Raw genomic sequence first — 55661 nt, forward strand, 5'->3', positions numbered from 1 at the left:
GGCCTCGGCCGCTGCAGTGTTGCGGACGCCCAGCGGGCTGCCGAGACGACCGCGGCACTGACCGCGGAGACGACCACCGGATAGCGCCCACGGCACGAGTCGCGGTGCCGGCGTCAGGGCCCTGACGCCGGCACCGCGGCCTCGCGTGGACGCCCGTCGCATCGCCGGTGTGCCGCAATATCGTTCGGCCCCAAGGATTCTCCCGCACATGCCCGGCGACCAGGGCATACCCCGAAGGAGCCGTCGGAATCCGGCGGATGCCACGCGGGAACCGGACAAAGGCCTTACTCTGATTGAGTCGGTGGAAGTGGGGTGATGCCGGGCGTGACCAACCGGGACTGCGAACCCGCATCGGTCCGTCGTCACCGTCTCTATGGCTTTGCTCGCCGAAAACGGCACTCACGTAACGCAACGTCGCGTCCCCTGTCGTGACCCCAGCCGCGCATCACAGACAGCGGCATTTTCGTACCTATAGCAGCTATCTTCTAGCTACGCTCTGTCTGTATGAACTTGCATCGAAACTTACTGTTTCCCTTGATGATTCAAGTACTACTGATAAACTGATTCCCCGTGCGCCGAGTTCGAGTTAACAAGCGGCTACGGAGGTTTCGGAGTTTGTCGTAGGGCATGCCATCCGGACTCGGTCCGGCAGCCGATCAGGCGCACCGTCCGTTCGTACGCAGTTCCAGGGAGTTGCTATGGGGAACAACGAAATTCCGCGCGTTCTGGTGGTAGGCGGCGGCCCCGCGGGGTCGACCGCAGCCGCACTGCTCGCACGGTCCGGAGTGCAGGTGACCCTCCTGGAGCGGGATACGTTCCCGCGCTATCACATCGGAGAATCACTGCTGGCCTCGTGCCTGTCCACGCTGCGGGTTTCCGGCGCCTACGACAGGGTCGCCGCGCACGGCTTCCAGATCAAACGCGGCGGCTACTTCCAATGGCAGAACGACACCTGGCTGCTGGACTGGTCCAAGCTCGTCGATGCCGAGGCATGGTCCTGGCAGGTCGACCGGGCCACCTTCGACGATCTCCTGCTGCGCAATGCCGCCGACCAGGGCGCGGAGGTCATCGAACAGGCGACCGTCAAGAACATCCTGTTCGACGGTGAGCGTCCGACCGCGGCAGAGTGGGTCAAGGCCGGCGACGACACCGTCCACACCGCCGAGTTCGATTTCCTCGTCGACGCCACCGGCCGAGATGGGTTGCTGGCCAAGCACTTCGGCATGCGTCGCCAACATCCGGCCTTCCGCAACGTGGCGATCTGGTCCTACTGGAAGGGCGCACACCTGCACCCGGACAGCCCGGAGGGCGCGATCAACGTGGTGTCGACCCAGGAGGGCGGCTGGTTCTGGAACATTCCGCTCGCCGACGGCCGTACCAGCGTCGGTTATGTGGTCTCGGCGCGGCTGGCCGCGGAGAAGCTGCGCGCGCACGATTCGCGCCAGTCGTACTACCTGGAGACCATCCGGGAGAGCAAGCCGATGTGCGAGATGCTCGAGGGCGCCGAGCAGATCGCCGACGTACGGGCCGAACAGGACTACTCCTACGTCGCCGACCGGTTCTGCGGACCCGGCTACGTCCTCGTCGGCGACGCGGCCTGCTTCCTGGATCCGTTGCTGTCCACCGGAGTTCACCTGGCGACCTATTCCGGGCTCGTGTCCGCGGCGGCGATCGCTACCACACTGCGCGGTGAGATGTCCGAAACCGATGCGCTGGCGTACTACGAGTACACCTACCGCCGCGGCTACACCCGGTTCCTCTCGCTGGTCTCACGGATGTACGAGCACTACATCGGCTCCGAGGAATACTTCGCGCACGCGCACAAGCTCACCGACGTCCACGACGGCGATTCGCCCGAGCAGTCGTTCACCCGGATCATGGCCGGCCTGACCGATGTCAGCGAGACCACGGGCGATCAGGACCGCACCGGCACCGAGGTCATCGTCGCCGAGGCGGAGCGTCTGCACACCGCCCCGGAGACCGACGGGGTCAACATCAAGTACATGGGCGGCCTGGATATGTCGCCGGTCTGGGACCACTGGCGCGATCCGCTGTCCGACACCACGATGGGCGAGATTCGCATCACCACGGAACCGGTGTTCGGCCTGACCACCCGCCCGCGCTCCGACGCCGAGCGCGAGGCTATGACTCTCCCGGTCCAACCGCCCCGCAAGGGTGCCGGCGCCGCTCTCTAGCGGTGACGTCACCAGGACTCCCGGTGCGAACCGAGACGTGGAGTCGACAGTGACCGTCACAGGATCCGTCCCAGGCCCGCTGAGCGAACCCACGCCCAGCGGGCCGGGTCCCCGGACGAACCCGGCCACGCAGATCGAGCGATTCCACCACCCCACGACCCGAACCCTGCTGTCGGGCACCGGCTTCACGACCACGGCGCTCGAACATATCCTCGGGACGACGCTGAGCGTGCACGTCCTGCGCCAGCAGCAGGTTCCGCCCCGAACACTGCCCACATTCATCGTCGACGAACTCCGGCTGCAGGATGCCGACGGCGCGCTGGTCCGGCGCTCCCGCCTGGTCACCCCCGCGCTGGCGACCGTCTCGCTCAATTACGTAGTGGCCGTGCCACAATCGGCTGCCGCCAGCGGCATCGACGATGTCCGGATGCCGATCGGCCACGGCTTGCTCACCCGCGGCCTACCCCAGCACCGCCGCCTGCTCTGGGCGGGCATCAGACGGTGGCCGGACGGCCGGCCCAGTGCGTCCAGGGCGTACATCATGACGCTCGGCCGCCGCCCCGTGTGCTACATCCGCGAAGTCTTCCATCCCGCGGTCGTCCCGCCCGCACACACGACGGGTCCGCTGCCGGAACCGGCTCTGCCGGATGATGTTTTCGAGGAGAACTGAGTGCCTGCTCCCACCATCACGGTCCTACTCGACTTGGTTCTCATCATGGCGGCCGCGCACCTGCTCGGATGGCTGGCCGAAAAGATCGGGCAGCCACCGGTCATCGGTGAGATCGCCGCCGGGATCCTGGCCGGTCCCACCGTCATCGGACACCACCTGTCCGCCACCCTGTTTCCCGAAGCCGGACGCTCGTATCTGACGCTGCTCGCCAATATCGGTGTGGCAGTGTTCATGTTCGTCGCCGGACTGGAACTCGATCGGGAGATATTCCGCGGCGCCCGGCGCTCGATCCCCGCGGTTTCCGCGGCGGCCTACGCGATTCCCTTCGCACTGGGCAGCGCGGTCGCGATCACCGTCCTGGCACGTCACACCACCGGGAATCGGTTGCACTTCGCGCTGTTCGTCGGCTGCGCGATGGCCGTGACCGCTTTTCCGGTACTGGCCCGAATCCTGCACGACCGCAATCTCGTTCGCACCGAGATCGGACAGCTCAGTCTGGCCTGCGCGGCGCTGGTCGACGTCGTGGCGTGGTCGGTCCTCGCCGTCGTCCTCGCCCTCGCGCACCCCGGTGGTGTCCAGTGGCGGCTCGTTCTGCTCCTACCGCTGGTCGGTCTGCTGTGGTGGTTCATCCGACCGTTGCTGGCCCGGATCTCGGAATCCGGCACCCAGCAGACGATGATCGTGCTCGGCGTGGGTGGGGCGCTCGGGCTCGCCGCGATCACCGAATGGATCGGATTGCATCTGATCTTCGGCGCTTTCGCCTTCGGTGTCATATTCCCGCGCGAACGCCGCCGGACGGTCGAGGCCGGTGTGCGAATCCTGTGCATCCTGCTGATGCCCGGCTTCTTCGTGATCGCCGGGCTGGCCGTGGATCTCGGCTCGGTCGACGCGACATCGATCGGCGAACTGATCGCGGTCATCGGGGTCGCGGTGGTGGGCAAAGTCGGCAGCGTCTATCTCGCAGGGCGGTTGACCGGGATGCAGTCGCGAGCGGCCGCCGCGGTGGCAGCGCTGCTCAACACCCGAGGTCTGACCGAGCTGGTGATTCTGAACGTGGGCCTGACCACCGGCCTCATCGGCACCCAGTTGTATTCACTGCTGGTGATAATGGCCCTGGTGACCACCGCGTCGACGGCGCCGATGCTCCGTCTGCTCGGCATATCTCGCGGCGACCGGCCGTCCCGTCCGCCGCACACACCGGACTCGGAGCGCGATCCGGACGCGGGCGCCGTGGCCGCGGCCGCGTCGCCCGATATGAGCGGAAAGCTCTGACCCACAAGCACATCCGATCGACTCCGGATGCGGGTGGCGGCACCCTACTCCCACGTTCGCAGACACCGTCGCCGCGTCGCTGCTATGTTGCTTGCGTGGGCGAACCGCCAGGCACCGTGAGCGCGACATGTGCCGCGCCCGCCGAGCTGTCGTCGAATTCCTGTTCCACCCGTCTGGAGTCCCGTCTTTGACCACACCACAGTCACCCCTTCCCGAGCCCTACATCACGGCGACCGGAATATGTCCCGTCCAGCACGGCTCGCCCTTCGATGCCGACGACGACCGATTCCCGATGTACACAGCCGAATTCGTCGCCGATCCACATGCCGCCTATCGAGAGATGCGACGGCAGTACCCCTCCCTCGTTCCCGTCGAGCTCGCCCCCGGTGTGCCTGCCACCCTGGTCATCGACTACGCCGTCGCGGTTCGCATCCTCAACGATCCGGACCACTTTCCCTCCGATCCGCGCACCTGGCAGAAAACCATTCCGCAGGATTCACCGGTGCGCCCGATGATGGAGTGGTATCCGGCAGCCCGGTACAACACCGGTGCGCCGCATGCCCGTTACCGCGCTCCGTCGGTCGCCGCGATCGACCACATCGACCTCCACAGCGTGCCCGCGATCGTGGAAAGGGTTGCCGTTCCGCTGGTCAACTCCTTCTGTGAGCAGGGATCCGCCGATCTCGTCATGCAGTACTCGTTCCCGCTGGTCCTCGAGGTCCTCAACCGGATGGTCGGCTGCCCGGCCGATATCGGGACCCGCGTCGCCAACGGCATGGCCGCCCGGTTCGACACCGTCAGAGGTCAACAGGGCATGGACATGCTCAAGGAAGCGCTGATGGAACTGATCGCGTTCCGGCGCGAGCAGCCGGGCGACGACGTCACCTCGCACCTGGCTCATCACCCGAACGGCCTCAACGACGTCGAGGTGTTCGCCCAGCTGATGTCCTTCTACGGCGCCGGCTTCGAGGCCCAGCGCAATCTCATCAACAACGCGCTGATGCTCATCCTCACCGATGAGCGATTCCGGTTCGGCGACATCCTCGGCCGCAACCTGTCCACCACCGACGCCCTCGACGAAATCCTGTTCAACGACCCGCCGATGGCCAACTTCTGCACCACCTATCCACGGCAGCCGATCATGATCGACGGTGTGTGGCTGCCCGCCGATCAGCCGGTCCTGATCAGCCTCGCGGCGTGCAACAACGATCCGAAGATCCGCGGCGAAGCCTCGAGCAGTATCGGCAACCGTTCGCATCTGGCCTGGAGCACCGGCCCGCACAGCTGCCCCGCCAAATCGGTGGCCTACCTGACGGTCCAGAACGCCATCGACCAGCTCTTCGACGCGCTGCCGGAAATTCAGTTGGCCGTCCCGGCCGCACAACTGGAATGGCGGCCCGGCCCGTTCCACCGGGCCCTGACCTCGTTGCCGGTCGTCTTCCCCAAATCGCCGCCCCTGCCCGTGATGTAGCCACCCTCATCGCCCGGCCCGGGCGACCGCCGCGACGGTCGCCGGGTCGGGTGGCGACTCGCCCATTCGGGTCGGGTCGTTCTAGATGGGAAGTTGTGATCTCCGGGACGGGCTCTGCTATCTTCTCTGCAGTGCCTCACGCACCGGCCGGTGTAGTTTAGTGGTAGAACATCAGCTTCCCAAGCTGAGAGTGCGGGTTCGATTCCCGTCACCGGCTCCAGCAAGAAACCCCAGTCTACCAGGGGTTATACCCGGAACGGTAGTTCGGGAGAATGGGGTACTGTACCCCATCCTGTACCCAATAGACGTCCACACGAAAACGGACGTGTTCGGAACGACCAGGCACGGAACAATCTCGCTGGATGGTTGCTACCAACCCTCGCAGTCGACGGAACAGCCTCGATCTTCGTTCTCATCATCGCCATCCTCGCAGCATTTCCTGCGGCTTCAGCGCGCGCCGACGCTCTTTTGTGCGCCAGCGGATCGGGATGCCGCGCTGTTGCATTGCACCCGTCTCCGGTGGCCGCCCCTGCCGGCGTACACGCGGTCGGGCGGATAGACGCCGCATTGAATGATTCCAACCGCGCCCGCACGATCATGGTGTCGGCGTGGTATCCGACTGCCAGGCGGGCCGTTCCGGCGCCCTACGTGCCCGCTGTCGGGCCTGTAGTGCAGTCGCAGATAGCGACCGTGGCCGCGAGTTGGATGCACGCCACAGCGGCAGCGGTGAGGATGATCGGGGCGCAAGCTGACGCCACCGAGGGTGCGGCCGTGGTGGGCGACCGGTTGCCTGTCGTCGTCGTCTCGCCCGGAATGGGAACGCCGCGTTGGATCCTGTCGGGATTGGCGGGCGAGCTGGCGTCGCGGGGATACGTCGTGATCGTTATCGATCACACAGGCGAGAGTCCGGGTGTTCAGTTCCCTGACGGCAGTGTGGTGTTCGGGGATGCACCGACTGTGTCCGACGACTACATGCGCACCCAGTTGGCTGCCAGGATCGCGGACACGCGGCTCACGCTCGACCGTCTCGCCGCGCTCCCGATCGTCGGCGCGCACCTCGACCTCGACCGGATCGCGCTCGCTGGGCATTCCTACGGCGGAACCACGGCAGTGCAGACGATGGCCGCCGATCCGCGGGTCAAGGCCGTGGTCGTGCTCGACGGGCCCGCCGGATGGGACAACGTCGCTACCGCGCCGACCGTGAATGGTCCTGTGCTGCTAGTCGATCTGACGGGCGTGTGGACATCGAGTTGGAATGGCTTCCACGACAGCCGCTTCGAGTCCGTCGAGGTGTCGGGCGCTGGCCACTACTCGGCGAGCGACCTGTGTGCCTTCGACGATGAGGAAGACGTGTGCGGCACGCTGCCCGCTGATCAGGCCGCGACCGTGACCCGAGGAGTAGTGGGTGCGTGGCTCGACTGCCAGTTGCGCGGTATGGAAACGCCGCGATTCACCGCACCTGTGATCAGTTGGCGCACCTAACGATTCCCTAATTGCTCCGCGCGTCTCGGCAACACGCCGCTCCCGCGGTAACGACTCTCAGCCTCTCCACAGAAATCCACTCGCAACCCGAGATGAGGAGTACCCAAAATGAGCACGCCCTACCCGCAGCAGCAGCCCCCATATCCGCCCCAGCCTCCGCAGCCTCCGCAGAAGAAGCGCAAGGTGTGGCCGTGGGTGCTGCTCGCCGTCGTGATCCTGTTCTTCGGTGGCTGTTTCGCCATCGTCGGCACTGCCGGCAAGAAGGTCAGCGATGCCGTAGATCAGGCTTCGTCGTCGATCGCGTCAGCTGCCAGTCAGACCCACGCTCCCGGCGAGGCTGCCGGTCCTGCGCCTGCTGCGCCGCCGCCGCTGACAGCGAAGCCCAACACTGGCAAGGGCAAGACGGTTGTGTATGAGGTGATCTCGGATGCGGACACGCTGAACAACGTGTCGTACTTCGACGAAAACTCCGACATGAAGCAGGAGATCTCGCCGTCAGCGCCGTGGAACAAGACTCTGGTCAACACGTCGACCGTCGTTATCGCCGGTCTCGGCGCGCAGACGACAGGCACATCGGTCACATGCCGAATCACGGTCGACGGCAAGGTGAAAGACGAAAAGACCTCGACCGGCAAGTATGCGGTCGTGAACTGCACAGCACCGTCGTTCTAGACGCTGCGTAGCGAAGGGGACGTCCGCGGTGGACGTCCCCTTCATGCTGTCTGGTGCTTGGCGAGCGCGTGGTTGATCAATGCGCGGGCCGCATCGCCAGTCGCAGCCTGGGCAGCCAAAAGTTCGAATGCGCGTGCGTAGACCGCTATTTCTTGTGGCTGTGTGATCGTGAGTTCGGCAGTGATCGCTTCGACAGTCACCATGCGGCTGTCGAAGATGACGAAGTTCGTCGTCTGCATCGGCGGACCAGACCGGGCGGGGATGATGCCCAGCAGTACGCGAGAGAGCCCCTGAACGGCCAGCAGGCGGTCCATCTGTCCCACCATGACAGAAGGGCTACCAACGGTGGTGTAGAGGGCTTGTTCGGCGATCAGGACATGGAACTTGCGGTCGCCGCGGTAGAGGAACTGTTGCCGCTCTAAGCGTTTGGCTACCGCGTCGTCGATGTCGTCGGGCAGCCGGTAGAAGTCGACGACGTGCCGGAGAATCGCTTCGGCGTAGTCGGCGGTTTGCAGGATGCCAGGGATGATCGCGGGCTGGTAGATCCGCATCCGCGTCGACCGCTCAGCGAGTCGGACCGACTTCTGCTGTCCGCGCTTGAGCCCTGCCGCGTGCTGGCGCCGGTACTCCATGTAGGCGGCGTCGATGTTGTGGACAGTGGCGAGGAGATCGTCGAGCTGATCATTCGCGCCTGTGTGCTCCACGTAGGCGCGAATGTCAGCGTCGGAGGGCTTGATACGCCCGTATTCGATCTTGGAGACCTTCGATTCATGCCACCCGGACACTCGGGCGAGGTCGCGGCCAGAGACACCAGCCCTGCGGCGGATCTCTCTGAGCCGCTGCCCGAGTGCCTTCCGGGCTTCATGAACGCTGTCGGTCACTTGTGACTGTTTACCGCACGGTCGGCCACGTACTGCACGTACGGCGTCGCCGAGGGCCACAGGTGGTTCTTCGCCCACCTGCACCGCCGGATCACCACAGGATCGGTACTCAGCGCGGCCGTGCCGGTTGAGCGCCCGTCCGCGTCGAACAGGTTGAACACCACCCGGTCGTCATCGAACAGCCAGAAGTCGTCGCCAGGAACGTCATTGCCGGCGTCCTGGCGTGCGAGATAGCGGATGTCCTCGCCTGCGTCGGTGTTCAGTTCGGCGAGTGCGAGCAGCCAACGCTGATAGTCGCAGTCCGGATCCGTGACGACGCGAAGACGAGTGACCGCGACACCGCGGTCTGTCGTCGCGCGCATGAGGTCAGACCACGGCTGGAACCAAGCGTGGTCGTCTGGCTCGCCGGCGAGGTACTTCCGCAAGGGTTCGGACTCGGTAGGAACCGCGTAGGTGTCGCGGAGTTCCAGGTGAAACGCTTCTCGCCGGCACTGCCCGAACAACTCAGGCCACGGGTCACCCTTGAGCAGCTGCACCGTAGAACGTCCTCTCACACTTGGGGACCTCGATCGCGGTTTCGTCGGCTGCAAGTTCGAGCTGACTCAACACGTCGGAGTCCACGACGGGCCGCCCCGTGACCGTGAAGGTGCCACGCCCGGTGTCGGTCAGCGTGGCGCCGATGAAGGTTCGCGGTTCCGCGAATCCGGTCAGCAGGTGCGGGATCTCGACGGTTCCCGGACTATCGGTCACCCACCCCTGTACGACGAAAGAGTCCTGGTCAGTGGCGTACAGAGTCGGGCAATCGTTGGATCCGGACCCACCTTTGCCGAGGAATGTTAGGCGCATCGCATTGCTCCCTGTCCAGCAGTGTGCACGGACTTTCCGCACTGATATTCATGATCCCCTGAACTTTCGGACACGTCAGGCTGATCGCTGAATATGAGCAAGTTTGTGCACACTCCTGGATCTGGCGCCGTCCGGTTTTCTACCGTCGAGCCAGGTGCAGCGCTTTTCCGCCGCACCGCATCCCTGCATCGACGAGCAAGGGGGCTTGCATGGCTACAAGTCGGACCGCCGAGACCGCGGTGCTGAATGTGCTGGCACCCGGTGGCCTACTCACACTCGAACAAGTTGCGGCACAGGCGCATCTGACCGGTCGGGCGACACGCCGCACACTGGGGCGTCTGATGGCCCGCGGCTTGATCGGCCTGGCGTACCACTCCCGCTGGACAATCACCCAGCAGGGCGTTCGTGTGACTGGTGGAAGACAGTGAGAGCGCGACCGACCGCGCTGGGCTGGATCGCGGATGAGGTGAGTGAAGCCCCGGAATGGGATGCGGCGCAATTGCAGCGGCTAGCAAGGCATCTGGGTTACGCGATGGTGTGGCCGGCCGCGAGTCTGCTCGCGCTCCCGGACCTTGTGCGTGAAGCCGATGTCGATGCGGTGTTGACGCCGTCGACCGAGCACATCGACGCGCTCACCCTGAATGCGGTGATGGCGGTCGCGGATGTGGAGACAGTGTTGCCGCGGCTGTCGTTCGCGAAATGGCCAGACTTCAACCTACGGAAGGGGTTAGGGTGCTCGATCTTCTGATCGTCGTGCTTCCGCTGTCGGTGGCCATCTATATCGGGATCGTGCGGTGGCCGCAGCGTAAGCCCCGGCAGCGCGGCGTCTCGAAGGGTCGCATTTCAAATGCGACCCCTCCGAAGTGACAGACATCTTGTCCGTCACATGGCCTGACCTGCGGGGCTCTACCCTCGAAGAACTGCGGAGTATCTGACCTGCGGATTTAGGTCGCATCCCGAATGCGACCACAGTTGAGAGTTCCTTCGGGAAACTCTCAAATCTTGAGCCCGACACGATGTCGGTCTCACTCAGTCGAGTGAAAAGCCAATTCCTACGCGACCGCGTAAGAACCTCGTCCGACCGCGAGGAGGAAGGAGGCGCCACACGGTAAGGCACAATCGGATACAGACGCCGCCCGCCGCTCCACAAGCAGGTCGGGCGGCGTCGCCATCTCTCGGGCGTCCAAGAAAGTGCAGGTCAGGTGCTACCCGAATTTGGGTACCCTCCTGAACAGGGGATCCGGAAGCTGCGTTGTGACCATCACAACGCAGCTTCCGCGCCAACCGTGGAGAAATTCTCCACGGTTGCCTCGCGCCTGGACTTTCGGGGGGATCCCCCAAAATTGCAGGTCAGGGCATACACGAATTCGTGTACCCCCAACCGTTACCCAGAGGGATACGGTTCTCGCGAATACCGTCCGCCAGACGGAGGGTATTCACTCCCGCCAGCCCAGGCCGCGACGCAGCCGTTGTGGTGATAACAACGACTGGAAGTAATACGGATTTCGTACTAGAAGGCTGGTGGGCAGTTGGGGTGCTCAACACCTCAACTGGTCGGGTCCGACATGCGAAACGTCAGGCTTTTCACGTACAGGCGTGAAATGCGCTTTCCGAGCCGTCGGAGCCAGCAAGGTCCCGAAGGCGGGCGGACTCGATCGCGCGCATCTGCCGACGGAACCCCTGAACGCGATCAGCGTCGTATCCGCCGGCGGGATGCCGTGTCTGGTCACTCGTGTACAGCTTCACGCTCCAGCCCGCCCTTCCAGTCGTTCGCTCCGCTGTCGACGTATCACCGGCAGTAGCGCCCCGCGGATGATGGCCTTCTGTCGGTCAGTGAGCGGCGGCGCGGAGGCCAGTTGCCTAGCAATCCACTCCTCTTTGCGCGCTTCGTAATTCGACGATCGATGGGAACTCAAGCCATCACCTCGCTTCGGTCCGAAAGCCCAATATGCAAATCCACATATTGGCACTGACCAGCAACTTTACGGGATCGCGTAAAGTTTCCGCCCGACCGCAGGTCGCAGGGGTCGGCAACACTGCCGACCCTTGCGACCAGCTGATGTAAGTCTGGCTTAGGGCAGCTTCGGTTTCGTACTAGATCATGCGGCGTCGATCTGCAGGTAGGTGCCGGCGGCGGCCAGGGTGTTGCCGCTGCCGAACGAGGCGGCCACCCGCATATCGAGCGTGTCGGCGGCCCCGACCGCGACACCGGCGATATCGAGGGTGATCGTGCCTGTCGTTGCGAGCGTTGCCGACTTGATCTGTACGCCGTTCAGGTAGATGTAGCCCGTGATCGTCGCAGCGAACGAGTTGCCCGAAATCGCCATGCGTGCAGTCACGTTCACGGTGCCCGCTCGGTCGACGACAAGTGCGTTGCTGGTGATCGTCGTGGCCGGATATCCGGCGTCCGCCGTCCACGTCGGCACGATCGTCGGCGTCGACGCGGTGACCGACATGGTGCCTGACTTGTTCATCTTCTGCGACGACGGCGGCAGCGCGCCGCCGCCCATGACTGTGATGGCCGGCATCAGCGAGTCACCGCCAGAATCTCGACCACCAGACCGTTGCCGGGTGTGGTGTCGACACCGGTGATGTACGGCAACAGCACGTCACCGGCATCGAAATCCCATGTGCCGGTATTGGTTGCGTTCGCCCCGCCCGCTGTCTGGTCAGCGACAGCGATAGTCTTCGACGTGCCGGTGACGGTGCTGCCGTTCTTGCGCAACTCGACCACGAGGCTTCCCGAAGCGCCAGCAGTGTTGCCGCGGTAGCGGACCTGCGTGGCCCGGATGTTGCGCTCCAGTTTGATGCCCTGCGGTGCGACGTTGCCGCCACCGACCGCACGCGCGGTACCGCCGGTGGTGTGCACGTAATAGATGTCGTACACCTGCCCTGCGGCCGTCGGCGTGCGAGCATCGGACAAGCGAGAATCGTTGCCCTCACACGCTGTGCCAGCGGCAGTGCCGATCGCGAGATTGCTTGTGCCGGCGCCGATCGCGGACCGGGCGTTGGCCTGGCTCGACGCGGTCAGCACGTTGCGGCCGATGGTCGTCGAATCGCTGATGTCGGCGGCTACGTGTGAATGCACGACCGGAGCCTTGCCAGCGAGACCGGGCACGGTGGGGCTGGCAGCAGTGCCGGCGAGGTCGCCGGTCAACTGGATGATGCCCTTGACACTCGACGTCGCGTCGGGCGCTGCCGGGCCAGTGTTGCCCGTATCGCCCTTCGGGAGGACAGCGTCAAGGGTGAAGTTGGGGCCGCCGGTGATGGTGATCGACGCCGGATCGCCAGGCGCGCCGGTGGTTACCGTGCCGACGGTCAAGCCGAAACTGTCGACCGCATCTTGCGCTTCAGTCGCATACGTGGATGCAGCGGTTGCGCTGGAGGCAGCAGCAGTTGCAGCGCTGGTGGCTGCCGCGATCTGCGGGACCGTGACTGGGTCGAGGTGGTCGCCGTTGTCCAGCACGAACACCAGGTCATCGCCGACGAGTGTCACATCGACGATGGACAGGCCACGAACGACGGCCTCACCGTTGGATGCCGGGACCGGCGAAACCTCCGTCAGGTCAACGAGTCCCACCGAATCAACGTCCGGGTGCGCCGGATCCGGGCCCGGAATGTATTCGGGCAACTCGAAACTGAACGGCGCCATCTCGACCTTTTCGCCCTCGTAGTAGAGGTCGAACGTGGCTTTCCACGTCCACGCGGTCGGATTGGTTTGAGCGTTGGGGGCGACCAGCTTCACGCCACGCCCACCACGCCACGTCAGATACCCGAACTCGTCGAGTTGGCATTCGTAATACTTCGGCAACTGCACATAGGTCGCCGGATCTGGTGACGCGTTGGGCACCAACACCTTCGGCGCGCCCGCCGTGAAGGTCACCGTACCGGTCAACGGCACGAATTCCGGAGTGTCATCGATATCGGGACCGTCGGCGATATTGGCCAGGAAGCGACCCACAACACGCCCGTATGCAAGCGGGGGAAGACTTGCCACTACAGATCCTCCTCCAGCTCAGGCGGCATGACAACAGGGTTCGGTGGCGGGTTCTGTCCCGCACGGGTCAACAGATCGGTGAGTTGATCGATGTAGCGCTGAAGCGCCCGGATCACGCGAGCAGCCGCCCGGAACTTGCCACGCTCGGCGGCCATCTGGGTTTCGAGTTCGGCTACGCGGCTCTGCAATTCGCTGACCTTTTTGGCCTGCCACGCCGTGAACGCGCCGATGATGCCGACAATCGCGACACCGATTGCTTGAATCAATTCGGGGGTCATCGAACCCCCACAGTGATTGGGTCAGCCATGCTGTTTGGCCTCCTCGATCTTGTTGCGGATCCGGTCGACCAGCCCGGCATAGGCTTCGGACTTCGTAGCGCCGGTGAACGCGATACCGCGGTGATGCGCCGCGACCCAGGTGCCGTCCTGCTGCTGTTTCGTCTCGATGTGCTCGATATCCCAGAACGCTTCGGGGTCGATGACCGGCCACTCGCCGTTCTCGTCGCGCTCGTAATGAAGACCGGTGTCGAATGGGTCGGTCAGACCGCCCGGCGTGGGCGCCCAACGGATCCGCTCACGCTCGGGTTGCTGCGCCCAGCCGCGGTCGACCAGGTATTGCGCGAGCCGCGCTGCCTGCGGGATACGCGCGACAGCAGGCTCCGCGATCTTGCGACCGCTCGGGGTGCGCCACTCGGGCAGATGCACCACGGTCAATTCCTCGATCAGGCGCCGCACTTCCGGATCGACCTCGGGCACGTCACCGGGATCGGGAAGCTTGCCCTCCTGCGCCAAGCGCATGAACTGGAGAAACTTCGGTGTGACGCGTGCACCGTCGGAGTCGATGTAGTCGCCGTTCTTGGCGGCTTCCTGCATCGCTTGGCGTTCGGCGCGTTCGCGGCCAATCTTGGTGACGATCTCGTCGACGATCTCCTGAGCGTCGTCGCTCACTGGTCCTCCAAAGGCTGCGCCATGATCACGAGTTGAGCGCCGCCGGCATCGAGGGTGTAGTTACCGGTGCCGACGACACGACGCGCGAGCACGTAAAGAGTGATGGTCTGATTTGGTTGCACCACAGCCGAAGTCGAGCCCGGAGTGATCGGGTAGTCAAACCTCGGATACAGCTGCACCTGTGTGTTGTTCGCCGCGCCGAGACCGCCGCCGTAGCCGATGAGCGGGCCGTCAACCGCGGACATGCGCACTTCGATGTCGACGCGGGTGTCACCCAAGGATGCGACGTGGGTCAGCAGGCCCACCGAGCCCGACAGCACGATCGGCCGCCATGCGACAGGCTGGCTCGGGATTGTCATCGTGGCAATGGTTTTCGGGCTGGTGTTCAGGTTGGATCCGGCGGTGAACTGTCCGGAGGCGATGGCCCACGGGCCCGCGAGACGCGGATTGGGTACCGGCCCCCACAGCGACGATGTCGAGTTCCACTCAAGAACGGCGTCCTGTTTGGCGCTGCTCAAGTCGCCCACGTCGGCGGCGTCGGAGATCGCGCCAGCCTCGCCGGGGTCGCCCTGGTCGCCGGTCGCACCGCGCGGGAAGGTGATCGACAGCGCCTGATTCGGTGCGGTGCCGGACAATGCCGCTGCCGCCGAACTGCCGGTAGCGCCGGCGATGCCGGTGCCCGTGAGCGTGGTCGGTGGGCCCTGCTTGCCGAGAGCGCCGAAAGCGTTCACGCTGCGGATCCACTCCATACCGGTCCACAGGTACAAGGCGTTCTCGTCCACAGCGCGCCACGCTTTGCGGGCGTCGGTGGTGTCGAGATCCAGCGCGGCCAGATCGGCGAAGGTGGCGGCGTCGCCCTGCCAGGTGAACAGATACGACGGGCCGCCTTGGGGGCCCGGATCGCCAGGCGGGCCCTGGCGGATCTGGACCAGCACTTCACGGCCGACCAGCTCGAACGAATTGACCGTGACCGGCAACCCGACCATGTCGGGAACGCCGCGCATCGTCACAGTGACGTCGGCGTCGAAGACGGTTGTCATGGTGCTCCCGTCACCGGCACCGCCCACACAGCAGCGTGTGCGCCGGTCCGGGTGTAGTAATAGGCGCCCGTTCCTACGGAGCGGCGCAACACGAGGTAGATGGCGGCAGCAGAGCCAGCGGCGATGACTCCCACGCTCGATGCCGGTGTCATGGCGGAGGTCTGGAACTGAGGAGTCAACCGGTTGATCCAGTCCAAGCCCCACGCGAAGCCGGGACCTTGGGCAACGATCTGCCCGGAGGCCGAACCGATGTGTGCTTCCAAGTCGACGAGAACCGAGCCGTCGTTTGCCGCGGTCCGCACGAGCGCACCGCCGGTCACCAGGGGCCGCCAGGCGACGTCTTGCGCGGGCACGTTGACGACACAAATGGTGTTCGGGGATGTGGTGACATTCGACTGAGAAGCGGCGAACCCGGAAGTGCCGTCCCAGGCTTGGTTTTCCACCACCGTCCACGGTCCACGCCAGCCGGGGTTGCCCTGCGGGGTCCACTTGCTGGTCGTGGAATTCCACACCGGTACGGCACCATTGGCGGTTCCGCCGCTGTTGTCGTAGTCGCTGGCCTGCCGCAGTGGCCCAGGCGAGCCGATCGGGCCCTTCTGCCCCTTCACACCGCGCGGCACAACGAGGTTGAGAGTCTGATTCGGCGGGCTGCCGGTGACGGTGGCGACGAGGTCGGAACCGACCGCACCGGTGGTGACGGTGCCGATGGTGAGGGTGTTCGGGGTGCCGTCGGGTCCTCGTCCGCCGATCGCTTCGGTGAAGTTGTCCCACGAACTACCGTTCCAGTAGGCGATAGTGTTGGTCGACAACACCCGCCACGCCTTACCCGCCTGCGCCGCACCGAGTTTCGGCGCAAGTGCTTGCAGCGCGGCTTGGTCGGCGATATCGCCTTCATAGCGCCACGGATACGCGTCCGGGCCGGTGATCCCGGTATCGCCCTGCGATCCCACCGGCATTTCCAGCGCCCCATCAGCGGGGGTGGCTTGCATCGACTGCGCGATGTCGCCGGCGCCGATGCCCTCATCGATGCCACGTATCAACGCCTTGTCGAAATAGTCGCCTACAGTTGACAATTCGGTCTCCTAGACGGGCATGGCCCACACGACCAGCGAGGCACCGGATTGCCGGTAGCCGATCTTGGCGGTGCTGCTCGCCGACCCGACCCGCTCGACGGTGACCACGATCGACGCGGACTGGTAGGCGGGGACGGTGGCGTAAGTGCTGGACGGGGACAGGGGTTTGGTGCCCTCGTCGCCGTAGGTCGGGTTCAGGGCAAGGGGGTTGTATGAGCCGTCGATTCGGGCGCCCGCTGCGGTGGCGAGCATGATGCCGTTCGAGTTGTTGAGCCGCGCGTAGGCGACAGCGTTCGTGCTCGATACCAGCTGGCAATAGATGGCCAGATGCCCATACACAACCGGCCGCCACTGGAACGGCAACGCCGGCAGGGTGAAGGTTCCGGCGATCAGCTTGTCGGTGGCCACTTCCTGATCGGCGGCGAAGTCGGTGCCCCACCACGACCAGGGGCCGAAGCCTCCTGGAGGTGGCTGGACACGCCACTTCTTCGCGCCCAGGTTGTAGGCGAGCACGCTGCCCTGAGTCGGGCCTGTCGAGTCGTCGTAGTCGGTGGCGTCCGAGATCGCACCAGAAGCGCCAGCCGGACCCGGTATGCCTTGCAGACCGGCAGGGACCGTCACGGCCACAGCCAGATCGGGGCCACTGCCGGTTACCTTGACCGCGGGAACGGTCAGCGCCGGATCGTGCAGCGTTGTTGTGGTGATCGTTGTCGCTGGCGCGTTAGAGCCCTGGTCGCCGACAGCGTCGGGGGAATGCACCCACGACGTGCCGGTCCAGAAGTCCATGCCGTTGTCGTCGAGGCGATGCCACCACTTGCCGCGATCGTCGGCGCCGAGCCCGGTGGGGCGGGCACCTGCGTTGGCGATGGTGCCTACCTTGATGAACGGAGCCTGTGCCGAGCCGCGGTCACCGATCGGACCGTCGGGGCCGTCCGGCAGCGGCAGCGCCGCCGAATCGGCGTCCGGGGTCACGGTGGCGGTCAGTACCGGCAGACCGTTGATGTCGACGTCGCGGTCGACGCTGATGTGCGCCGGGAAACTGGTATCGGTCAACGCTTTCGTCCTGTCAGAAAATCAGCAAATCGAGATCGGCGCCGACATCGGTGGAAATGTCATGAATGGCTTGCGCCATCTTCTGCATCCTCGCCCACGCCTTGATCATCGAATCTTCGTCGTCGGCGCCATCACCAATTTGCAGTTCCCAACGCGCACCCTTTTGGCGGTCGTCTGTGAATGTCATTTCGGTGATGTAGTCGGTGAATAATTGATCGCCGACCTGGAATCCGATCTGATCACCGAGAGTGAAGTCTTTGCCGATCAAATACGGGGCGCCGTCGCCGACGGATACCTTTTTGCTCACATAGCCGCGGCTGTCATGCAAGCCTTTACGGCCGGCCATTACGCCATCGAGGGTCGCGGCTTTGCTGCTGTTGGTGACGACAAGTTCGTTGAACGCGAACGGTCCCGCACGCTGCGTGCGTTCCTGGTCTTCCCACACCCACCAGGCCAGGAACACGTCGTCGAGCTGGCCTTGGTACAGGCTGTCCAAGCCGGGCACGCCGATCAAAAGACCGAGCCAGGCCAGCAGATTCTTCATCGCAATTTCGATGCCGGCATTCACCCAGCCGGGCGATTTGCCGCCGACAATGACTTTCGTCGCAGTCGGTTTATGAACCGCTAGCTCGGATTCGCCGATACCCGAATACTCACCTTCGAGATACCACACATGCGGCAGCCCACGGAAAGTGCCCAGAGGGCCCGAATAGCCGTAGACCGATTCATACTCGGATTGGGCATTGAAATCCGGATACCGGACGAGTGTGGTGTCATCTACGAATTCTTCGATGAATTTCACGACGCCGTCGAACATCGTGCCGCTCGGGCCCACCGATCCCGATTTGTCCTCGGTGCCGATGACAACCGTCGGGCGATCGAGATAGTAATACTCCGGGGCCGGTTGTTCGTCGCCGTCCTCGGGCAGGAAGAACCGAGCCGTCAGCATCACACCGGTGCCGTCGAGCAAAGGTTCGAACAGCTGATCGGCCATGTCGAAACGCGCCGATGCCGCACGCCACACGCTGGTATCGGTGGGGATCCACACCGGAACCAGAGCGATAGGCCACAACGCGCCGGTCTGCGCCCACTCCGGGGCATCCAGCCAGTTCGCCGGCAGCGACCACAACGGCATCTGCAACCGGATCAGGTTGCACGCCAGATAGATTGCGATCAGAGATTGCAGCGGGGCCGCCAGCACCATGTGGCGCGGGAACTGCGCCAAGAACGGAGCAAACGGACTGGCCCACAACGCAATCGCGGCGATGACCTGCCAGACGTGGATGGCCTCGATGTCGACGGTCTCGACGCCGTTCTCGTCGCGGATCAACGCAGCACGGGTGACGAAGCCGTCCCACCGATACGCGGCCGTGGTGACCGTGATCGGGATCGTGGCGTCGGCGCCGTCGGGGTTCTTGAAGAAGTGGTCGAAATGAACCATGTCGGCCCTGGGGACCGACATCTTCAACCCGCCGGCGGCGTTCTTCTTGATCGAGAATTCGAGCGAGGTATACGCGCCCTCTTCGCCGACCTCCTGAAGAAACTTGTCGTAGTAGCGGACCAGCGCCGTCTGATCGGTCCGATACGCCTGGTCAGCGAGTTCGAGAGCATCCATGCGCCGCGCTTCGGCGGCGTCGTTCCACGCCGCCATCAGAACGGCCTCGACGATCTCGGCGACACGTCGACCCGCACCGAGGAGGCGGTATTGCCGCCATCAACGCGCACGACGATGTCGGTGCTCGACCACGCCGGCATCGACGCGAACCAGCGACGTCCAGCCAGAGCGCCCCACACGTTACGACCCGACGGATTGTCGTCGCTGTACACGCGGGCGGTGCGATGCCGCGGATGGGTATCGATGCGCAGGGTCTCGCCGTCTTCGATCGGCGGTGTCTCCACCACACGCAACGCCGCCGGGTCCGTCGGATCTTGGATCCAGTACTGGCCAGGGCCGTTCATGGTGTAGCGGGGCCACGCCGGTTGATCGGCGGCGTTGCGGACACGGACAGTGCCTTCGTTGCGGCCGTCCTCGTTTATCCACACGTTCGACTCACCCAGGTGTGCCGACAGCGGATCCATCGCTGTCGCCGACAGCTGATAAGAAACCGCGGCGTTGAGCGCCGGATCGAACGCCTCTACCGGCGTCGGTGCGCCGTCAAGCTGATAGCGGCAGTACCGCCAACCCTGATGTTTGGTGTAGGTGCCGACCGTGCACGGAACATCGGTTGACCAGCCACGCCACCACGCGTCATGGATCGCGCGCATTTCGGCGACCGTGCCGCCCTTGATGAAGACAATCGCGTCCCAGTCCTTTTTGCTGCGCAGGCTGCGCAGGAAGGTGGCGCCGTCCTGGCGCGCACCTTCCGACGTGATCAGCGAGACCGGCGCGAACATGTGCCCGGTCTGCGCTGTCAGCCACACCCCCTCACGGCCGGCACCTGCGCCATGCAGATGCCAGACACGTGAGTTGATGTCCCACACAACAGTTTTCGTGGACTCAGACAGAAGGAGAGGATTCATCGTGCGAAACCTCCGGACCGCTGCATTGCCAGGGCTCGTCGCCGCTGTGTGCGTTCGATAGCCTGCGCAACACCGCGCTCGTTGTAGCCGTTGAATTGGTAGGTGTCGCCCCCGCCGCCACCCATGCCCGCGGCCATACCGCCGAATGCCAGCCCGGTCTGAAGCATTTCCTTCCAAGAGTTTTGGAAGTACTGCGCGAGACCTTGGCCCTGCTTGGTGGCCAGCGACGCCGCTTGCGTGCCGAGATTGGTCAGCGCCGCCTCCGGAGTCGGCGCCATGTACCACGGCGCCGAGCCAGAGAACAGCTGCCCGACACCGGGCAGCGAGGCAAGCGGGTGCGTGCTGCCGTCGCCGACGGTGTAGGTCGACTGCGGCGTGCCCGCGGGAGCAGGCGGTGTCACTCCGGGTACGCCCGGAACTGCCGGCACGCCGGGTGTGCCGGTGGTGCCGACGGGCGGCACATAGCCGGGAGCCGTAGGTGCGCCGACGCCGGGGATAGTGCCGGTCGGGGCTGCGGGTCCACCCAAGGCGGCAGGCCAGTTGGTGACCATGACCGGGGTCGGTCCACCGGGCGTGCCGGACGCCGATGTGCCGGATCCGCCGCCGGTGCCCGATGCGGATCCGCCCAGTCCCCCACCTGGAGTACTGCCCCCACCGCCGCTGGAGGTGCCCAAGCCGCCCGCGGGGCCGCCCAGGTCGCCGCCGAGTAGCGCCGACTTCGGGATGTACATGTGGTGGTCGAACATCGGGTCGGTGACATCGGTTGCGCCAGCGCCGATTACGACACCGTCGCCGCCGCGTGATTCAACCTTCGTTCCGTCGCCGAGCCGTAGCACGGTGTGCCCATTGGCGCCGCCGCCGTTGTCGTACCAGGCGATCGCGATGTCGCCGGGCCCGCCCAGGCCAGGCTGTGCGCCGCGCGCGGCGAGCCAATCGCCCTCGTTCATCGTCGACATGCGGGAGTCGAAGTCGGGGCGACCCATCGCGTTGTTGATGGTCGCCGCGACCATGCCGGAGCAGTCGATCGACGACCGCGAGAATCCACCCATCTGATAGGTGGCGCCATCCATCGATTCGGCGAAGTCCTTGCCGGGAACCTTGCCGCCCGTTGCGAACTTCGGGACGTCGCCGACCATCGCGCGCAGGAAGTCCGGCGAAGGCACCCATCCGGCGTTGATCGCTTCGAGCAGCGGCAGATTCTTGCCCGTTGCCCGCGCGTTGACCACGTATTCGCCGGTCGACGCCGCGATCAACATCGAATCACTTGTGCCGGTACCGGGACCGTTCAACAGGCCGCCGGTCGCCATGTGAGCGTCGGCCCACTGCACGAGAGAATCACCGAGACCGTTGGCGCCCTTGCCGCCGATGCCCGGAACCCAATCGGGGATCTTGACCTTCTGCAAGATCTGTCCGACGGCCTTCACCGCAATGGCGATCGCCTTGACGATGCCGTTCCAGACCGACGACACGGTGTTGCCGAGGTCGGAGAAGAAGCCACCCAGACTCGACAGCGCCGGACCGATACTGTCCTTCGCCCAGGTCACCACCTTCACCGCAGTGTCAGTGGCACCCGAGATCGTGTCGGACAGCGCCTGAAGCGCCGGCATCACGATCGGCATCAGCACGTTCGACACCAGCCAGGTGAACGCATCGGTGACCTTGGTGATGATCGGCGCGAGTTGGACGAGAATGTCGACGATCGGCGGCAGCATCTGCACGGCGAGTTGAACCAGTTGCGGCAGCAACGGAGCGACCGCGAGGATCAAGTCGCCGAACGACTTCGCGATGACCGGGATGACCGGCATCAACGCCGAAATAGCCTGTGCCAGAGCATCACCGATCACGCCAGCCACTTCCGCTAGCACCGGCTGCATCTGCTGGAACACCGGCATCAGGGCGTCAGCCAGTTGCTGAATCACCGGCCCAAGAGCGTTGAAGATGGTCGTCAGCGCCGGAGCCAACGCCTGGACGATTCCTGAAACCACTTGCGCGACAACAGGAATGATCGGAGACAGGGCAGTGACAAGCGAGGCGAATGCGGTACCGAGCGGGCCGATCGCCGGAGCGAGCGCGGTCACCGCCTGAGCGAGCGCACCACCGACCACCTGAGCGACCTGCGAAATCGGCCCGATCAGAGGCTGAATGGCCGGCATCAACGCACCGAGCAATTGGCCGATCACCGGTAGCACCGGCTGCAATCCCTGGGCCAGCGAGGAAATCAGATCCCCCAACACGGGCAGCAAGGGCTGCAACGAGGTCAGCAACGTCGCACCTAGCTGACCGAGCGAAGGCATGATCGCGCCGAGGGACTGCCCCAGCTGCGCCAGGAACGGACCTAGAACGGGGCCGATGATGTTGCCGACCTGAATCAGGCCGTCGATCAACGGCTTCAAGCCCTGACCGAGTCCTGAGAGGATGGATCCGAAGTTGGAGACCAGTTGAGTCAGCGAGCCGTTGTTGAACGCGTCGGTGAACGCCTGGCCGATGTTGCCGACCAGGCCGCCGATGTCGGCGCCGATCTGACCGGCCACAGGCGCGAACGCCTGCGACAGCGACAGCACGCCCTGTGTGGCCTGCTGGAGGCCGGGGCCCATCGCGTCGATCGTGTCGGCGACGCCAGCGAAGATCGATTGCACGCCGGCCAACGCCTGCGGGGTCTGCCAGAACGCAGCGAACTGCTTGGTCAGTCCATTGATCGACGTCCCCACGTCGACCATGCCCGCCTTCAGTGTCGGCAGTGCCGCGGTCGCGAGTTGTTTGATGCCGTCGGCCGAGTCGGCGAACAGAGCATCTTGGGTCGCCTTGGTCAGGTCATCCCAGACGGGTTTGATCGACTCGGCGGCGAGCACGAAATTGCGGGCGTTCGGGGACAGTTTCGCCAGCGCCTCAGCCGCCTTGTCCTGCGCCGATGACCCTTGAGTCATCGCGTCGGTCAATGACTTCTGGGCGTCCTTGACGTTGGTCTGGGCATCGACGACGCCCTGTTCGGCGTCTTTGACCTTGTCGTTCGCCTCTGCCAGCTTCTCTTTCGCCGCGACAACGTTGTCCGCGCCCTCGACGCCCTTGGCCTGCGCGTCGTTGGCCTTCTCCTGAAGCTTGCGGTTGGAATCCTGGGTCTCTGCGAGCCGCTGTTCGGCCTCCTGCACGCCCAAAACCGCGCGCTGCCGTTCCAGCGCCGTCGAGGTCGGATCCCCCAAGGTCTTGGCAAGATCGGCCTGCGCCTCCTGCAACGACAGCTGGGCGTCCTTCTCGTTGAGGGCCGCGCCCTTCAACTGGAGCCCGTAATCCTGGAGCTGCTTGGTAGCTTCCTTGCGGGCACTGGTGAGGTCCTTCTCAGCGCCTTCGGCGGACTTCTTCGCCTGCTCAAGGTTCTTCTCCGCGGTACCGACACCACGGACCGCTGTCTCTACCTGCTTCTGCGCTGCGGCAACAGCTTTCGCCTTCGCCTGAGCGTCGCTGCCCGCCGAGTCCTGGGCCGCGGTGATCGCCTTGAACGCGTCACCGATCCCGTGCAGTCCTACTGCGACAGTCGCCGCGGCAGCGCCAGCGGCTGGGCCGAGGGCGGCCAGGCCGACACCGAGTGCGCCCACTGCACCCAGAGCGACACCGGCGGCGCCTCCGATGCCGGCGACAGCAGTCGCCGCAGCAGAGGCGCCGCCAGCGGTTTTGCCGACGCTGGCCAGCGAAGTGCCCAGTCGGCTTATTGAGTTATGATCTACGTCGGTCTTGATCTTGACCGGATTGCGGTTGGCCTGTTGCTGGGCCTCGCCCAGCTCACGCCGGATAGCTTCTTTGATCCCGCGGGTCTCAGCGACCAGCGAGATGTAAGCGGTCGCCAGTTCCATTCCGTTGGACATCAGGCGGCCACCTCCCAACCTAGGAATTTGTCCATGTCCTCGATCGACATGGGTGCATCGCCGTAGCGTTTGATTACGGGCTCCACGCCTGGACGCGGAATGCGAGCGGGGCGGTTCCGGTTCTTTTGTCCTGCTTCGGTTTTCGCCCACCAGAGAAGGTGGAGCGTGTCTACCGCTTCAGCGACGAGCATTTCCATCCGGGTCCACGGAGCCTCGTCCGGAGGCGGATTCATCGCGAGCCCTAGCGCGGAATCCTCGCCCAGATGAGCGACTATGGCTTTGAGGTCACCCCAGGTGAGGGCATCGGTGCCGAGGTCGCGCAACCGCAAACCTCGGTCGATGAGATCGAATTCGATTGCCTCGCGGTACTTTTCGATCAGCCCTGCGAGGCCGAGGATTCCCCCTCGTTGACACCGGAATGCTCACGCCACTTGTCGAGCATGTCGCGGAACTCGTCCGGATCCATGTCGTCGACCGCTGCCAGAGCCTCGTCGTCGAGCGTCTCTTCGAGCAGCGTGTAGAACGCGTCCACCTGCGAGAGCTTGCGCATCCGGCGCACCTGGCCGGGCTTGAGATAGGTCAGCGACGGCAAACGAACCTCGACCTCATGGGCACTGTCGCCGTCGGTGGCAGTGACCATGTAGGAGAAGTCGTCGCGAACGTAGTCGTCGGTGTTCTTCTTGGTGGCGCGGCGGCGCCGATTAGCGGGGGCAGCAGTCATGATGCGCAGACCTCTTTCACGTTGTTGCGCAGGCAGTTACGAATTGCGCGCGGGCCCCAGTGATGGCGGGCGGGCCTGCGCATAGGTGATCCCGCCATCACTGGGGGAATTGAGGGCTACTACGCGCCCGTGGCGAAAACGCCGTCGTCGTAGTAGCGGAGGGCCTTGGTGCCGGTGGCGTCCTTGAACGCCTCGACGGTGACCTGGAAACCCATGAGCGTGTCGGACTTGTATCCGTTCTCCGACACTTCGGAGATCTTGGCGTCGGGCAGGACGATCCGCAGCTTGCGGGACTCCTGTTTCATGTCGAAAACCCACGCGCCGTGCGGCAGCACCAGGCCGTTTTCCACAACCTTGATCTGGGTACCGGTCGTTTCGGTCGCAGCCGTCACAGTGACGTTGCTGGTGCCGAACACGGTCCGCAGGACGTCGGCGTCATACACCGAATAGAGGGTGAACTGAAACCGCACCGAGTGCTCGGTCTGCAACTGGGCGATGATGTCAGAGTTCCAGTCCTTGATGGCCTGGACCTGACGCTCACCCTGAGCGGCGAGACCGTCTTCGGAGACGTATCCGAGCTTCTTGAAAGCCGCGTCGGGGGTGCCGGCAGCGTCGGTGGGGACGGTGCTACCCAGCGGTGCGACGAGGATGCCGCCGGTCGCCTGAATATCGGGGGTGCCGGCGCCGATGAGATTACTGTTTGCAGCAGCCATGAGCTGTGCTCCTTCAGGATTTGCGCAGGCCCGAAAGAGTCAGAAGTATTGAGTTATGCTGGCCCCGAAGGGTTTACAGCGCGGATCCGGTGACGTGCAGTTCGATCGTGACCAGATAGCGGGGTGTGCCGCTGCCGAGATCCGGCGACGACGCCATCCCGACATCAATGGCCTTGTCACACCAGGCCGAGCCGATCCATCCCGGCGCCGCACCCATCACAAGGGCACGCACCACACGTGCGAGCGTGGCCGCCGCGATTTCGTCGTTGTCCCAACATTCGAAAACGATGCGGGGCATATCTGTTTTCACGTCCCGCTGTGGACCGCCAACGCGAACGACACGAACGAACCGCGGCGGGCGCGTGGTCGGCACTTTCGACACGACTCGCGCCGAGTCACCGCGGCCGTGCAACTGGCTCGACAGCCACGCGGAAACCTCGGTCTCGATATCAGGAAAGAGAACCGCAACCATCAGCCGCGCCCCTCGTCCAACGCCCTGAGCAGGGTGTGGTTTTCGGCGTTGTCCTGCATCGCTTCCCACGTCGCGGTCACGACACTGGCACGCCAACGCCCCTGCGGGCGCTTCTCGCCCTGCCTGCTGCCCGGTTCATAGCCTTCACCGGCGGCCTGCGCGATCTTCTCCGCACGTGCCTCCAGGTCCGCGCGCACACCAGGTGCGCTCCGCAGCTCGTAGAAGGCGCGGTTGTTGAACTTGATGCGCATCAGCCCTCCACTCTGGTCAGATTGACCACAGCGCCCGGAGCCCACTGAAAGGGGCCGTGGTTGTAGTCCTCGGGATTGCCGACGACGTCGTATTGACCGTCCGGCAGATCGATCCGGTCATGAGGACCGGCCGGGAAGCCGGGCGGAACCATCAGCACCACATCCACAACCACACGGTCATGTCCCGCGAGAGCGGGTTCGGTCGACGACGGGACATACCAGCCATAGACACGGCGCTGAGTGCCTGAACTGTCCAGCGGCGGCGTGTAACCCCAGACGTCGTTGCCGCGGGCGTCTTGGCCGGTCACGCCGTAGCGATGCACACCAACGGTGTACGGAGTGGGCAGAAACGTCATACGTCCCCCCACAACGGCACGCCCGCAAGATCAGCGCCGCACGAGCAATACAGCGCCCCAAACGTGAGCGAGCACGTATCGGCATGCACGCTGCCGCACAGGGGCACAGTGTCGACTGAGAACGCCTTGCCTGCCCCGGAAGTGGCGCACAAGTTCTGTAGCTGCTCAATCTCACTGGGCCAGAACAACGACCGCCGGGTCTGGCGAGTGTCGAAGGTCTGCGCGTACGGCCCCGCTGTCTGGGTTGTTACCGCCCCGGTCCCCGAGTCGTTCCAACGCAGGATCGCACCGCGCAGAATCGCTTTCAACGCAGCCTGCTTGGTGAAGCCCGCTTCGGCGATGCAGGGGGCGGCCTCAACAGCCAACGCCTCAGCGTCCGCGATCATCGCCTCAGCACGGTCCGGGTCGATGCTCGCGAAAGGTGTGAGGTCTTCCTCGGTTATGAAGTCGCCCATAGCGATTACTCCTGCGATGTGGCCTTCACGGCGCGCTTGCGCGCGGGTCCGCGCCTGGGGGTCGGCTCGCTGTCGGCCGGGATCCATTCATTGCCGAGCCGGGCGGCGGTGTCGTCGGAGACAGACACCACCACCCCGGTCACGGCGTGACGCAGACGAGGCATTACGCGGCGTCGATGATCTTCGCGAAGGCGTTCAGATCGGCGATGCCCCAGCCGTAGATGACCTCAGCGCGGAACGCAACCTGATTGTTTCGCTTCAGGTCGCCCTGGCCGTCCGGGTCGCCGAACTGGATGACCTCCAGGCCGATCGCCTTCTGGATGCCCCAGCGGATGCCGGAGAAGTCGCCGACGAAAGCCTTGACGTTGGTGGCCGAAGCCGCGACACCGACAGCGCCGACGGTGTTCGAAACCGACGAGTTGTGGTTCTCTAGGCGGCCAGCCGGAGCGGTCGCGTAGGACAGGTCGGGGTAGAGCTTCTGCTCGCTGGTGGCGTTGCGCAGAGCGCCCCACTGCGACGCCCACGCCGGATCCAGCGCGATATCCGCCGGCACGAAACCATCGGCCAGCACCAGAGCATCAGCGGCGTCCAGATTCGCGTACGGCTTGTCGCTGGCGCCGATCTCCACCGAGTTGGTGGTGTCGGACAGCTTCTCGGTCATCGCCGAGACAGCGGCACCGCCGGTGGGGTTGATGCCATGGAACACACCGAAGTCCAGGGCGCGCGACAGCGCGGGCTGGATCTGATCCAGGACCTGCGAGACCACCTCAAGCTTGTGGTCCTCGTCGGCGAACATGACTTCCTCGGTCCACCGAACCGTCTTGTGAAATTTGAATGGCTTCACGGTCTTGGTGGTGGGGGTGACGGTCGAGGGGCCCTTGTTCGCGCCCTCGCCGACGTACTCGGCTTCACCGATGGTGAAGGTCATCGAGGTGCCGTTGCCGAACTTCATCGGAGTAGCACCGGACAGGGTCGCGATGGTGCTGCCATACTTCACCTTGCCGAGCCACGGATCGATGATCTGATTCGGGATGGTCAAGCCAGCGGTTGTAAAAGCTGCCATTTGTGGCGCTCCTTTTTACTGGGCTCCGCCGAACAGTTCACGCGCGAAGGCGTGCATGTCGTTTTCGGCGGGCGCTTGGTTCTGTCCCTCACGGGGAACGTGATTCTGTTTCTTGCGCTTGTCCGACTGACCGACCAGCCGTTCAACCTGCTTCAGCAGCAAATCGGGATCGGTTGCAGTGAGGAACAATTCAGCGTCCTCAGCGTCGATACCGTGCAGCGCAACGAGATGGGTACGCAGAGCGTCAGCGACCTTGGTAGGTACCGATGCGGACTCGGCCTCAGCCTTCGCGATGCGATCGGCCGCCTTTTCGGCATCCGATTTCTGGGCATCTTTGATCTCGGCGAGTTCTTTTGCCGCAGCGGCGTTCTCTTTGGCGCGCCGCTCTTGCTCACGGGCCTTGGTCTTCCAAAAGTCGACCGTTTCGGTCGGTTTGGTCTCGGCCTGCTGCTCGTTCTGCTGGATAGTGTCGTCGGCGACCGTTTCGGTTGCCTCAGAAGCGTTGTCGGACATAGTTCTCCCGTTTCGGGTATTCCCTTGCCGTTTCGGCGTTGGGGTAGTTAGTGGGTGCCGAGCGACGCGCGCATGTGCGCGAGTACGGCATTCACGTCAATGGCGCCGTGTTCGCCCTTGCCCCGCGTTTCGCGTGTGGCAGCGACGTAGGCTTCGTCCCATTTTTGGACGTGAGGCGGCGGCTGATACTCGGATCCAGGGCGTACCTCGACAGCGATGCAATGGCATCGGTCGTGATATTTGTCGCCCAACTTCTGAGTGCCGCGGGCTTTGATTCCCCCGGCGATGTTGCGACCTTGAAATCGGGTACCGCCAGCGGCCCGGATCCGGCGTTCCTGCAACGTCATTTCCTTGCCACGGCCGACAACCTTCAACGCCGCGGCCTCACTGGTGTAGACCGCGCCGCGGGAGGCCATCAGACCGCAGAAAGCGCAAGCATTCGGAGAGGCGTAGCGCGCCCACCGAGCGCCCTCCTGGTTGACGTTGTCCAGGATGGTCTGCCGCGCCCCATCGAAGACAGAGCGCTGCATCGTGCCCTTGAGCCTGTCCAAGGCGACGGTGCCGTTGCCGCCGAGAGCCCATAGCGCTGACTTGATCAGCTGCTCACGGATCGGCAGCGGACCAGGTACGGGGACATAGTCGGTAATGCTGAGCGAGTCTGCATACCAGGTGGCGGCCAGTTCTGCGGCCATCGCAGCGTACGGATCCGCCAACTCCGGGAACGCTTGGGTCACGTAGTCGGCGAACTCGCCGGTCGGCAGTTCAGAAGCCTGCTGCCACAAAGCATCCAGATCGGCGGCGGCAAGGTCATTGACCTGCGCCAAGATGTACTGGCGCTCAGCCGGCGAGACCGTCATTGGCGCTCACCTGGGATGCGTCCGGGGCGGTAGTGCTCTGCTGGTTCGGCGGCGTCAACCGCTGCATCAACTGCGACACGGTCGCGCGTCGCTTCTCAGCCATCGCCCGCCGGATCTGCTGTTCATCGAGCCCCAACAATTCAAGCCCGACCTCCGTTTCAGCGAGCCACGGAGCCGCCGACAACTGCTTGGTGCCGGCGTCGGCTTCCGCGGAGCGAGACAGATACAGGGGCGACCGCCACTTCGTGTCGACCGTCGCCCATTCCTTCGGAATCGTCTTCTCGTCGTGCGCGATTGCCAGCGCGCGCGTCATCGCGCGACGCATCGCCGGTGCCCAATCGTCGGTCGCGCCTTCGGCTTCTGCGATCAGGTCTTCCCGAGATGCGACGTAGGAGTCCGCCGACGTCGGGTTGGTCATGTCAGACACACCCAGCGACGACAACGGGATCGAAGTCTCTCCCGAAAACAGTTGGGCCTGCTGCTTCAACGTGTCCAAGTGCGGTTGAGGCGACGCGGCCTGGAACTGCCGGATGTCGGCGCGTGCCAACGACTCCGGAGCTTCCTCGTCGTCAGGGATGCCCTTGATCCGGCCCAGGCGTGCGACCCATTCCGATTTCGGCGTGCCGTCAGGGTTCTTGAAGACCGACTCGTCGGCGCCGAGGAGAATCAGTTCCGGGATGGAAAAGACGTCTGATTGGCCTTCCAGTCGCACGACGGTCCTCAGTGCGGCATCGTGCAGCGACATCACTGTCCGCGAGATGCGCGAGTAACCGAATGCGCGGCCGGCTCGCGGTTTGTAGACCAGCGGCTCAGCAGGGACACCCCACGGGTGCTCTTGCCGATCGACAGCCCACTTCGCGCCATCCCGCACCGCGGTAAGCGTCACGCCGTCCAGGTACAGAGCGAGCCCCTTCGGGTTGCCCTGCTCGTCCCGGTCGGTAACCGACAGAAGATTGTCCAATCGGCGTGTGCGTGAATTCCACTCGCCAGTAGCCGACAATGCATCTTTGACATGGATTAGCGACTTCGGCTCGCCGACCGTCGTGTCACCTTCGGTATTCACCAAAAAAGACACACCATGAATCAGCGACGAAATCACCGCCGAAGACGACTCGGCCGCAAAGAAATTGTCGTCCCACACTTGACGCAAGCCAAGCTGGTCGATATCGCCATCCGGCCAAACAAATCCGTCAAGATTGCATCGGCGGGCCAGCATATCAACGGCCTTCGCCGACCAGCCGAGAACAATTCCCAGATTGTTGTACTGCGGCGGAATTACGGTACTGACTTGCCGGGCCTGTCGCTTTCCGTCGTAATACAACGAACGGAGCAGATTCCGGGTCATCCGTTGATTCAGCTGCTTCAACAGCCGATTCAGGGTGGCGTTCTCGTCATCGCTCAGGTCCGGAAGAGTAAGAGTAGTGTCTATCACCTAGACGTACCCCTCCTAGTAGTTCTGGACCGTCCGCTGGTGACGGGCCTCGTATTCGAAATGCCACCGAAGAGGGCCAAAGTCATTGACACAATCGGGGCGATGTTCACTGTTTCGTCTTTGCGGTCCCAGCCCCAGCCGCCAGCGACGCCAATTGCTCGTTTACGGCCGCCTGCAAGAGCGTCATTCACTGCTTGCTGGTCGGCATGCGACAAGTTCTTGCCATTCGTCTTATCGACGAACATTCCGCATGCCTTCGCCATATCGCCAGCGGTTGTCTGAATAACCTTCATTCGCCGCATGCGCATAGTCGGCACAAACGACGACGCCGGCGACTGCGCATCAACGATGACCGGAATTCGATACCGGGCGTTCGCGAACAGCCACTCCATCGCGGCATCCGGATCAACGCCCGCCCACACTTCTTCGCAATGCGCGGATTCTCCGTTGACCCAGCACGCAGAGATCGAGATCTCGCGTTCGTGGGACATGTCCACAGCCAGAGCGTTAGGTCGGACATCGTTGTCAGGGCCGACATCGACCAGATCCGCCCAGTCGCTCGCTTTCACAACTGCGACGTGGCGAACGACCTCGTCCCAGATGCCCAAAGCCTCACGGCGCCAGGAGTCGTCGTCGGTCAGCTTCTTCCGAAGCCGCCGCATCGCCTTGTCCGAAGTACGGTGCGGGAACGAAGGATTCGCTTTCCGCCACTGATCCCGATCCATGAGGTCAGCACCGCGATCGGCGCTGGTCTCGATGTAGATCAAACCTTCGGCGTCGCCCTCCAGCGCCTCCTGTCGCAGCAGCGTGAAGACTTCACCCGGATCCTTCGGGCGCGGTGGCGTCCCCATCATGAAGGTCAGGGGATTCTTGGCCACGTTCTGCGAAGCGGCCATGTCCTCCATCGTCGCCGCGGTCATGATCTGCGCCTCGTCGAACACCAGCACATCGACGTCGGAGAAACCACGACCGAAGCCCGACTCTCGCGCTCCGAACAAGATGCGAGATCCGTTGTTGAAGAGGATCTTTTCGTCACCCTTGCCTCGCAAGACTTGACGAATGTGCGGAGCGACAGTGGGGCGCTGAGCCATACCGTCGAACTGCGCGAAAGTCTCTGCCGCAGTGGCCTTCCGGTGCGCCGTCCAGATCACCGTCAGTCCGGGCTCAAGCAGGCACAGCCCATAAATCAGACACGCGATGAGGTAGGTCTTGCCAACCTGACGCGGAATGCTGATGACGACGGTGTCCGCGGCGTACATGCCGTCGATCGACTTCGCCAGAATCAACTGGCCGGCGCCGTCTTGCCAACCGTCGAAGTACCAGCCCAGTCTTCGGCATGTGTCCCGGACCTTGGGCCAACTCGTTGTGGCGCTGCTCTCCGGATACACGAGGTAGCGGGCAACCTCAGAAAGCTTCCGATCCTTCGGAGCAACGGTCTTGCGCCTAGATGGCGCCGGGATCGAAGACCTCATCAGGAGAATCCACGACGACCGACTGGTCCTCGTCCTGCGCTAACTCGATGAGTTCGATTTCCTTACCGATCTCAAGTTGTCTGCGAGATAGCGCAGCGAGATCCCGCGCGGGTGTCTGAGGGTCGTCGAGTGCCCGCGCGAGCCGACGACGCATCGCCCGCAGCTCATCGAGCCGCGAACCTTCCTCGGCAGCCTCCAGGATCGACCCAGGAACCGACAAAATAGGCCCTGAGCTGGACTTTTCGGCGCTTCTGAATACCTTTGGGGGCATCGGCAGCACCTCCTAGCGCTGTGGAAAAAAATGGAATGGGGGGTATCCGCCTATGCCGTGAGGGGCGGCGGCGTCCCGTTTGAGGGGTGCTCCCCCCAGGGGTGGCGGTATGGAATTCGGACATTTCGACGGTAGCGGAATGGTAACTGAAGGCTGCTTCAGGTCCATTTGCGGTGTGTGATGAATGTCCGTGGGCCTTCGACGTTTTTGAGTTCGTCGGGGGTCTTGTTGCTCTTGTCCCGGTTGCATTTGCGGTGCGCGGGCTGCTTGTTCTCGATGGTGTCGGGTCCGCCCTTGCTGAGGGGGATGATGTGGTCGACCGAGAACGACCGAGGGTCGGTGTGGTGCGCCTTGTAGTCGATGTCTTCACCGCATATGGCGCATGGTGGCTTGGTGCGCCTGATGGTGGCGCGGTGTTGGTCTCGCGTGGTGGTGTTGCGCTGCACACGAGCCATGTGTGGTACCTCTTGGTTCAGCGGGCTGACTGCATATCCCTGCTCGCGTTAGGTCTTCGCATACCGGTTGGTCCGATGGAGCAGGAGGCAGTACCCGCGATGGTGATCACTGGAGCGTTTCTCGCTGACTACGCCGAGGTCCGTGGCGAGAAGCTGTATTGCGAGGGCGGCGCGTGGTCGGACGTATCTAGGCCATGGCCTGACGCCTACCTGGCTCTGCTTCTCGATACTGGCCCAGATGATGTCGGCCGCACCTATCAGTTGGTGATTGGTGTGACTGGCCCGGATGGTGAGCAGCGGGACTATGCGAGCGGGATGATGCCGATCCGGCAGCGGGCGATGGTGGCTACCATGCCGTTTCCGATTCCGCCCGATTTGGGTGCTGGCCGCTATGGGTTCCAGTGTCGGCTGATTGGTCAGGATCGTGCGCCTGCGGTGTTCGGGTTGCACGTGTACTGACGGCGTCTATCCGATGCGTGGCACCGGGATTGATCCGGGCATGACGGCTTCGAGTGGCACTGTGGTTGTGGTGCTGGCGTTGTGTCCGCAGGGTTCGATGTAGTTGCCTCGTCGGCATCTGCAGTTCTTTGCGTCGTGCCAGGCTTCGGCTGGCTGCCCGCATTCCGCGCAGACGAGGTGTGGGTTTGGGAACGGCGACGCGGTATGGGTCACTGCTGATTTGCGTCTGGCCATTTAGAACACGATCACGTCGATGGGGTTGGGCACCTTGATTGGGCGGCGAAAGAGCGCGCGCAGGCGCTGAAAGATGTTGCGGCGGTGCTGCTGCTCTGTTTTGGGCATGTCCTGTTCGCGGATTGCGGGGCACTGTGCGCATGTGAAGGTGCGGAAGGTGCGGCGGTACGTGATGCGGGGTGTGTATGGGCCTTGCTGGATCTTGGTGATGGTGCGGCCTTCGACCCACTGGTGCGCGTCGTCGGCGCAGTATGCGGGGGTCATTCCCAGACTGCCGAGTTCGCAGTGCTCCGGATCCGGGCGATGATCTCGTGGCTTTCTTCAGCGCACTGGAGCATTGGGCCGGTCGTGAGTCGGAGGAGTGATCCACCGCCGTCGACGGGGTCGATTGCGACGATGTGGTGTGCGTTGACGTCTACGCTGCCTTTGTCGCTGGTGTAGGTGAGGGTGATGAAGAGGGGGCGACTAGTCATCTGCGGCTCCGTATCCGCCGAGGATGGCGAGGAGGAAGTCCATTCCGCCTTGGTAGAGGACTTGCCCATCGTCATCGGGTTAGTGATTTTCACTGCGATTCCTCGTCGGCGTCGATGCGTTCGACGGTGATTCGCTCGCGGATGATGCCGTTGTCTTCGGTGCGGGTGTGTGCGACTTCGCGATGAGGGACGCCGTTGTGCCACCAGGTGCTTTGGTCGCCGTCCTTGGTCACGCGGAGCAGCACTGCTTTGGCCCAGGCGCGGAATGGGTCTTCTGCTGCTCGGGTCATTCGCCGGTCACCTCAGTCCGTTCGGATTGAAGGTGTACGTGTCGCCGGTTGCCGGCTCGCACATTTGGGCGTTCAGGCGGCTGAGCGTCCGCCGACGCTGGCGGCGTTCGACAGCCTGTGCGATGGCCTTGGGGTCGTAGCCGTCGACCTTGACTCCGAACCCTTCGGCCTTGACCGTGTTGTCGTTGGAGGCGGGTTCGGGGTCTCCGGGCAGTTCGACGCTGTTGGCGAAGGCGAGGACGCCGCGTGCGCCTGTTGCCGCTTTGAGGTTGTCTTGCTGCGCCTCGATGCTCGCGTCATCGTCTGGGGTGACGTTGTCGAGGATGAGGCAGAACGGGGTTGTGGAGAAGGTTCCGACCGTTTCGGCGGGGAGTTCGAGAATGCGTAGGCGCATGGATTGGCTCCGGTTTGGCTCGGGTTGTGGCTCAACGTTTGTCGGCCTTTGGTGTCGGAGGGCCGGGACTCCGGGTCCGAGCGATGAAATTTGCACCTTCATGCCGGACGGTCGGGATTGGCCGGAGCCACTTGCCATCCCGAAGTTTTGTTAATTCGGTCACACTCTCCGAATTTGGCCATTTTGGACCGGAAATGCACGAGCAGACCGCGCCCGATACGCACTCTCAACGCTCGGGTATTTCCAATGGCTCGCGGTCTGCTCGTGCTGAGAGGGGATCGCCACGCAAGGACAACAGGCGGTCAACCCTCGGCAAAAACCCCGGTTTAGCTGGGGTTATGGATTGTGTTCGCGTTCGCCGATTTTGGGCGTTCGCGAGGTGCTGGCCGATTTTGGGTAGCGTCGGCCAAAGGCTCGGTATTATTATACCGGGAACGTCAAGTCGGGTTGGCGTTCAGGCGGCTTTCGATGCCTGGATTCGGCTTCGAGGACGTCTGACACGAGCACTTTTGGCCGTCCCTTTTCGCCGTGGTTCTCGATGAGGCCCTTGTTGACCCATGCCCGGATCGTGCCGGCGGGAATGCCGATGGACCGCTCGACATCCACCGGGGAGAGTCTGGCGTCCATGAGGGCCGCTGCGGCTTCGGCGGGCAGCTCGATGGGTGCTGCCCAATGCTGGCCGCGCTGGCGGGCGATTTCGTCTATCTCGGCGCATCGTTGGGGCGCGATGGCTTTGAGGGCGTTCCGATAGAGGCGTGCGGTGTCGCGGGCGTCGTCGAGGGCGCTGCGGCGCATTCTGGGTCTCCCTGTGTCGGGTTGGCTAACGGCGGTGTGCTGGCGGGCGATTACCGGTCGTGAAATCGTTCATCCGTCGCGTGGTCGCGTTCGTGAAGGCCCATCCCAAGGGATGCACTTGGGCCGGCCTGATCTTCGGCGTGTTCGGGCTCATCTCGGAGATCCAGAATCTGATTGCTCCGGATCCGACGCGACCGGACGACAACCCGGTTACCGGTTTTTTCATCGCCTTCCTGATCATCGGCGGATGCTCGTTCCTGCTGATTCGCTGGCGGTTACGTGAGCAGGCGGCGAAGAACGCGGAAATCGCGGCTCGTGCGGACGCGCAGCACCAGGCGTTCCTTGCGGGTGACGATTTCGGCGTCTTCGGCACCCGCGAGACTCCGCCGCTATAGGTCAGATCTTCCACCGCCGATCGAAGTCGGGATGGTCGGACCAGATCGAGGCTATTGCCTCGCATGCGATCTCGGCGTCGGTGCCCCACGTCACCTCGGAATTGTTGGCGATTCCGAGCAGTGTGTCGATTGATTCCAGTGCAGCACGAATCGCGGCGCACTGCCGCAAGACGCGCGCCGGATCGTGGCGGGCGATGTGCTCGGCCTCGTCCGCGTCCACCGAGGGCAGTATGCCTTCGCGGTCGCATGTGACGTAGGCGTAGTCGTATCCGACATGCCCTGTCCCATAGCTGTATTCGCGTGTGGAGTCGGGCCGGTAGACCTCACCGTTGGCTGCCTGCGGCACATAGGGGGTACGGCCGGGCCTGTTCTCGTTGTCGTATGCCCAACGGTCACCGCCAGCGGTCTTGGCGATCGCCTCGTCCTCGTCCAACCGGGCGTTGATGAATGCGGTGACGGTGATCATGCCGCGGCCTCCATGTTGGTGAGTGCGTCGAATTCGTCTGCGGCCCAGGCGTGGCCGCAGTGCGCGCATGAGATTAGGTTTTCGTAAGGGTTCGACGTGAGTGTGCGGCGCCCGCAGTCCTGGCAGGGTTCCCGCAACCATGTCACTGCTCCAGTTCGGCCGAGCAGTCGGTTGGCCGCCCGGTGGAGGCGTTCGAGCCGCATCAGTGCGTCAGCACCGTCGAGGGGGGTTCTGGTCCACTGCACGTGTCCGTTATCGCCTACGGAAGGGATTCCGACTGATTGTGCCGGGAGGTCAGCCAACGTCCCGAGGTGGCGGGTCAATGCGGTCACGTGGCGGGCGACGCGTGCTTGGGCGTTGCCCGGCATGGCGTCTTTGACGTGTGGGGCGACGCGCCAGGCCCAGCGTCCCACTTCCTGGTCGATGACGGTGGCCAGGTCGAGAGCTTCAAGGCGCACCGGCACCTTGTGCCGATCCGGTGTTTGGTTGACGCGGGGCGACGAGTCCAGTCGACTGAACACGTTGCCGGCGGCCCGGTTCAGGGCGATCCAGTCATCGGCCAGTTGTTGGATGGCGGCGAAGGCGTGGCGTTCGCAGGGCGGGCACAGTCCGGCGCGTTCGATGATGGCGCCGACCTTCTCGCCGTCGTCGGTGCGGGTGGCTTGTCGGCAGTGGTGACCGTTTCGGCATTCGTGGGGGTGGCTCATTGGTTCTCCTTGATATTCCCACTGTTGGGGGTGGTATCCCCATCTGTGGGCGTGATGTAGCCGAGGGCGCGAAATATGCGTTTGACCAGGGCTTCGAATGCGTTGATGTGTCGCACCCAGCCGTTCAGCTTGCGGTGGAAGTCGTCGTGGAGGGCGACGTTGACGACGTAGCATCCGCACTCTGCGCAGACCTTCCCGCCGGGCTGGGGCGGTGTGCTCCCAGGGGCGGGAGTCGGGTTGTCCTCTGGGGAAGGCGATTCGGGGGTGGCGGGTTTGGGCCTTGTCCGGCGAGTGATCCGGAGCGTGCTCGCGGTCTTGGTCATGGTGGGCTCCTCGGACCCGATGGGGTGATTCGGAATCACGCCATCGGGTGTGGGCGGTTAGGCGGCGTGTTGGGTGATGCCGAGTCCGGCGGTGATGCCGCGGAGAATCTGCGCGGCTTCGGCAAAAGACACGGGCTCGCCGGTCGTCCAGGCGCCGTGGTTGATCCGGAAGCGGCTCGGTTCGGGTTCGTACACAGTGAAGTGCGTGCCGTGGCGACCGTTGATGACTTCGGCTTCGTGGCGGAGCTTCCAGAGCGCCGGCGTGTAGTCGTCGATCATGGGCGGGGGTTCGTGCTGTGCGGCGGCGATCGTGGCAGCGAGACGCACGGCGGCCCAGTCGGGTTCGGGTATGTCGCCGTGGTCTGAGGTGGTCTCGGTCTGCTGGCTGCGGGGCGGCTGGTAGTCGGCAAGGGCGGCGTCGGTCAGAGCCTGCCAGTGGATGGTCATGTTTCCTCCTGGTTTTTGTTGGGGCGGTTCGTGAAGGGGGTCCGGGTGGCGGACCCCCTTCACGTGGGCGGTTACGCGTTCTTGGGGATTCCGGGTCGACCGTGGCGGGTGAGGATCGCGTTCGTGAGTTCCCAGCGGTTCTCGTCCACCCATCGGCGAAGTTCCTCGACTGCGGTTTCATGGTCGGGCGCGTCGAAGACGGTTTCGGGCTGCCGGATTCCGGCGTGCGTTTCGAATTCCGGGGTATAGGGGTGGGCCGCCCACACATCGAGAATCTGGCTGGCATGCTCCGGCGAGTGCCAGGGCCGCAGGTGGTGGCAGTAGTCGACGATTTCACCGGGCATGATGCGGCGCGCACGCGGTTTGGCGTAGTGAGCGCGGACGGCGTCGAGGGCGTCTTCGGGGAAGATTCCGCGGCCGTCGAAGATGCTGGCCCACGCGTCAACGGTGGCGTCGCTGTACGTGACGCGTGGGTCGATGAGTGCGGCCTTTTCGAGGACGGCGCGGGCGGTTTCGGTGGCGGTCAATGGATCTCCTAAGGCTTGTGCGGAGAGGGCCGGGTTATGCGGGCCGGATTCGCGGAAGCTGCTGGTAGTAGTCAGGATCGGCGGGAGTCCACGGCAGGGTTTGCCCGTGCTGGAGCCGGGTCGGCCATGCGCGTTCCTCGCGCGAGCCGCGCCACGACACGACGTCCACGAGCTTGGCGCGCGCCTCGCCAGGGTCGAGTTTCGAGCGACGCAGCCCGAAACCGAACTCGCTCCAGCGACGGAACAGCGACGACCCAGAAGGGCGCATTTGCCGGTCGCCGTTGGTGTCGGTGGCGTTGCCTGCGTGCGCTTCGGTCAGCAGCGCGAAGCCGTGCTTCTCGCGCAGAAGGTCCAACTGCCACACCAGTTCTCGGGCCGCTATCTCGTCGTTGATGTTGGCGTGGTGGAGCTTGTACAACGGTCCGAGCACCAGCAGATCCGGCGCGGTCACCGAGATCGCGTGATCGAGCCATGCGACCTCCCGCGCGTTAAGCATGTCGATGCCGGCGGGGCGCATCTCGATGAACATTTGCTCGGACCACTCGGTTGGCGGTAGGCCGTGGTTGTAGCGAGCCGCGTCGACCAGGCCAGTCATCCACTTGAATCGCCGTCGGGACTGCGCCGGTGAGTTCTCGCAATCGACGACCAGTACCCGGATTCCGTGCCCGCCACCGCCGAGGGGTTCGCCGGTGAACGGATGCATCCCAGCAGCCATGCAGCACGCCAACTGCGAGCACAGGACCGTCTTTCCCCCACCCTCCGCTCCAGTAAGGACGATGCGTTCCATGCGTTCGAGCAGTCCGGGGATGATCCACGACCGGATGTCCTCGATGTCGAGGAAGTCGCCCAAGCCCATCGGCGGGGGTGTGTCAATAGCTGCAGTGCGTTGTTCGGCTTCGTCGCAGGCGCGGCGCACCTTGGCGATCGCAGCCGCGATGTCGGCAGGGTCGGTGCCGGTGTTCCACGCGGATTCCATAGCCTGTGCCAGCCAGATACCGGTTTGGGACAAGCTGCGAGCGGTTGCGAGATCACGCACCCGCTCGGCCAGCAGCGGCACCGATTCCGCGACGGCTGCGATCTGCTGGCACTCCAGCAGCAGCAAAGGGCTGATCCGCGCTGGCACCAGGCCCCGCGACTGGGCTTCGACCAGAACGGTTTCCGGGGTAACGGGTCGGTCGTTCGTCAGCAGGCCGCGGATCACCGTCGCGATGTGGCGATGGGACGGCACGTACCAATCGTCCGCGCCGATAGTTGCGAACTGGTCGTAGACCTGGCCGGAGCCCATCAAGACTGCGCCAAGGATCGCCTTCTCGGCGGTTCCGTCGTAGCGGACTTCGTCGTTCATTCCTGCCATTGCGGGCTGTTTCCTCCGGTGCGGATGAGCTTCGTGACGTGACCGGGCATGATCCAGTCGGTTGATGCGCTGTAGTGCTGGTGGACGGCGTCGAGGGCGTCGTCGTAGCTCCAGCCCGCACGCCATGCGGCTTGGGTCCAGGCGTCGATCAAGGAGTCAGCTGGTTTGCGACCGTCGTAGGTGGCGGCGGTCTGGAGTACGGAAATCACTTCGTCGTGGGTCATGCGACGCTCCAATCGGCGGGCTCAAGTTCGATGTCGGGCCCAGGGTCCGGGGGGTGTTGTTCGATCGCAGTGGGGTTGTTACTGAGCGCATTTCGGGGGCTGGGACGCGAGGTGACGGGGCGCTGTTTCTTCTGCTCCCAGTCGAGGACGTTGGCGTCCTTCTTGGGCAGCGCGGCCTGGGGCGGGTTCACCCACTGGAGCCAGTGCCGGTCATCCAGCCACTTCGTGAAGCCGGGCGTGTATTGGTCGGTGTGGACGCCGGGCTTGCTGGCGTAGTTGCTGACCGCGCGGTGGATAACGGCGTCAGGGTCAATGCCGGGGAAACGTTTCCCGACTTCCTTGATCGCCTCGTCGTACGCGCGACGAGCGTTCCCGCTGCCACCCTTCCGCGGGTAGATGTCGTATGAGCCTTCGAACGTGTTGGCTGCCACGACCGGGCGGGCGATGGTGTCGTTGACGCCTAGCGGCTTCGTGGGAACGAGTTCGAGGCTGGCTCGACTCGCTGTGTCCCGCTGTGGGTTCGAAGGCTCTGAGCAGTTATCGGTTTCGCTGTCTGCTACCGGCGCGAGAAGCGGCGATTGCCGCGCCGCTCGCGCGCGTTTCACTTCTTCAAAAGATTCACTTCTGGAACCTTCACTTCTATGTTGCTCTCTGGGAGAGCAGGGTTCGGGCGTACCTTGCTCTCTGGGAGAGCAGGGTTCCGAAAACCCTGCTTCCTGAGAGCGCAGGGTTTCGGGGGCAACGGCATCCGAACCCTGCTCTCCAGCGACGCAGGGTTGCCCGTTGTCGTCCAGCAGGATTGGCGCCGAGAGGCAGGCGATCTCCTCCGCGGAGAAGGGCGCGTTGGCCGCCTGGAGGTGCCATACCTCACCCGTCGGCTTCGCGTTTCCGAGACGGCGGTAGCTGTACTGCCGGACAAGCCAGCCGCGCTTCTCAAGCTCATCCACGGCCGCGCTTACGGTGTTGCGGGACAAGCCAGTCTCTTTCGCGAGTGCCGCGATCGAGACCCGCCACTTCTTCGGATCTTCTGCCCAGACGAAGTACGCAATCGCCTTCGCCCTGAATGACAACTCTTCGTCGCGCCTGATGGCCATAGGTGTGGCCGCATAAAGTTTGGTTCCGTCTGGATTCATGCCCATCTGTCCATGCCGCTCGATCGGATGACGGTTCGCCGGTCGGCGATTACTCACGCCGCCTCCTGTGCGTCGTCGCGGAAGCGGTAGACGGTGCTGAAGTGCCGTACGACGCATTCGGCGTCGGCGATTTCTCGACCCTGCTGGAGTAGGACAAATGCCCGCTTCACGCGGTGATCGTTTTCCGAATACGGGGTCCCCGCCGGCCGCTGTTTCAGCGACAAAGTCGTGTAGGCGCGGCGATCGTCGAGAGGAATAACGACCGAACCGGCATGTCCGGAACGAATTACCGTGTGATCCTCGTCATTCGTGGCTATTGGAATCGCCTCCTCGGCGATATACTCGAATCCGTACCGGGATCCGGTAGAAAACCCCGGTTTTGCACGCGGTGGCACGCGTGCGATGCGCATTCGGGTCCGGGCGTTTAAGGGACGCCCGGACCCGAACAAGCGCAATAGAGCAACCTCAGGGGCGGACGTAGATGTCCAGCAGGGTTTCGCCGGTCGGCGGATGGAACTCCAACTCATCCATCAGAACGCCGATCGCGCGGTCCAGATCCTCGGCCGACGTGCCCTTCAGCATCTCAACGGTCAAAGCCTTATCGGCGCCGATCTTCGCGTGACTAACCAAGTCGCCGCTATCGCCGTCGTCGAATTCGTTCTTCACGGACTCTTCGGCGATGTAAGTAACGGTGATGCCGTGTTCGGCGATGCAATAGACGCTAGCGCCGCCCATTCCGCAATCGGCGGCAAGAATGCGGAAATGACTGAGCTGACCGACACTGGTCATTGTGGCTCCTATTTGGTGTGTTTGAACGCCCAATATCCCGGTGCAAGGAATGGGCGAGAGAATCCCTGGGCGCGGACAACAAAGCCCGCGCAATTAGGGCGAGAGATCCCGCAGAAGCGGGCGAATGAATAGCGAGAGCAGCCCTCAGGCGGCGTCGGCAGTTCCCCAGGCAGGAAGCTGGCGGAGATAGAGGTCGAGCGATTCCCGCGAATACAGCACTTTGGCGCCGATCTTGCGGGCGGCGATCCGCTCGGCGCGCAGCAGTTCGTACAGCGTGGTCCGTGACAGACCGGAGTAGGCCATTGCGGACCGAGTGTCGAGATACTGGGGGCGACGGTCGACTCGGTCGCCGTCGAAGAACTCGCTGATCGCTGCGCGCACGGCGCGGTCGACCTCCAAGCGCACAACTTCGGCGGTGTGCGCGGGTGGTTCGACAGTGTTATGGTTTGACATGGACCTGTCCTTGTGAGGGGTCTTTTTCCGCGGATGCCGTAGGGGCGGTTCTTGGCAGGGCTTGCCCTCGGCGTTCCGTGTTGGGTGTTCGCGCGTTAACGAACTGGTGTTCGAGCATAAGATTATCGGCGACGTCAAACCCGCCTTTAAGCTGCATGAACGCGCGTAATTTCCGCAGGGGTGAAGTCGGTGGTGATTGCCGCGAGAGGCACCCCCAGCAAGTTTGCAATCCGCAGCGCTGTGCGAGGCGTACACGCCCGCCGGCCAGCCTCGATGTTGGTCATGTGCGACCCGGACAATCCGAGCGCTTCCGCGAAACCGATCTGCGTCCAACCGTAGGCTTCCCGCAGAGCGCGGATGGTCTGGCCGGTTCGGATCGGGTCTGATCTCGTGTTCATGGTGAAAGAATATGAAAGTTCAGGAAGCTAGTCAAGCCCGATTGTGCAGATACCGGAAGATAGTGTGATGCTTTTACATGGCGGTACACGCCCTGAAGTGCAGCGATACCAGTTTGTGTGATTCGCGACATGATGCACAAAATTTCGCGCCAGCACGCCATCTGAGGCACCATAGGAAGCATGAGCGACGATCCCGCTGCTAGAGACTGGCAAGCCCTCGGAGCGGCAATCGTAAGTCGACGTGTCGAGCTGGGGATGAACACCCGAGACGAGCTTGCCCAACGCATTGACCTCAGCTATCGAGCCCTCACCGACCTAGAGAACGGCAAGCGCGCCTTCTCCATGAACACCCTCGCCAAGGTCGAACAAGCGTTGGAGTGGGCACCCGGAACCAGTGTGAACATTCTGGAAGGCAAGTCGGAACCTGAGAGCACGCCTGAGGGCGACCTAATCACTATCCAGCCTCAGATCATTCCGATTCCGCAGGTTGTGGCTCTCATGGAAGCCGCGACGCGAGCACGAACCGCCGCGGATGCTGTACGGCGCGAGTCCAAGAAGTCTCTTGCCACCGTGCAACTGATCTCCGCTGCGCAAGAACTGGAGGAGGCGGCCGTCGAGGTCGTGCGGTCATGGTTCGGCGGCCGAGACAAGTTGAGGGATATGGCGGCAGCCATGAACTCCTTCATCGCCTCCGAAGATCGTCAGTGATTCGATCCCGGAATCCGCAGCGCCGCCGGCACAATCACCTCAGGCATCAGCAGCGCCGACATCTCGCCCAACCCCTGACGGGCACGCTCTAGATTGACCTTCCTGTAGACGCGGTTGGCCTTCACCGTGCTCTGACCAAGGATCCGCATACGGTCATCCTCAGGGATCTCCAGCAGGTTGTTCGCCGTGTGCCGCCCACCGTGACCAGGAATGATCAAATCCACCTTGGCGTCTCGCTGTGCCTGCTCCCAGACGTCCGAGTCGTCAGACGGCTGAATCGGCGTCTTGTTCTTCGAAACCCAAACCAGCCCATACGGATTGGGTTCGCGGTTCTGTAGGTAGACCTGCAAGATTGCGGCCAGCTCTGGCGCCATAGGGATCAGATAGCTGGCCTTGGTCTTCGGGCGCACCAGTGCCGCACCGAAGTAGAGCGGGCGTACCTCGTACCCCTTCGGGGCGTCGTAGCGGTCGATGTCGTCGGAGTACTTCATTCCCTCACGCAGGGGCAGCCATTGCAGCTGCCAGCTCTTGTCGATGGTCAGGTTCTCGAAGTCGATGCGGTCTTCTTCGAGCCCCAGCAGTTCGCCTTGCCGCATGGCGGTCAAGTAGCGGGCAGCGATCAGCGACACGTACGGGTTCTTGCGTTTGATCGCCGTCGTGATGACCTGCCGCGCCTGTTCCGCAGTGTGGTGGGGGATTTCCTTGCTGGACGCCGAAGGGCGATCGACAAGGCGGGCGACGTTCTCACGCACCAGCGGAGGACGTTCCTTAAGGGCATCATCGAGGCCATCGCGGATGCGGTCGTAAGCGACCTGCGCAGTACGCGACGACCACTTCGGGACCTCTTGGACCTCGCCCTCGACTTCCTTCTCCACTGTCGTAGTCCGAACGTAGTTGAGCAGGTGCCGAATGTGGGCGGGCTTCAGTTTCGCGAGGGGGACGTGACCGATCGCCGGAATGATCTGCTGGCGGATCGTCGACTTGTAGGTGCGGTGCACGCGCGGCGCCAGATCAGGCTTCTTGATCTCGTCGACCCATTTGAGCATCCAAACCTCAACTGTCGTACCGAGTTTCAGTTGTTCGAGCCCCTTGGCGATGTCTACCTTCAGTTGTTCGAGCTTGTCTTGCGCGTCGTTCTTGTCTCGGCTCGATACCTGCGATCGGTAGCGGGCGGGATCCAGCTCGTTGGGTATCTCGACGCGACCGATCCACATACCGTCCCTGCGCTGGAACAGCGAGCCCGTGCCCTTGGTTCGCCGGCGTTTCTTGCCTGGGGTGCGAAAGGTCTCGCGCTTATCTGCCAACGGTTCAATCCTGACCTGAAGCGGAGGGTTAGCTAGTCCGAAATTGGTTCTTCCGTACCATTTCTTGATTTACTGTACCCTATTACTATACCCTATGGTGAGTGTTCACCCGTGTTCGCAAAAGCGGACATGTACCTATTGAGCAGGGATTACGTAGAGATGACCAGGCGCGATTTCGCCGAGTCTTCAGCTTCCCAAGCTGAGAGTGCGGGTTCGATTCCCGTCACCGGCTCTCTTTCTCTCTCCCCGCGATACCGTCCTTCGGCTGCGCGATACCGCCTGCGGGCTCACGAACGAAATCCTTTGTCGCCCATAAACATCGGTCACCGGCGAACAACCGGCGGCCGATGTCCCTCGTCCGGGGTCGTCAGCTGACGCCGAGGTTGATACCGAACGCCAACTCGATCCACCGCACGGCGGCGGTGAACGCCGGGTACCACCCACCGCGGAGACCGAAACGAAGGCTCGTAACGGGTCGATTCCGGCGGCGAGGTTAGGCGGGGCGAATCGTGGCTACCCCTCCGGAGGTGCCGGGTGCCGTGGACGACTGCCGGCCGGGTTGATCGGCCGGTCCACGGCACGTGACTGTCGCACCGACCGTGACCTGTGACGACGGCGGAAGGAAACCGGACAGATGCTCATGCTCACGCCCACTGCCATTGAGGCCGTTCGCACCATCACCTCCGCGGACGGAATGCCCGACGATGCCGGATTGCGCATCTCCTCGAACGACGGCGCCGAGACGCTGCAACTCGCAGTAGCCGCGGGGCCGTCGGAGCAGGACCAGGTGCTCAACGCGGAAGGCCCGCGCGTCTTCCTCGACGAGCAGGTCGTCGACTTCCTCGACGACAAGATCCTCGACACCGGGCTGGGCCCGGACGGGCAGGGCACCTTCGTGCTCGCCCAGCAGGACCCGAACACCGCAGGGCGCTAGGCCGACGCCGATTCGGCTTCCGCGGCCGAATCGGCGCCCTCCCCCGCCCGACTGCCGGAACCGAGCTAGTCCGGCCAGATCGGCGTGCGCTTGTTCAGAAAGGCATCCATACCCTCGCGGGCGCCCGGCAGCTGGGATGCGGCGGCCATGACCTCGAGCGCGATCGCGTAGGCGTCGTCCTCCGGGCGGTCCAGCTGGGCGTACAGCGTGCGCTTGCCCAGCGCCTTACTGGCCCGGCTGCCCCGGGTCGCCCTGGTGAGCAGCTCGGCGACCGCCCGGTCGAGATCGGCGTCGGGGACGGCTCGGTTGATCAGCCCCCAGTCGGCGGCGGTGTGGGCATCGATCGGGTCGCCGGTGAGGGCGAGTTCCATCAGGCGTTTGCGGCCGATCGCCCTCGCCACGGGAACGGCCGGAGTGTGGCAGAACCAGCCGCCCTTGCCGCCCGGGAGGGCGAAGCCGGCCGATTCGGCGGCGACGGCCAGATCGCAGGAGGCGACCAGCTGGCATCCGGCTGCCGTGGCGAGGCCGTGAACGCGCGCGACAACGACCTGGGGCACGGATTCGATGGTCGACATGACCTCGGTGCACAAGGTCAGCAGATCGCGCACGCCGAGCAGGTCACGGGCGGCGACATCGGCGAAATCGTGCCCGGCGGAGAAGACGGGACCGTTCGCGGCCAGAACGATCCCGCTCGCATCGCTGCCGCCGGCCCAGCGAAACGCGGACAGCAGCTCCCCGAGATGATCGGCCGAAAGCGCATTGCGCCGGTCCGGCCTGTTCATGGTGATCCGAACGGTCTCACCGTTGCGCTCGACGAGCAGGTGCTGGTACTCCGCTGTAGCCATATCCCCACGGTAGATCGGTCCGGCCGCGGTGGGGGCCTGCGAACCGGTCGAGCGCCCGGTGAGCGTGCCGTGGATCTACTGCGGGGCCGCGACGCAGGTCGTGGCGATCTTCTGGGTCGCCGCACGCGCCTTGTCGGAGTCCTCCTTGCTCAGGCCACCCATCGAGCCGTCGGTCACCTGGGCATTGCTGCCGGGCTTGGTCATCTTGCGCAGGCCGTCCTGCGAAATGCCTTCGTCCACATAGAGTTTGGCGGCGCAATCGGCGAGTTTCGCATCCTTGAGGCCGCTGGACTGCAGAGATTTCGACAGGTCGGCCTGGGTGATGGTCGGCTCCGAATCCTTGTCGGAACCGCACGCACCCAGAAGCGGCAGGGCGATGCAGACGGCGGCGATCAGCGAAATCCTCAACTGTTCCTCAATTCTCAGGCGTATCAGCTATGGCGCGTTCCGGTGGAACCGGACACGAACCGCGCAGGTGATACTGCCGCATCAGGCGGCCGGACAACAGTCCGAGTCCTGCGAACACGGAGCGTTCACAACGGCGCCGCTCACCGATCCTTCGGCCGCGGTTACGGCGACCTCTGTTGGCGTAACGCCAATGATTGCTAGGGTGTCCCCGTTCCTCGTCGGCGTCCGATCTCGGTGCGGGAGTTTCGAAATGATGTTGAACCATCACCGGGTCGGCACCGGTGAACCGCTGGTCCTGATCCACGGCGTCGGAAGTCGCTGGCAGGTGTGGGAACCGGTCATCGACACGCTGGCGGCCCACTTCGACGTGATCGCGGTCGACCTTCCCGGTTTCGGCGGGTCCGACCCGCTACCGCACACCACGGTGGACACCCTCACCGACGCTCTGCACGCGTTCCTCACCGAACAGGGCCTGGAACGACCCCACCTCGCCGGCAATTCGATGGGCGGTCTGATCGCGCTGAACCTCGGCGCGCGCGGTGTGGCGAGTTCGGTGACCGCGTATTCACCGATCGGGTTCTGGTCCGATGCCGGGCGCATCTGGTGTCAGCAGGCGCTGGGCCGCGCGGCCACCCTGGGCCGGGGACTGCGCACACAACTGCCCGCCATCCTCGGCACACCGGCCGGGCGGACCGCCTTCCTGAGCATCGTCTTCGGCCGGCCGTGGGCGCTGGACACCCGGACCGCGGTCGAGACCGTGGACGGCGTTCTCGATGCCCCCGGATTCCGTTCGGCCCTGGCCTCTTTCGACCAGGCGCGGCTGCGCGACGGCGGCCGCCTGGCTCGCATCCCGGTCACGATCGCCTGGGGCAACCGCGACATCCTGCTCACCTATCGGACCCAGAGCCGGCGGGCGCGGCAATGGCTTCCCCAGGCCCGGCACATCACCCTGGCGGGCAGCGGCCACACCCCGTTCTACGACGACCCGGCCGGTTGCGCGAAGATAATCCTCGAGCAGGTGCCTACCGGCGGGTAACCGCGGGGGCCGACCCCGATCAGCACGGAGTGAGCGATGAGCGACGTATCCCTGACCTTCGACGGTGATCGTGCCTACGTCGAACTCGACCGGCCCGACAAACACAACGGGCTCACCATCGACATGTTGAACGATCTCGTCCGGGTGGCGCGGGTGATCGGAAAGCGCGACGAGATTCGCGCCGTGATCCTCGCCGGCAACGGGCCCAGTTTCTCCAGTGGCCTCGATATCGCGAAGGCAACCGGCGACCCGTTGAGTATCGTGCGCAATTTCCTGCCCCTGCCGTGGCTGGGCACGAATGCTTTTCAGGAGGCGTGCTGGGCGTGGCGGCGGCTGCCGCAGCCGGTGATCGCGGCGGTGCACGGCCATTGTTTCGGCGGCGGACTGCAATTGGCCCTGGCCGCCGATTTCCGTTTCGCCACACCGGATTCCGATTTCGCCGTGATGGAAGTCGCGCACGGCCTCGTTCCGGATATGTCGGGCGCGGTCACGCTGTCGCGCCTGATCGGCGCGGACAAGGCCCTCCTGCTGACCATGACCGCCGATCCCGTCGACGCCGCCTATGCCGCACGAATCGGACTGATCACCGAGGTGAGCGAGGATCCGCGCGCCGAAGCCGAGAAATTGGCCGATCGCATCGCGGCCCGCCCGGCACCCGCCGTCGCCGCCGCCAAACAATTGTTCGAGCGCACCTGGCACGCGGGCACCCGCCGCACTCTGGGAATCGAACGGGCGACGCAGATACCACTCCTGGTCCGGCAAGCGCTCGGCCGTCGGTAGATTCGACAAAGGGACACACCGCCGACCCGGGAGTTACCCGAAAACGCGAGAAGGAAACCCATTTACCCGCGATTCGCTGTTAGCATTTTCACACTTTGCCAGCGAAGCCGGTGAACGGGGGCGCATCGGCGAGAACGGGAAGGGCTGCATTTGTCCAAGACCGTATCCGTCCTGCTGTCCGCGATAGCGGGCGCCTCGGCCGTCCTTCTGACCGTGACCGCGCCGGCGGCCGCCAACCCGAATGCCATCAATCCGATTCCGGTTCTCAACGGCACCACCGGATTACCGAATCTGGTCGGGCGTTCGCGAGCGATATTCCAGGTCACCGGAATGGCCAGCCCGAACGCCACCGAGAACTACAACGTCCTCGGCACCGACCTGGGAATCATGTGGGACAACGGCCGCGGCGAGATGCTCACCGCCTTCGGCGATACCGCCGGCGTGGGGCTGCCGAATCTGCTGGCCGGCAGTTTTTGGGCGTGGCGCAGCAATATCCTGGTGCGCAGTCACACCCAGGATCCTTCGGACGGCATCTATTTCGACAGCGCCGTGCGCGACGTGTTCGGCCAGGCGCGGGATCTGATCCCCAGTCCCAAGATTCCGTTCATCGAGATCAGCCGCATCCCGACCGCGGGAATCTCGGTGAACGGCGTGCAGTACATGAGCCTGATGTCGGTGAAGAGCTGGGACGACGTCGGCCAGTGGACCACCAACTTCTCGGGTCTGGCCGCCTCCGCCGACAACGGGGAAACATGGGCCGACCTCGATTTCACCCGCCGGCCCGACGAGGGCGGCAATGCCAACTTCCAGATGAACGCCTTCGTGAAGAGCGGCGGCTGGGTGTACGAATACGGCACGCCGTCGGGCCGCAATCACTTCGCCTACGTCGCGCGCGTGCGGGAGAACGACATCCAGAATCTCGCCGAATACGAGTACTGGGACGGCGGGGCGTGGCGTAAGAACGATGTGAACGCCGCCCGCCCGATCACCGGCGGGGTCGGCGAGATGTCGGTGATGTGGAACGACTACCTCGGGCAATTCGTCATGCTGACCACCGATCCGTGGAATTCGGTGGTGATGCGCCGGGCGTCTTCCCCGGAGGGGCCGTGGAGTCCGCCGGAGGTGCTGATCGATACACGTGAATTGCCCACCGCCTACGCCCCCTCGATCTTCCCGTACCAGACCGGGCGCGATCTGTATTTCCTCACCACGGTGCACAGTCAGTACAACGTCGTTCTCATGCGCACGACGCTGTAGGTCGCCTCGGATACCCGGCGCCCGGCCCCCGTTTCACTCGGCCGGGCGTCGCGCTGTAGCTGGCTAGACTCGCCCCATGGACGCCGCCGAGTGGGACGAGCGCTACGCGCAGAGCGAGTTGGTGTGGGGTGCACCGCCGAACGCGACGGTGGTGGAACACATCTTCGGTTTGGAGCGGCACATTCGGCTGGTGCCCGATGTGCCCGGTGAAGCGCCACCCGAACTGCCGCGTGCCCTGGACCTGGCGTGCGGGGAGGGACGGCACGCGCTCTGGCTGGCCACGCACGGCTGGCAGGTGCGAGCGGTCGACTTCTCCCAGGTGGGCATCGACAAGGGCCGCACGGTCGCCTCGCGGATGTCACGTTCGGTGCGCAGCAGGATCGATTGGGAATGCGCGGACGTCACCGATCTGGCCGGTGCGGGGATCGACGGCCCGTTCGAACTGATTCTCGCCGTCTACATTCATCTGCCCGCCGACCAGCGGCGCAGCCTGTTGCTCGCGGCGGCCGAGCGGCTGAGCCCGGGCGGCACCCTCCTCGTCCTCGGCCACGACACCACCAATATCGCCGACGGTTACGGCGGGCCGCAGGATCCGGCGATCCTGTTCACTCCCTACGACGTGGTGGCGGATCTCGCTGCGGCAAAACATATTCGGATCGACACGGCGCAGCGGGTGCTGCGCGAGACCGAGGGACGCGACGCCATCGACGCCCTCGTGGTGGCCACCGCGATCGTGCCCGATCTGGAAGAGCAAGCGACGGCCACCCCGGACGCGTGATCCGGGGTGGCGACGCCTCACAGTCCGGCGCTGCCGGTGGGTAGCGGCGCCGGTCCGTGGGACTGTGCGGGCGGATCCGTCCGATCGTCACCGAATCGGTCGCGGCCGAATCGGTCGCGGCCGAATCGGTCACGGCCGAATCGGTCCCGGCCGAACCGGTCGTAACCGAAGCGGTCGTAACCGAGCGAGTCGTATCCGGACCGGTCGAAGCCCGAGCGGTCACGGCCGAACCGGTCGTATCCGGACCGGTCGAAGCCCGAGCGGTCGCGCCCGAATCGGTCGACACCCTGGGCGTTGAACCCGTCGGAGCCGAAGCCGTCGGCGCTGCACGGCGGGGCGGCGCCACACGGAACGCTCGCCTGCGCGGCACCCGCTCCGGCGACGGCGATACCGGCCGCTGCGAGGACAGCCAGTGCGACACCGGCCGCGGGACGACGAGCGGCGCGAATCGGGCCTGCGATCATGGATCTGTCTCCTCTCGAAATCCCGACCACAGCCGAAATTACCTCCGCAACGGCGGCCCGGCATCGGGGTATTCCCGGAGATGGAACCTGAGATTCGATGATCCACAGGCCTTTCCGCACCGATCAATCCATGTCCGCCCAGCGTCGCAGCCACGGCTCCACCGTCCCGGCGATGAGATCGAAGCCACTGCGAAACGAATGGGCCTGGCCCGGAATCACTTTCACCTCGGCCGCATCGGCGGAGTCCGGAATTCCGAAGGGATCGCGTTCACCGTTGATCACCACCACATCGGTGTGCGCGGACGCCGCCAGCAGCTCCTCTCGCCGCGTCTTCTCCGGCTTACCTGGCGGGTGCAGCGGAAACGACAGCGCCAGTATGCCTTTGGCGTCGGCTTCGACGGCGGTCCGGCAGGCGACCCGGGCGCCGTTGCTGCGCCCGCCCTGGATCAGCGGTATCCCGGGCGCCTGCTCGCGCAGGGCCGAGACGATCTCCAACCACGCCGCATCCTGCACCGTCGCCGAACCGGGTGCCCGCCGACCGGCGACCCGGTACGGCTGAATCACCCGCGCGACCACCCCGCCCAGCGCCACCGCGCGATCGCGGACCGCCAGCAGATCCCCGGCCTCCACCCCGCCGCCGGAACCGTGGGTGAGCAGCAGCAGAAACCGGTCGCCGGCCTCCCGGTCGATCTCCACCTCGGCGTCCCCCGCAGCTGTCTCGATGCGCACGGTGTCCACGGTAATCCCCGCTCAGCGGGGGCCTGCCACGCACCGGAAGCCGATATGACTCATCCCGGTGTCGACCATCTGCGGGCGACGCGCGGCGGGCCGGTACCGGCGGCAGTAGCTGTCGGCGCAGAGAAACGAACCGCCCTTGATCACCTTGCGCGGCACCCGGAACTGCGGCTGACGCGGGTCGAAACTCCGCTCCTGATCCCCACCGCGCGGATTACGCGGGACGCAGCATCCGCCGCCGCCCGGATGGCGCTCGGCGTACCAGTCGCCGGTCCATTCCCACACGTTGCCGGCCATATCGGACAGGCCGTAGTCGTTGGGCGGATAGGAACCGACGGCAGTCGTGTGTCCGTAACCGCGGTCGGGACGCCACGGGAAGTCGCCGTGCCAGTAGTTCGCGAGGCGCCGGTCTCCGGATTCTCCCTCCTCGCCCCAGGTGAATTCGGCACCCTCCACCCCGCCGCGGGCCGCGGCCTCCCACTGCGCCTCGGTCGGCAGCGCCCGGCCCATCCATGTCGCGTAGGCGGCGGCGTCCTCGTACGCGATATGCACTACCGGATGATCGGGCCGGTCGGCGATCGACGACCCGGGCCCCTCGGGATGCCGCCACGAGGCGCCGGGCGTCCAGCGCCACCACAGGTTCAGATGCCGCAGGTCGACCGGGCCGGCCGTCCGGGTGAACACCATCGAGCCGGGTTGCAGATTCTCGACCGGTGCTCCCGGAAAGTCGGCGGAATCGAGCGGGCGCTCGGCGACGGTGCGGTACCCGGTGTCGGCGACGAACCGTTCGTACTGGCTGTTGGTGACCTGCCGAGTTTCGATGGCGAAGGCATCCACGGCCACTCGATGGGCGGGCCGTTCCTCCGGATAGTGGCGGTCCGAACCCATCGTGAAGGTCTGTGCGGGTATCTGCCGCACGTCGGTGGCGATCGAAATATTCACGGGCCGTTCCTACGAATCGGGTGTGAAGATCTGCGCCCAGTCATTCTTCATGCTGACCACCGTCCAGTCGTTGCGACGCGCGTGCTCGAGCGCATTCTCGGCGCCGGCGACGTAGTCGAATTCCCGGTCCGCGTCGTCGTGCAGGATCAGCATGCGCAACGACGGCGCGCCCGCGAGTTCGGAGAACGACAGCATGGGCAGATCGCCGTTGGAATTGCCGACCGACAGGATGGGACGGCGGCCGATCCGGCTCCAGATTCGGACCGGTTTCTCCGGCCCGTCGTCGAAGAAATCCATCGCGGATTTGTAGAGCAGGTCGCTGCGGCCTTCCCGTTCCCGATAGGTCAACCCGAGCGCACTGCCGATCACCCGCTCCGGCGGCACCCCGTAGAGATCCCCCGCGACCGGGCGCATGAAATCCCGATCACCACCTGAGGCGATGTAGGTGGTGAATTCGCTGTCGCGCAGATACCACAGCAGCTCGACCATCGGAGCGAAACCGCAGCCGTGATACGGGCGGCCGAGGGTCGGGTGGTCGGCATGGGAGAAGAATGCCGCCACCCGCGCGTCGTAATCCTCGACGCTGATCTCACCGAACGCGCGAGTTACCGCGCCCATCAACAACTTCAGATCGGTGTCGTCACCGTGGTAGTGCTTGACCATCGCCGCGCCGAGCCACTGCAGGTCCTGCTCGTAGGCCGCGCGCCACGGCTGTTGCGTGCGCAATCGCGGTTCCTGCTCGGCCATTTCGGCCAGTCGCCGGATGGTGAAGTCGAGCTGAATCGGCATCGGCTTCTCACACCACAGGGTGCCGTCGTTGTCGAATACCGCTATCCGCGCGGACGGTTCGACATAGTCGGGCCCGCCCCGATCGGTGACGCGAGCGACGAAATCGACGATGGCAGAAATGGTTTCACCGTCGTTCCATGATTCCAGCGACACCGCCATGGTCAGTCCCGGGCGAGGAAGTCGTGCAGTTTGGCGACCGCCTGGTTGATGGTGAAGGTGGCCGGTTCCTGACGCGGCGGAAATTCCTTGAACGTGTCGAGGAACGCCGTCGCGATGGCCGTCCCGTAGAAGGCGATGTAGTCGTGGTCGAGGAACCAGTCCCAATAGGTATTGGAGGTGACGTCGGCTCGCTCGAACGGGTCGGTGCGCAGATTGAACAGTTTCGGCACCCGCAGCGGGGTGAAGGGTTCGGCCCAGATTCCGAGCGTGCCCTGTTTGCGCTGCTCCATGAACACGATCTTCCAATTCTCGAACCGGATTCCGAGCACATCGCAGTCGTCGGAGAAATAGACCATGCCGCGCCGCGGGCTGTGTTCGACCTCGCCGGTGAGGTAGGGCAACAGGTTGTAGCCGTCGATGTGGACCTTGAAAGTCTTGTCCCCCACCGCATGTCCCTGTTCCAGCTTGTCGACGATGTCGGGTTCGCCGGCCGCGGCGAGCAGCGTCGGCAGCCAATCGTGATGCTGCACTATGTCGTTGGAGATGGAGCGGGCGGCGATGTGGCCCGGCCAGCGGATCACCTGCGGCACTCGGAACGCACCCTCCCAGTTGGTGTCCTTCTCGCTGCGGAACGGGGTGGTCGCGCCGTCGGGCCAGGTGTTGGCGTGCGGGCCGTTGTCGGTGCTGTAGATGACGATCGTGTTGTCGGCCAGGCCGAGTTCGTCGAGGGCATCGAGCACGCGGCCCACATTGCGGTCGTGGTCGATCATCGTGTCGTGGTACGGCGACTGCCAGAATCCCGCCTGCCCCACACTTTCCAGCTTGGTGTGCGTGCGCAGATGCATGTGCGTGAAGTTCAGCCAGACGAAGAACGGCGTGCCCGCCCGCTGCTGACGGGTGAGGAAATCGACGCAGGCCTCGGCCACATCCTCGTCGATCGTCTCCATCCGCTTCTTGGTCAGCGGCCCGGTGTCCTCGATGCGTTGTTTGCCGACGCGCCCGAAGCGCGGGTCCTCGGTGGGGTCGTCCTCGTCGGTCGCCCACGAGTGCAGCACCCCGCGCGGGCGTTGCAGGTCGTACAGCCGCGGGTAGGCGTCCTTGTGCGGATAGTCCGGCAGCTCGGGTTCCTCCTCCGCGTTCAGGTGGTAGAGGTTGCCGAAGAACTCGTCGAAACCGCGCACCGTCGGCAGGAATTTGTTGAGGTCGCCGAGGTGATTCTTGCCGAACTGCCCGGTCGCGTAACCAAGCGGTTTCAGCAGTTCGGCGATGGTCGGATCCTCCGGAGACAGACCGATGCCCGCGCCGGGCACTCCGACCTTGCTCATCCCGGTGCGGTAGACGCTCTGCCCGGTGATGAAGGAGGCCCGCCCGGCCGTACAGCTCTGTTCGCCGTAGGAGTCGGTGAACCGCATGCCCTCCTCGGCGAGCCGGTCGATATTGGGCGTGCGATAGCCCATCAGGCCGTCGCTGTAGCAGCTGAGATTGGTGATACCGATGTCGTCACCCCAGATGACCAGGATGTTCGGCTTCGAATCCGGCACAGCGGCCTCCTTCGGCGCAGGTGAACTACCCTGCCGACACCCTGCCCGCGACCACCCGCGGACACCTCACCCGCGACGGGTGATTGCGGTGAGCCGGCGGCCGCGTGTTCATC

At 64.3% G+C, this 55661-nt stretch carries 68 protein-coding genes and 1 tRNA gene; 17 read left to right on the forward strand and 52 right to left on the reverse strand.

What is annotated here, in order from left to right; translation table 11 throughout:
* Positions 1–698 precede the first annotated feature (698 nt).
* The 7 genes from A5780_RS11415 (at position 699) to A5780_RS11445 (ending at position 7762) form a co-directional block, all read left to right on the forward strand.
* Positions 699–2195, forward strand: a complete 1497-nt coding sequence (locus A5780_RS11415; protein WP_063011391.1) for an NAD(P)/FAD-dependent oxidoreductase — start codon at positions 699–701, stop codon at positions 2193–2195.
* A 49-nt stretch (positions 2196–2244) separates the two neighbouring features.
* A complete protein-coding gene (locus tag A5780_RS11420) occupies positions 2245–2865 on the forward strand; it encodes a hypothetical protein (protein WP_064906784.1) in 621 nt (206 codons plus the stop codon).
* Positions 2866–4137 carry a cation:proton antiporter gene (locus A5780_RS11425; protein ID WP_063011393.1) on the forward strand — a complete coding sequence of 424 codons (1272 nt, stop codon included), beginning with the start codon at positions 2866–2868 and terminating at the stop codon, positions 4135–4137.
* 187 nt (positions 4138–4324) lie between these two features.
* Positions 4325–5608 carry a cytochrome P450 gene (locus A5780_RS11430; protein ID WP_082856779.1) on the forward strand — a complete coding sequence of 428 codons (1284 nt, stop codon included), beginning with the start codon at positions 4325–4327 and terminating at the stop codon, positions 5606–5608.
* A 146-nt stretch (positions 5609–5754) separates the two neighbouring features.
* Positions 5755–5828: transfer RNA gene (locus A5780_RS11435), tRNA-Gly, on the forward strand.
* A gap of 299 nt (positions 5829–6127) precedes the next feature.
* On the forward strand, positions 6128–7090 hold the full coding sequence (locus A5780_RS39030) for an alpha/beta fold hydrolase (RefSeq protein WP_197521725.1): 963 nt from the start codon (positions 6128–6130) through the stop codon (positions 7088–7090).
* Positions 7091–7198: 108 nt separating this feature from the next.
* A complete protein-coding gene (locus tag A5780_RS11445) occupies positions 7199–7762 on the forward strand; it encodes an MmpS family transport accessory protein (RefSeq protein ID WP_082976412.1) in 564 nt (187 codons plus the stop codon).
* Positions 7763–7803: 41 nt separating this feature from the next.
* Here A5780_RS11445 and A5780_RS11450 read toward each other — a convergent pair whose 3' ends face one another.
* Genes A5780_RS11450 through A5780_RS11460 form a run of 3 tightly spaced genes read right to left on the reverse strand, consistent with a single transcriptional unit; the run spans position 7804 to position 9393 of the window.
* Positions 7804–8643 carry a helix-turn-helix transcriptional regulator gene (locus tag A5780_RS11450; RefSeq protein ID WP_064908390.1) on the reverse strand — a complete coding sequence of 280 codons (840 nt, stop codon included), beginning with the start codon at positions 8641–8643 and terminating at the stop codon, positions 7804–7806.
* The gene (locus A5780_RS11455) at positions 8640–9179 is read right to left on the reverse strand and encodes a DUF6879 family protein (RefSeq protein ID WP_064908391.1); all 540 of its coding nucleotides are present in this window, start codon (positions 9177–9179) and stop codon (positions 8640–8642) included. Before A5780_RS11455 ends, A5780_RS11450 begins: the two co-directional genes overlap by 4 nt.
* On the reverse strand, positions 9160–9393 hold the full coding sequence (locus A5780_RS11460) for a hypothetical protein (RefSeq protein ID WP_231982923.1): 234 nt from the start codon (positions 9391–9393) through the stop codon (positions 9160–9162). Before A5780_RS11460 ends, A5780_RS11455 begins: the two co-directional genes overlap by 20 nt.
* 305 nt (positions 9394–9698) lie before the next feature.
* On the opposite strand from A5780_RS11460, the gene A5780_RS39895 reads away from it, so the two are divergent.
* Together A5780_RS39895 and A5780_RS11465 are read left to right on the forward strand one after the other, a co-directional pair.
* Complete coding sequence (locus A5780_RS39895; RefSeq protein WP_156769444.1) at positions 9699–9917, forward strand: hypothetical protein; 219 nt, start codon at positions 9699–9701, stop codon at positions 9915–9917.
* Positions 9914–10237: a hypothetical protein gene (locus A5780_RS11465; protein ID WP_064908393.1), complete on the forward strand. Its 324-nt coding sequence runs from the start codon at positions 9914–9916 to the stop codon at positions 10235–10237. The genes A5780_RS39895 and A5780_RS11465 overlap by 4 nt, the downstream gene beginning before the upstream one ends.
* Positions 10238–11588: 1351 nt before the next feature.
* Here A5780_RS11465 and A5780_RS11470 read toward each other — a convergent pair.
* The 24 genes from A5780_RS11470 to A5780_RS11585 all read right to left on the reverse strand — a co-directional run bounded on the left by A5780_RS11470 (position 11589) and on the right by A5780_RS11585 (position 33007).
* A complete protein-coding gene (locus tag A5780_RS11470; protein ID WP_156769445.1) occupies positions 11589–11999 on the reverse strand; it encodes a hypothetical protein in 411 nt (136 codons plus the stop codon).
* Positions 12000–12016: 17 nt separating this feature from the next.
* Positions 12017–13450, reverse strand: coding sequence for a hypothetical protein (locus A5780_RS11475; protein WP_064908395.1), 1434 nt, complete (start codon positions 13448–13450; stop codon positions 12017–12019).
* 35 nt (positions 13451–13485) lie between these two features.
* Positions 13486–13764, reverse strand: a complete 279-nt coding sequence (locus tag A5780_RS11480) for a hypothetical protein (protein ID WP_156769446.1) — start codon at positions 13762–13764, stop codon at positions 13486–13488.
* Positions 13765–13785: 21 nt separating this feature from the next.
* Complete coding sequence (locus tag A5780_RS11485; protein ID WP_064908397.1) at positions 13786–14433, reverse strand: hypothetical protein; 648 nt, start codon at positions 14431–14433, stop codon at positions 13786–13788.
* Positions 14430–15500, reverse strand: coding sequence for a hypothetical protein (locus A5780_RS11490; RefSeq protein WP_064908398.1), 1071 nt, complete (start codon positions 15498–15500; stop codon positions 14430–14432). The genes A5780_RS11485 and A5780_RS11490 overlap by 4 nt, the downstream gene beginning before the upstream one ends.
* Positions 15470–16546 (reverse strand): hypothetical protein, encoded by a 1077-nt coding sequence (locus A5780_RS11495; RefSeq protein ID WP_156769447.1) that lies wholly within the window; start codon positions 16544–16546, stop codon positions 15470–15472. The genes A5780_RS11490 and A5780_RS11495 overlap by 31 nt, the downstream gene beginning before the upstream one ends.
* 9 nt (positions 16547–16555) lie before the next feature.
* On the reverse strand, positions 16556–17599 hold the full coding sequence (locus A5780_RS11500) for a hypothetical protein (RefSeq protein ID WP_064908400.1): 1044 nt from the start codon (positions 17597–17599) through the stop codon (positions 16556–16558).
* Positions 17600–17612: 13 nt separating this feature from the next.
* Positions 17613–19250: a hypothetical protein gene (locus A5780_RS11505; protein WP_064908401.1), complete on the reverse strand. Its 1638-nt coding sequence runs from the start codon at positions 19248–19250 to the stop codon at positions 17613–17615.
* A complete protein-coding gene (locus A5780_RS11510; protein WP_231982924.1) occupies positions 19250–20080 on the reverse strand; it encodes a phage tail protein in 831 nt (276 codons plus the stop codon). Before A5780_RS11510 ends, A5780_RS11505 begins: the two co-directional genes overlap by 1 nt.
* A gap of 35 nt (positions 20081–20115) precedes the next feature.
* Complete coding sequence (locus tag A5780_RS11515; protein ID WP_156769448.1) at positions 20116–23976, reverse strand: hypothetical protein; 3861 nt, start codon at positions 23974–23976, stop codon at positions 20116–20118.
* Entirely contained in the window at positions 23976–24299 is a 324-nt protein-coding gene (locus tag A5780_RS11520; RefSeq protein ID WP_156769449.1) for a DUF5361 domain-containing protein, read from the reverse strand. Before A5780_RS11520 ends, A5780_RS11515 begins: the two co-directional genes overlap by 1 nt.
* Positions 24300–24352: 53 nt before the next feature.
* Entirely contained in the window at positions 24353–24697 is a 345-nt protein-coding gene (locus A5780_RS11525; RefSeq protein ID WP_064908405.1) for a hypothetical protein, read from the reverse strand.
* Positions 24698–24816: 119 nt separating this feature from the next.
* Positions 24817–25410, reverse strand: coding sequence for a hypothetical protein (locus tag A5780_RS11530; protein WP_082976414.1), 594 nt, complete (start codon positions 25408–25410; stop codon positions 24817–24819).
* Between the two features lie 73 nt (positions 25411–25483).
* A complete protein-coding gene (locus tag A5780_RS39900; RefSeq protein ID WP_156769450.1) occupies positions 25484–25708 on the reverse strand; it encodes a hypothetical protein in 225 nt (74 codons plus the stop codon).
* A 173-nt stretch (positions 25709–25881) separates the two neighbouring features.
* Entirely contained in the window at positions 25882–26133 is a 252-nt protein-coding gene (locus A5780_RS11540) for a hypothetical protein (RefSeq protein ID WP_064908406.1), read from the reverse strand.
* Positions 26133–26489 (reverse strand): hypothetical protein, encoded by a 357-nt coding sequence (locus tag A5780_RS11545; protein ID WP_064908407.1) that lies wholly within the window; start codon positions 26487–26489, stop codon positions 26133–26135. The genes A5780_RS11540 and A5780_RS11545 overlap by 1 nt, the downstream gene beginning before the upstream one ends.
* Positions 26486–26944 (reverse strand): hypothetical protein, encoded by a 459-nt coding sequence (locus A5780_RS11550; RefSeq protein ID WP_064908408.1) that lies wholly within the window; start codon positions 26942–26944, stop codon positions 26486–26488. Before A5780_RS11550 ends, A5780_RS11545 begins: the two co-directional genes overlap by 4 nt.
* Before the next feature lie 163 nt (positions 26945–27107).
* A complete protein-coding gene (locus A5780_RS11555; RefSeq protein ID WP_064908409.1) occupies positions 27108–28007 on the reverse strand; it encodes a phage major capsid protein in 900 nt (299 codons plus the stop codon).
* 15 nt (positions 28008–28022) lie between these two features.
* Complete coding sequence (locus tag A5780_RS11560; RefSeq protein WP_064908410.1) at positions 28023–28520, reverse strand: hypothetical protein; 498 nt, start codon at positions 28518–28520, stop codon at positions 28023–28025.
* A 47-nt stretch (positions 28521–28567) separates the two neighbouring features.
* Entirely contained in the window at positions 28568–29377 is an 810-nt protein-coding gene (locus A5780_RS11565) for a hypothetical protein (protein ID WP_064908411.1), read from the reverse strand.
* Positions 29358–30809: a phage portal protein gene (locus A5780_RS11570; protein ID WP_064908412.1), complete on the reverse strand. Its 1452-nt coding sequence runs from the start codon at positions 30807–30809 to the stop codon at positions 29358–29360. Before A5780_RS11570 ends, A5780_RS11565 begins: the two co-directional genes overlap by 20 nt.
* Entirely contained in the window at positions 30806–32281 is a 1476-nt protein-coding gene (locus A5780_RS11575) for a DEAD/DEAH box helicase family protein (RefSeq protein WP_064908413.1), read from the reverse strand. Before A5780_RS11575 ends, A5780_RS11570 begins: the two co-directional genes overlap by 4 nt.
* Positions 32253–32552: a hypothetical protein gene (locus A5780_RS40820; protein WP_197521726.1), complete on the reverse strand. Its 300-nt coding sequence runs from the start codon at positions 32550–32552 to the stop codon at positions 32253–32255. The genes A5780_RS11575 and A5780_RS40820 overlap by 29 nt, the downstream gene beginning before the upstream one ends.
* A gap of 158 nt (positions 32553–32710) precedes the next feature.
* Positions 32711–33007 (reverse strand): HNH endonuclease, encoded by a 297-nt coding sequence (locus A5780_RS11585; protein WP_064908414.1) that lies wholly within the window; start codon positions 33005–33007, stop codon positions 32711–32713.
* 75 nt (positions 33008–33082) lie between these two features.
* Between A5780_RS11585 and A5780_RS11590 the strand changes: the two genes are divergently transcribed.
* On the forward strand, positions 33083–33466 hold the full coding sequence (locus A5780_RS11590; protein ID WP_064908415.1) for a hypothetical protein: 384 nt from the start codon (positions 33083–33085) through the stop codon (positions 33464–33466).
* A gap of 234 nt (positions 33467–33700) precedes the next feature.
* Here the strand turns inward: A5780_RS11590 and A5780_RS40825 are convergent, their stop codons facing one another.
* From A5780_RS40825 to A5780_RS11610, 5 genes are all read right to left on the reverse strand, one after another.
* On the reverse strand, positions 33701–33964 hold the full coding sequence (locus A5780_RS40825) for a hypothetical protein (protein WP_064908416.1): 264 nt from the start codon (positions 33962–33964) through the stop codon (positions 33701–33703).
* The gene (locus A5780_RS11600; RefSeq protein ID WP_064908417.1) at positions 33961–34266 is read right to left on the reverse strand and encodes a hypothetical protein; all 306 of its coding nucleotides are present in this window, start codon (positions 34264–34266) and stop codon (positions 33961–33963) included. Before A5780_RS11600 ends, A5780_RS40825 begins: the two co-directional genes overlap by 4 nt.
* Positions 34263–34463: a hypothetical protein gene (locus A5780_RS39910; RefSeq protein WP_156769452.1), complete on the reverse strand. Its 201-nt coding sequence runs from the start codon at positions 34461–34463 to the stop codon at positions 34263–34265. The genes A5780_RS11600 and A5780_RS39910 overlap by 4 nt, the downstream gene beginning before the upstream one ends.
* Positions 34464–34470: 7 nt before the next feature.
* A complete protein-coding gene (locus A5780_RS11605) occupies positions 34471–34857 on the reverse strand; it encodes a hypothetical protein (RefSeq protein WP_064908418.1) in 387 nt (128 codons plus the stop codon).
* 423 nt (positions 34858–35280) lie between these two features.
* Positions 35281–35652, reverse strand: a complete 372-nt coding sequence (locus tag A5780_RS11610; RefSeq protein WP_064908419.1) for a hypothetical protein — start codon at positions 35650–35652, stop codon at positions 35281–35283.
* Positions 35653–35732: 80 nt separating this feature from the next.
* Between A5780_RS11610 and A5780_RS11615 the strand changes: the two genes are divergently transcribed.
* Positions 35733–36047, forward strand: coding sequence for a hypothetical protein (locus tag A5780_RS11615; RefSeq protein ID WP_156769453.1), 315 nt, complete (start codon positions 35733–35735; stop codon positions 36045–36047).
* Between the two features lies 1 nt (position 36048).
* On the opposite strand, the gene A5780_RS11620 is transcribed toward A5780_RS11615, so the two are convergent.
* The 12 genes from A5780_RS11620 to A5780_RS39040 form a co-directional block, all read right to left on the reverse strand.
* On the reverse strand, positions 36049–36513 hold the full coding sequence (locus tag A5780_RS11620; RefSeq protein WP_064908421.1) for a DUF6221 family protein: 465 nt from the start codon (positions 36511–36513) through the stop codon (positions 36049–36051).
* Entirely contained in the window at positions 36510–37220 is a 711-nt protein-coding gene (locus A5780_RS39915) for a hypothetical protein (protein WP_156769454.1), read from the reverse strand. The genes A5780_RS11620 and A5780_RS39915 overlap by 4 nt, the downstream gene beginning before the upstream one ends.
* On the reverse strand, positions 37217–37543 hold the full coding sequence (locus A5780_RS39920) for a hypothetical protein (protein WP_156769455.1): 327 nt from the start codon (positions 37541–37543) through the stop codon (positions 37217–37219). The genes A5780_RS39915 and A5780_RS39920 overlap by 4 nt, the downstream gene beginning before the upstream one ends.
* Positions 37544–37600: 57 nt before the next feature.
* Positions 37601–37990, reverse strand: a complete 390-nt coding sequence (locus A5780_RS11630; RefSeq protein WP_064908423.1) for a hypothetical protein — start codon at positions 37988–37990, stop codon at positions 37601–37603.
* Between the two features lie 71 nt (positions 37991–38061).
* Entirely contained in the window at positions 38062–38517 is a 456-nt protein-coding gene (locus A5780_RS11635) for a hypothetical protein (RefSeq protein WP_064908424.1), read from the reverse strand.
* A gap of 34 nt (positions 38518–38551) precedes the next feature.
* Positions 38552–39862: an AAA family ATPase gene (locus tag A5780_RS11640; protein WP_064908425.1), complete on the reverse strand. Its 1311-nt coding sequence runs from the start codon at positions 39860–39862 to the stop codon at positions 38552–38554.
* Positions 39859–40095: a hypothetical protein gene (locus A5780_RS11645; protein ID WP_064908426.1), complete on the reverse strand. Its 237-nt coding sequence runs from the start codon at positions 40093–40095 to the stop codon at positions 39859–39861. Before A5780_RS11645 ends, A5780_RS11640 begins: the two co-directional genes overlap by 4 nt.
* Positions 40092–41285 carry a helix-turn-helix domain-containing protein gene (locus tag A5780_RS39035; protein WP_197521727.1) on the reverse strand — a complete coding sequence of 398 codons (1194 nt, stop codon included), beginning with the start codon at positions 41283–41285 and terminating at the stop codon, positions 40092–40094. Before A5780_RS39035 ends, A5780_RS11645 begins: the two co-directional genes overlap by 4 nt.
* Positions 41282–41638 (reverse strand): hypothetical protein, encoded by a 357-nt coding sequence (locus A5780_RS40830; protein WP_064908428.1) that lies wholly within the window; start codon positions 41636–41638, stop codon positions 41282–41284. Before A5780_RS40830 ends, A5780_RS39035 begins: the two co-directional genes overlap by 4 nt.
* Before the next feature lie 55 nt (positions 41639–41693).
* Positions 41694–42017 carry a hypothetical protein gene (locus A5780_RS11660; protein ID WP_156769456.1) on the reverse strand — a complete coding sequence of 108 codons (324 nt, stop codon included), beginning with the start codon at positions 42015–42017 and terminating at the stop codon, positions 41694–41696.
* 144 nt (positions 42018–42161) lie between these two features.
* Positions 42162–42470 (reverse strand): helix-turn-helix domain-containing protein, encoded by a 309-nt coding sequence (locus tag A5780_RS11665; RefSeq protein ID WP_082976417.1) that lies wholly within the window; start codon positions 42468–42470, stop codon positions 42162–42164.
* A gap of 146 nt (positions 42471–42616) precedes the next feature.
* Positions 42617–42868 carry a helix-turn-helix domain-containing protein gene (locus A5780_RS39040; protein WP_082976418.1) on the reverse strand — a complete coding sequence of 84 codons (252 nt, stop codon included), beginning with the start codon at positions 42866–42868 and terminating at the stop codon, positions 42617–42619.
* Positions 42869–43048: 180 nt separating this feature from the next.
* On the opposite strand from A5780_RS39040, the gene A5780_RS11670 reads away from it, so the two are divergent.
* Positions 43049–43576, forward strand: coding sequence for a helix-turn-helix domain-containing protein (locus tag A5780_RS11670; RefSeq protein ID WP_082976419.1), 528 nt, complete (start codon positions 43049–43051; stop codon positions 43574–43576).
* Here A5780_RS11670 and xerC read toward each other — a convergent pair.
* The gene (xerC, locus tag A5780_RS11675) at positions 43570–44880 is read right to left on the reverse strand and encodes a tyrosine recombinase XerC (protein WP_156769457.1); all 1311 of its coding nucleotides are present in this window, start codon (positions 44878–44880) and stop codon (positions 43570–43572) included. The two genes, A5780_RS11670 and xerC, sit on opposite strands and share 7 nt — an antisense overlap.
* Positions 44881–45514: 634 nt before the next feature.
* On the opposite strand from xerC, the gene A5780_RS11680 reads away from it, so the two are divergent.
* A complete protein-coding gene (locus A5780_RS11680; RefSeq protein WP_030514272.1) occupies positions 45515–45814 on the forward strand; it encodes a hypothetical protein in 300 nt (99 codons plus the stop codon).
* 65 nt (positions 45815–45879) lie between these two features.
* Here A5780_RS11680 and A5780_RS11685 read toward each other — a convergent pair whose 3' ends face one another.
* Positions 45880–46659, reverse strand: coding sequence for an enoyl-CoA hydratase-related protein (locus tag A5780_RS11685; protein WP_063011395.1), 780 nt, complete (start codon positions 46657–46659; stop codon positions 45880–45882).
* Between the two features lie 75 nt (positions 46660–46734).
* Complete coding sequence (locus tag A5780_RS11690) at positions 46735–47067, reverse strand: hypothetical protein (protein WP_030514270.1); 333 nt, start codon at positions 47065–47067, stop codon at positions 46735–46737.
* A gap of 250 nt (positions 47068–47317) precedes the next feature.
* On the opposite strand from A5780_RS11690, the gene A5780_RS11695 reads away from it, so the two are divergent.
* The 4 genes from A5780_RS11695 (at position 47318) to A5780_RS11710 (ending at position 50918) form a co-directional block, all read left to right on the forward strand.
* Complete coding sequence (locus A5780_RS11695) at positions 47318–48103, forward strand: alpha/beta fold hydrolase (protein WP_063011397.1); 786 nt, start codon at positions 47318–47320, stop codon at positions 48101–48103.
* 36 nt (positions 48104–48139) lie between these two features.
* Positions 48140–48883, forward strand: coding sequence for a crotonase/enoyl-CoA hydratase family protein (locus tag A5780_RS11700; RefSeq protein WP_030514268.1), 744 nt, complete (start codon positions 48140–48142; stop codon positions 48881–48883).
* A gap of 150 nt (positions 48884–49033) precedes the next feature.
* On the forward strand, positions 49034–50140 hold the full coding sequence (locus A5780_RS11705) for a DUF4185 domain-containing protein (protein ID WP_064908433.1): 1107 nt from the start codon (positions 49034–49036) through the stop codon (positions 50138–50140).
* Between the two features lie 76 nt (positions 50141–50216).
* A complete protein-coding gene (locus tag A5780_RS11710; protein ID WP_064908434.1) occupies positions 50217–50918 on the forward strand; it encodes a bifunctional 2-polyprenyl-6-hydroxyphenol methylase/3-demethylubiquinol 3-O-methyltransferase UbiG in 702 nt (233 codons plus the stop codon).
* 17 nt (positions 50919–50935) lie between these two features.
* On the opposite strand, the gene A5780_RS11715 is transcribed toward A5780_RS11710, so the two are convergent.
* The 5 genes from A5780_RS11715 to A5780_RS11735 all read right to left on the reverse strand — a co-directional run bounded on the left by A5780_RS11715 (position 50936) and on the right by A5780_RS11735 (position 55548).
* Positions 50936–51382 (reverse strand): hypothetical protein, encoded by a 447-nt coding sequence (locus A5780_RS11715; protein WP_064908435.1) that lies wholly within the window; start codon positions 51380–51382, stop codon positions 50936–50938.
* Between the two features lie 123 nt (positions 51383–51505).
* A complete protein-coding gene (locus tag A5780_RS11720) occupies positions 51506–52111 on the reverse strand; it encodes an alpha/beta family hydrolase (protein ID WP_063011448.1) in 606 nt (201 codons plus the stop codon).
* A 21-nt stretch (positions 52112–52132) separates the two neighbouring features.
* On the reverse strand, positions 52133–53005 hold the full coding sequence (locus tag A5780_RS11725; protein WP_064908444.1) for a formylglycine-generating enzyme family protein: 873 nt from the start codon (positions 53003–53005) through the stop codon (positions 52133–52135).
* A gap of 63 nt (positions 53006–53068) precedes the next feature.
* Complete coding sequence (locus A5780_RS11730) at positions 53069–54007, reverse strand: HAD family phosphatase (protein ID WP_064908436.1); 939 nt, start codon at positions 54005–54007, stop codon at positions 53069–53071.
* A gap of 2 nt (positions 54008–54009) precedes the next feature.
* Positions 54010–55548, reverse strand: coding sequence for an arylsulfatase (locus A5780_RS11735; RefSeq protein ID WP_030514261.1), 1539 nt, complete (start codon positions 55546–55548; stop codon positions 54010–54012).
* Positions 55549–55661 lie beyond the last annotated feature (113 nt).

The organism is Nocardia sp. 852002-20019_SCH5090214 (genome assembly GCF_001665865.1).
Lineage (GTDB): Bacteria > Actinomycetota > Actinomycetes > Mycobacteriales > Mycobacteriaceae > Nocardia > Nocardia nova.

Bases quoted from the DNA above. Each gene is read 5' to 3' on its own strand.
- A5780_RS11415 (WP_063011391.1), top strand. From the start codon at position 699: ATGGGGAACAACGAAATTCCGCGCGTTCTGGTGGTAGGCGGCGGCCCC.
- A5780_RS11445 (WP_082976412.1), top strand. From the start codon at position 7,199: ATGAGCACGCCCTACCCGCAGCAGCAGCCCCCATATCCGCCCCAGCCT.
- A5780_RS39895 (WP_156769444.1), top strand. From the start codon at position 9,699: ATGGCTACAAGTCGGACCGCCGAGACCGCGGTGCTGAATGTGCTGGCA.
- A5780_RS11470 (WP_156769445.1), bottom strand. From the start codon at position 11,999: ATGGGCGGCGGCGCGCTGCCGCCGTCGTCGCAGAAGATGAACAAGTCA.
- A5780_RS11480 (WP_156769446.1), bottom strand. From the start codon at position 13,764: ATGACCCCCGAATTGATTCAAGCAATCGGTGTCGCGATTGTCGGCATC.
- A5780_RS11505 (WP_064908401.1), bottom strand. From the start codon at position 19,250: ATGGCGGCGTGGAACGACGCCGCCGAAGCGCGGCGCATGGATGCTCTC.
- A5780_RS11515 (WP_156769448.1), bottom strand. From the start codon at position 23,976: ATGTCCAACGGAATGGAACTGGCGACCGCTTACATCTCGCTGGTCGCT.
- A5780_RS11525 (WP_064908405.1), bottom strand. From the start codon at position 24,697: ATGACTGCTGCCCCCGCTAATCGGCGCCGCCGCGCCACCAAGAAGAAC.
- A5780_RS11530 (WP_082976414.1), bottom strand. From the start codon at position 25,410: ATGGCTGCTGCAAACAGTAATCTCATCGGCGCCGGCACCCCCGATATT.
- A5780_RS39900 (WP_156769450.1), bottom strand. From the start codon at position 25,708: ATGCCCCGCATCGTTTTCGAATGTTGGGACAACGACGAAATCGCGGCG.
- A5780_RS11540 (WP_064908406.1), bottom strand. From the start codon at position 26,133: ATGCGCATCAAGTTCAACAACCGCGCCTTCTACGAGCTGCGGAGCGCA.
- A5780_RS11545 (WP_064908407.1), bottom strand. From the start codon at position 26,489: ATGACGTTTCTGCCCACTCCGTACACCGTTGGTGTGCATCGCTACGGC.
- A5780_RS11550 (WP_064908408.1), bottom strand. From the start codon at position 26,944: ATGGGCGACTTCATAACCGAGGAAGACCTCACACCTTTCGCGAGCATC.
- A5780_RS11555 (WP_064908409.1), bottom strand. From the start codon at position 28,007: ATGGCAGCTTTTACAACCGCTGGCTTGACCATCCCGAATCAGATCATC.
- A5780_RS11560 (WP_064908410.1), bottom strand. From the start codon at position 28,520: ATGTCCGACAACGCTTCTGAGGCAACCGAAACGGTCGCCGACGACACT.
- A5780_RS11565 (WP_064908411.1), bottom strand. From the start codon at position 29,377: ATGACGGTCTCGCCGGCTGAGCGCCAGTACATCTTGGCGCAGGTCAAT.
- A5780_RS11575 (WP_064908413.1), bottom strand. From the start codon at position 32,281: ATGAGGTCTTCGATCCCGGCGCCATCTAGGCGCAAGACCGTTGCTCCG.
- A5780_RS40820 (WP_197521726.1), bottom strand. From the start codon at position 32,552: ATGCCCCCAAAGGTATTCAGAAGCGCCGAAAAGTCCAGCTCAGGGCCT.
- A5780_RS11585 (WP_064908414.1), bottom strand. From the start codon at position 33,007: ATGGCTCGTGTGCAGCGCAACACCACCACGCGAGACCAACACCGCGCC.
- A5780_RS11590 (WP_064908415.1), top strand. From the start codon at position 33,083: ATGGAGCAGGAGGCAGTACCCGCGATGGTGATCACTGGAGCGTTTCTC.
- A5780_RS40825 (WP_064908416.1), bottom strand. From the start codon at position 33,964: ATGACCCCCGCATACTGCGCCGACGACGCGCACCAGTGGGTCGAAGGC.
- A5780_RS39910 (WP_156769452.1), bottom strand. From the start codon at position 34,463: ATGACCCGAGCAGCAGAAGACCCATTCCGCGCCTGGGCCAAAGCAGTG.
- A5780_RS11605 (WP_064908418.1), bottom strand. From the start codon at position 34,857: ATGCGCCTACGCATTCTCGAACTCCCCGCCGAAACGGTCGGAACCTTC.
- A5780_RS11610 (WP_064908419.1), bottom strand. From the start codon at position 35,652: ATGCGCCGCAGCGCCCTCGACGACGCCCGCGACACCGCACGCCTCTAT.
- A5780_RS11620 (WP_064908421.1), bottom strand. From the start codon at position 36,513: ATGATCACCGTCACCGCATTCATCAACGCCCGGTTGGACGAGGACGAG.
- A5780_RS39915 (WP_156769454.1), bottom strand. From the start codon at position 37,220: ATGAGCCACCCCCACGAATGCCGAAACGGTCACCACTGCCGACAAGCC.
- A5780_RS39920 (WP_156769455.1), bottom strand. From the start codon at position 37,543: ATGACCAAGACCGCGAGCACGCTCCGGATCACTCGCCGGACAAGGCCC.
- A5780_RS11630 (WP_064908423.1), bottom strand. From the start codon at position 37,990: ATGACCATCCACTGGCAGGCTCTGACCGACGCCGCCCTTGCCGACTAC.
- A5780_RS11640 (WP_064908425.1), bottom strand. From the start codon at position 39,862: ATGAACGACGAAGTCCGCTACGACGGAACCGCCGAGAAGGCGATCCTT.
- A5780_RS11645 (WP_064908426.1), bottom strand. From the start codon at position 40,095: ATGACCCACGACGAAGTGATTTCCGTACTCCAGACCGCCGCCACCTAC.
- A5780_RS40830 (WP_064908428.1), bottom strand. From the start codon at position 41,638: ATGCGCATCGCACGCGTGCCACCGCGTGCAAAACCGGGGTTTTCTACC.
- A5780_RS11660 (WP_156769456.1), bottom strand. From the start codon at position 42,017: ATGACCAGTGTCGGTCAGCTCAGTCATTTCCGCATTCTTGCCGCCGAT.
- A5780_RS11665 (WP_082976417.1), bottom strand. From the start codon at position 42,470: ATGTCAAACCATAACACTGTCGAACCACCCGCGCACACCGCCGAAGTT.
- A5780_RS39040 (WP_082976418.1), bottom strand. From the start codon at position 42,868: ATGAACACGAGATCAGACCCGATCCGAACCGGCCAGACCATCCGCGCT.
- A5780_RS11670 (WP_082976419.1), top strand. From the start codon at position 43,049: ATGAGCGACGATCCCGCTGCTAGAGACTGGCAAGCCCTCGGAGCGGCA.
- A5780_RS11680 (WP_030514272.1), top strand. From the start codon at position 45,515: ATGCTCATGCTCACGCCCACTGCCATTGAGGCCGTTCGCACCATCACC.
- A5780_RS11685 (WP_063011395.1), bottom strand. From the start codon at position 46,659: ATGGCTACAGCGGAGTACCAGCACCTGCTCGTCGAGCGCAACGGTGAG.
- A5780_RS11695 (WP_063011397.1), top strand. From the start codon at position 47,318: ATGATGTTGAACCATCACCGGGTCGGCACCGGTGAACCGCTGGTCCTG.
- A5780_RS11700 (WP_030514268.1), top strand. From the start codon at position 48,140: ATGAGCGACGTATCCCTGACCTTCGACGGTGATCGTGCCTACGTCGAA.
- A5780_RS11710 (WP_064908434.1), top strand. From the start codon at position 50,217: ATGGACGCCGCCGAGTGGGACGAGCGCTACGCGCAGAGCGAGTTGGTG.
- A5780_RS11715 (WP_064908435.1), bottom strand. From the start codon at position 51,382: ATGATCGCAGGCCCGATTCGCGCCGCTCGTCGTCCCGCGGCCGGTGTC.
- A5780_RS11725 (WP_064908444.1), bottom strand. From the start codon at position 53,005: ATGGGTTCGGACCGCCACTATCCGGAGGAACGGCCCGCCCATCGAGTG.
- A5780_RS11730 (WP_064908436.1), bottom strand. From the start codon at position 54,007: ATGGCGGTGTCGCTGGAATCATGGAACGACGGTGAAACCATTTCTGCC.